Genomic DNA, 57671 nt, shown 5'->3' on the forward strand with positions numbered 1-57671 from the left:
GTCGGTCGTACAGCACGTCCTGGAGGAACTTGCCGGTGTGGCTGCCGGCCACCTCGGCGACCTCCTCGGGCGTGCCCTCGGCGACGATCAGGCCGCCGCCGCTGCCGCCCTCGGGTCCCAGGTCGACGACCCAGTCGGCGGTCTTGATCACGTCGAGGTTGTGCTCGATCACGATCACCGTGTTGCCCTTGTCGACCAGGCTGGTCAGCACGCCCAGCAGCCGGCGGATGTCCTCGAAGTGCAGACCCGTGGTCGGCTCGTCGAGCACGTACACCGTCTTGCCGGTGGAGCGGCGCTGCAGCTCGGAGGCGAGCTTGACCCGCTGTGCCTCGCCGCCGGAGAGCGTGGTCGCGGGCTGGCCGAGTCGCACGTAGCCCAGGCCGACGTCGTTGAGCGTGCGCAGGTGCCGGGCGATCGCGGGGACCGCCTCGAAGAAGGCCAGGCCCTCCTCGATCGGCATGTCGAGCACCTCGGAGATGTTCTTGCCCTTGAAGTGCACCTCGAGCGTCTCGCGGTTGTAGCGCGCGCCGTGGCAGACCTCGCACGGCACGTAGACGTCCGGCAGGAAGTTCATCTCGATCTTGATGGTGCCGTCGCCCGAGCAGTTCTCGCAGCGACCGCCCTTGACGTTGAACGAGAACCGGCCCGGCAGGTAGCCACGCACCTTGGCCTCGGTGGTCTCCGCGAACAGCTTGCGCACGTGGTCGAACACACCGGTATAGGTGGCCGGGTTCGAGCGCGGGGTGCGCCCGATCGGGCCCTGGTCCACGTGGACGACCTTGTCCACCAGGTCGGTCCCGGTGATCCGGGTGTGCCGGCCCGGCACCAGTCGCGCGCCGTTGAGCTCGCGGGCCAGGTGGGTGTACAGGATGTCGTTGACCAGGGTCGACTTGCCCGAGCCGGACACGCCGGTGATCGCGGTGAACACGCCCAGCGGGAACGCCACGCTGACGTCCTGGAGGTTGTTCTCCCGAGCGCCGTGCACCACCAGTCGGCGCTTGGTGTCGGGCACCCGGCGCTCGGTCGGGGTGGGGATGGACTTGCGCCCGGAGAGGTAGTCGCCGGTGGCCGAGCGCTTGTTCTTGAGCAGTTCCTTGTAGCTGCCCGAGTGCACCACCTCACCGCCGTGCTCGCCCGCGCCGGGACCGATGTCCACGACCCAGTCGGCGATCCGGATGGTGTCCTCGTCGTGCTCGACCACGATCAGCGTGTTGCCCATGTCGCGCAGCCGGACCAGGGTCTCGATCAACCGGTGGTTGTCCCGCTGGTGCAGGCCGATGGACGGCTCGTCGAGCACGTACAGCACGCCGACCAGACCGGAGCCGATCTGGGTGGCGAGCCGGATGCGCTGCGCCTCGCCGCCGGACAGGGTGCCCGCGGCCCGACTCAGCGAGAGGTAGTCCAGGCCGACGTCGACCAGGAACCTCAACCGCTCGTTGACCTCCTTGAGCACCCGCTCGGCGATCTTCTTCTCCCGCGCCACCAGCTTGATCCGGCCGAGGAACTCGGCGCAGTCGCTGATCGACATCGACGCGACGTCGGCGATCGACTTGTCCGCGATGGTCACCGCGAGCACGATCGGCTTGAGCCGGGCGCCGTGACACGTGGCACACGGCACCTCGCGCATGAAGCCCTCGAAGCGCTCGCGACTGGTGTCGGTCTCCGCCTCGGAGTGCCGGCGCACGATGTAGGGCAGCGCGCCCTCGAAGGACGTGTAGTACGAGCGCTCGCGGCCGTACCGGTTCTTGTACTTGACGTGGATCTGCGTCTTGTGGCCGTTGAGCAGCGCCTTCTTGGCCCGCTGCGGCAGGCCGTCCCAGGCGATGTCGGTCCGGAAGCCCATCTCGGCCGCGAGCGCGGAGACCAGCCGGCCGAAGTACTCCGACGCGTGTCCGCTCGACCACGGTGCGAGCGCGCCCTCGTCCAGCGACTTCTGCCCGTCGGGCACCACCAGTTCGGGGTCGACCTCCATCCGGGTGCCGATGCCGGTGCAGTCGGGGCACGCGCCGAACGGCGAGTTGAAGGAGAACGAGCGCGGCTCCAGCTCCTCGAACGAGAGGTCGTCGTACGGGCAGTACAGGTGCTCGGAGAACATCCGCTCGCGGTGCGCGTCGTCCTCGGGCAGGTCGACGAAGTCCAGGATGACCATGCCGGAGCCGAGCGAGAGCGCGGTCTCCACCGAGTCGGTCAGCCGGCGCTTGGCCGAGGACTTGACTGTCAGGCGGTCGATGACCACCTCGATGGTGTGCTTCTCCTGCTTCTTGAGCTTGGGCGGGTCGGTGAGCTGGATCACCGCGCCGTCCACCCTCGCCCGGCTGTAGCCCTTGGACTGGAGCTCGGCGAACAGGTCGACGAACTCGCCCTTGCGCTCGCGCACGATCGGCGAGAGCACCTGGAAGCGGGTGCCCTCCTCGAGTTCCAGCACGCGGTCGACCACCTGCTGCGGGCTCTGCCGGGCGATCGGGCGGGAGCACTGCGGACAGTGCGGGTGGCCGATCCGGGCGTAGAGCAGGCGCAGGTAGTCGTAGACCTCGGTGATCGTGCCGACCGTGGAGCGCGGGTTGCGGTTCGTCGACTTCTGGTCGATCGAGACCGCGGGCGACAGGCCCTCGATGAAGTCGACGTCGGGCTTGTCCATCTGCCCGAGGAACTGGCGCGCGTAGGACGACAGCGACTCGACGTAGCGGCGCTGTCCCTCCGCGAAGATCGTGTCGAACGCGAGCGAGGACTTGCCGGAGCCGGACAGCCCGGTGAAGACGATGAGCGCGTCGCGCGGAAGGTCGAGGGAGACGTCCTTGAGGTTGTGCTCGCGCGCGCCACGGACGATGAGACGGTCGGCCACTTGAGAATCGAAACCCTTCGACGACATGCCGCTGCGGCTGGATGGTGTCGGATCGGTACGCGTCGACGGCGCGGGACGAGGTCGACAGTGCGGATCGCGGCGGTGTTCGAGCAGTGTCGGACCAGTGCTCGATGATGTGCCTCGCGCCATCGTAAGCAGCCCGGGGCAGGTTTTTGTTCCCTTTGGGCCGCCAGGCTATCGCACATTCATTCGAACAAAACTTCCTGCGGCCACTCTTCACTCGATCGTGTGAAACACGGGCCCGGGGGTCCGCGCCACTAAGGTGAGACCCCAAGACCTCGTCGCTCCGGGACCCGTCTCGTCCCGCAGGTCGGCGGCGAGGCCGATCCGGGGGAGGTATGCGTGACCACGGACGGGTTCGACCCCGCCGCACTGCTCGCGGAGATCAACGACGCGACCGCGCAGGTATTGGCGACCGCGGAACGGCTGACGCCCGAGCACCTGGCCGGGCCGTCGTTGCTGCCCGGGTGGACCAGGGGCCACGTGCTGACCCACCTCGCGCGCAACGCGGACGCCCTGACCAACCTGCTGAACTGGGCCCGCACCGGGATCCCGACCCCGATGTACCCGCCCGGGGACGCCCGCGACCGGGCCATCGAGGAGGGCGCCGGGCGGCCCGCCCAGGAGCAGCTCACCGACCTGTACGACGCGTCCGGCCGGTTCGCCCAGGCGTTCACCGCGATGACGCCGACCGCGTGGGGCGCCAAGGTCACCGCGCGCAACGCGGGCGAGATCGCCGCCACGACGCTGCCCGCGAAGCGACTGCGCGAGCTGTACATCCACCATGTCGATCTGGACGCGGGCTGGACGCCGGCGCACTGGCCGACCGAGTACACCGAGCGCGAGCTGAACGAGGTCGCGGCCTCCTTCCGCGGCCGCCCGGACTGCCCGCCGCTGCTGCTGCGCGACGACATCACCCACCGCGAACTGCGCATCGGCCCGGAGGGCGTGGCTCCGGCCGCCGTGGTCTCCGGCCGCCGGCAGTCGCTGCTCGCGTGGCTGATCGGCCGCACCAACGGCGACGGGTTGATCGTCGAGCCGTTCGGCCGACTGCCACCGCTGCCCGCGTGGATGTAGCGGGTGGTTCCGGTCGGCGAGCGCGCCGGTCGGTAGCCGGGAGGGCGCGCGGACGGGGAGGATGGCCCACATGACGTATCACGGATCCGTGAAGGTCGGCGGCGCCCCGGCCGTGCGCGAGCTGGCCAATCTGATGATCACCAAGGTGGCCGTCGGGCCCTACGACAACGACGCCTACCTGCTCCGCTGTCGCGCCACCGATCGGCAGTTGCTGATCGACGCGGCCAACGACGCGAGCACGCTGATCACCCTGGTGGGCGACGGCGGCCTGGCGAAGGTGGTCACCACCCATCGGCACCAGGACCACTGGCAGGCACTCGCCGAGGTGGTCGCGCACACCGGCGCGACCACCGTGGCCGGGCGCGCCGACGCCGAGGCCATCCCGGTGCCCACCGACGTGCTCGTGGACGACGGCGACACGATCGCCTTCGGCGCGATCGAACTGCGGGCCATCCACCTGGTGGGCCACACCGAGGGCAGCGTGGCGCTGTTGTACGACGACCCCAAGGGCCACCCGCACCTGTTCACCGGCGACTGCCTGTTCCCGGGCGGGGTGGGCAACACCTTCGGCGACCCCGCCGCCTTCGACCGGCTGATCGACGACGTCGAGCACAAGCTCTTCGACCGGCTCCCGGACGAGACCTGGGTCTACCCGGGCCACGGCAACGACACTACGCTGGGCGCCGAGCGCCCGAGCCTGACCGAGTGGCGCGAGCGCCGCTGGTGATCCGCGCGCGCCGAGCGCCGGTCCGGCCGACTCAGGCCCGACCGGCACTCGGCGCGTTCGCCTTGCGCCGGGCCCGGTGCGCGGCCACGTTCGCGCGGTTGGCGCACGCGTCCGAGCAGTAGCGCTTGCGGCCGTTGCGGGAGGTGTCCGCGAACACCCGGTCACAGTCGGCCGCCGCGCACACGCCCGAGCGGCCCACACCGTAGTCGGCCACCAGGTTGGCCAGCCCCATCGCCGTGTTGATCCGCATGCGCTGCACGAACGGCACCCCCGAAGGCGCGTGGTGCAGGTGCAGCCCGTGGCCGTGATCCACCAGCCGCGGCCGCACCTCGACCCGTGCCAGCAGGCCGTTGACGTGTTCGACGGCCGCCTCCAGATCGGTGATCACGAAGAACGCGCGCAGCTCGCCGGCCCACTCCAGCAGGGGTTCGAGCGCGTCCCGGTCCAGGTCCTCGACCAGGAACGAGAACACCCGCAGCACCTCCCGCGCGGACCGCAGGTCCGGCGTCGAGCCGTGCGCGCCCGTCCACGCGTTGACCATCGCGACGGCAGCGCCGACGCCGTCACTACGGTAACCGTTGACTTCCATTGAACCCTTACCTAGGCTGCGAAGTATGTAAGGAGCTACACCAGAACACTCATTACCCTATGCGATATGGGGGCAAAACGATGTCTTCCCGGTGCGATGCCTGCGGGCGGATCGAGGATCCGCGCATGACCGTACTGTCCCGGCACTCCACATCCCAGGGCGAGATCGTCTACACCCGCTGCCTGTGCGGCAGCGTCGGCGTGCGACTGCGGCCGGGAACGACGCAACGGCCCCCGCACGAGGTGGTCCTCGCACAGGGGCCGTCGGCCGTACCGCTTCCGGGCTGACCGCTCCGGGGTCTAGACGCTCGCGTCCTTGTCGGCTCGCTCCGCCGCCTCGGCCGCCGCGCGCTCGTCCTTCTTGGTCTTGCGCAGGCTCAGCACCGTGGTCACCGTCAGGGTCGCCACGATCACGCCGAGCGAGAGCGGGATGCCGATCTCCGGCACGTGCACACCCTGACCGTGCAGCGCCTCGAAGATCAGCTTGACCCCGATGAAGCCCAGGATCACCGACAGGCCGTACGACAGGTAGACGAGCTTCTTGAGCAGCCCGCCGATCAGGAAGTAGAGCTGGCGCAGCCCCATCAGCGCGAACGCGTTCGCGGTGAAGACGATGTACGGCTCCTTGGTGAGGCCGAAGATCGCCGGGATCGAGTCCAGGGCGAACAGCACGTCGGTGGTGCCGACGGCGATCATCACGATCAGCATCGGGGTGACGAGGCGTTTGCCGTTCTCCTTCACCACGAGCTTCATGTCGCGGTAGCCGTCGGTGGTCGGCAGGACCTTCTCGACCTTGCGCAGGAGGGCGTTCTCCTCGAACTCCTCCTCCTCGTCCGACTTGGCCTCCTTGATCAGCTTCCACGCGGTCCAGATCAGGAACGCGCCGAAGATGAAGAAGACCCACGAGAACGCGGCGACGACCGCGGCGCCCGCGGCGATGAAGATGCCGCGCAACACCAGCGCGAGCAGTACGCCGACCAGCAGCACGCGCTGCTGGTACTGCGGCGGCACCGCGAACTTGCCCATGATCAGGACGAACACGAACAGGTTGTCGACGCTCAGCGACTTCTCGGTGATGAAGCCGGCGAAGAACTCGCCGGCGGGTGCCGATCCGGAGAAGACCCACAGGCCGATTCCGAATACGACGGCGAGGCCGACCCAGAAGATGCCCCACAGGGACGCTTCCTTGAGGGTGACCTCGTGTGGTTTGCGATTGAGGAACAGATCGACTGCCACCAGTGCCAACAGCACGACGATGGTCAGGATCCAGGCAACGGGTGAAACGTCCACTGCGCCTCCGGCAGACGTGGGGGGTCGCGTCATAGCCGGAGGGGGGATGTACCCCTCCGATTGCCTCCAGGATGCCAGAAGGTAAAGGAAACACCAAGCGATCCTTTGCCAAATCCTGGTGACAGGTCGTCAGGAGACCTCTTGCGTCGGCCCGCTCGGAGTGTCCGAATACCCGTCAGCCCACCGGCGCGAACCCCCGACGCGGCTTGAGCGCGGGCGCCGGCGATCCCTCCGGAGCCCGGGCGGGCGGGACCGGCAGGCCCAGCCGGCGGGCGCCGAGACCGGCCAGCAGCAGCGGCAGCAGGCGGGCGGTCACCCGGGCGTCGGCCAGCGCCGCGTGCGCGTCGGGAAAGGTCAGCCCGAAGTGCGCGCAACACGTCCCGAGCTTGTGGTCTGCCAGCGGCAACGCGGACGCCTTCGCGAGCTTCATCGTGCACAGCGCGGGCAGCGTCGGCGGGGTCATCCCGGTCGCGACGAACTCGGCCTCCAGGAACCGCTGCTCGAAGGACGCGTTGTGCGCGACCACCACGGCGCCCGCGAGCAGCCCGGCCAACTCGGTGGCGACCTGCGCGAACCGGGGCGCGCCCACCACGTCCGCGGCGGTGATGCGGTGTACATGGCTCGCGCCGACCGAGCGCCCGGGATCCAGCAGCGTGGTCCACTCGCGCAACACCTCGCCGGTGCCGCGCATCCGCACCACGCCGATCTCCACGATGCGATCGCCACGGGCGGGCGAGAACCCCGTGGTCTCCAGGTCGACGACCGCGAACTCGGTACGAGCGACCTCGGCGGGCACCCCGAGCACGCGCGCGGGATCGACATAGGCGAACAAGGCGACATCCCTCTCCCCCGGCCGCCTTGACACGACCGACGGGGCGAGAGTCTATGACCCCCGCCCCGCCACATTTACCGCATCACCACAATCCGCCCCATTCGAGCGACCCCACCATCCGCCCGGCCAAACCCGGCTCACCCGACCGACGTTCGAGGCCACCCCGGCCGAAGACCAAACCGCAACACCACACCCGGCACCCAGCCCGACCGGCGCTCGCGACCACCTCGAGCCAACCAATCCAGCCCGGCCGGCGCTCGAGGCCACCCGAAGCAACCGACACCGAACCCGAACCGGCGAACCACTCCAGCCCGGCCGGCGTTTGAGGCCACCCCGGCCGGAGGCCAAACCCCGCGCGCTCCGCGCTAACGCGTGCCGGCCACCCAAGACAACAACTGCCGCGTCGCATCCGCACCGCCGGAGGGCAAGTCCGCCGTGTACACCCAGGGCAGCCCGATCCACGGGTCCATGATGTGGTCCTCCGGAATCGCGGTGAGCCGCAACAACGACCGCCACAACGGATCGAGCAACGGCCCGAACGACTCGGCGTCACCGCGCGAACCCACCACGATCACATGCACCCCGACCCGGGGCCCCTCCTCGACGATGTGCCGCAGTTGCGCCGCGCTGCGATCGTCGAAGCCGAACGGGAAGTCGTGCACCAGCAACAACTGCCGGGCCAGGTCCAGCTCGCTCGGCAGCGAGTCCACCGCGTCGTTGGCCACCGCCATCCGGACCAGCTCGATCCGGTCCAGCAGCCGCCCGAGCAGCGCGGACACATCGGCGGCGTCGGTGGCCACCGGGCCCACCAGCAGCCCGGAGGCCGCGAGCGGCTGCAACGGCGCGGCCGCCGTACCCTTGCCCGCCGGGTCCACCACGTGCACCTTGAACTCGCCCACCGGGAACGCCGCGAACATCCGCGCGGTCAGCGACACCGCGAGCTCGTCGGCCCGCTCCGAGCCGTTGCCCCGCTCGCCCTCCAGACCCGACGCGGCGGTGTCGATCCACAACCCGCGATCCATCGGCAGCCGCAACACCATCGGCACCCGCAGCTCCGGCCGCTCCGGCAGATGCAGGTCGCCGAGCCGAATCGCCGGCGCCCCGTCCTCGGGAGCCTGCCACCCGGCCCACGACGTGCTGTCCCAACGCGCCATCACCGGCGGCAGGTTCGGCTCCAACTGCTCGATCTCGCCGACCAATTGCGCGGTGTCCCGGTCCAGCACGGCCTTGGCCTGCTCGGCCAGCGCCCGGTGCCGATCGCGCGCGGTGTCCTGCGCGGCGAGCCCCGCCGGCGAGAAGCGCGCGGCCGGATCGTTCAGGACGCCTTCCAGCTCCTTGTCCAGCCGACCGTCGGCGTACTCGATCGCCGACCGGTAGGCGGCGGCCGATCGGGCCGCGTCCTCGAACACGCCCCAGACCTGCTCGTACAGCTTCTCCACCTCGCGCCGCGCGGCCCGCTGCGCGGCCTCGCGCTCGACGTCCGGCGGAGCCGCGGCCCACGCCATGCCGCCGTTCGGGTCCACCCGGGGCACGGTGCCCGGCTCGCGCGGCTCGGTGGGCGCGTTCGCGGCGCTGAACGGCGCGGCCGCGGCACCGCCGAGCGCGGTGCGCGCCCGGTCCACCACGCGGGCCCGGTTCGCCACCCCGACGTCCTTGAGCAGCGCCTCCAGGCCGGCCTCGTAGCCCTGCCCGACGGCCCGCACCTTCCACGCGCCCTGACGGCGGTACAGCTCGACCGTGTGCAGCGCACGCTCGCTGCCCAGGTCGGTGATCCGGAAGGTGGCCAGGTCCTCGCCGGCCGCGCGCACGGTGACCACCGGCGCCGCGACCACACCGAACCGGTCCACGCCGCCGCCCTCGATCGTGACGCCGACCAGTGCCCGCTCGATCCCGGCGGGCAGCTTGTCCAGCTCGAAGGTCGCACCGGCCTGACGGATGGTCACCCCGGCGGCGTCGACGCCACCGCGCTGGAGCACATCGTCGTCGTCGCGGACCCGATCGTCGGCCCCTACCAGGGTCACCACCAGCTCGACCGGGCATTGCGCCGCGATCTCGACCTCCACCCGGGTGTCGGGCAGCGCCAGGTTCTGACCCCGTACCAGTTCGGTGCTCACGTGCGTTCGTCCCCTCCCCGCCCCGCCGGGACGGACCCCGCGCGAGCGGGCCGGGAGGCGTGTTCCGCCCGTCCCGGCCCGCTCACCATGTTTGGTTGTACGTCCTACAGGTGCGCCATCAGAGCCGGGAGCAGGTCGCGCAGGGTCTGCCCGTGCGCGGGCTCGCCGATCGCGGCCATCTTCCAGGCGGTGCCGTGCCGGTACAGCTTGGCCATGATCTGGCCGGTGTAGTTGCCACCGCCGGAGAGCGTGTAGCGCGCCAGCTCGGTGTTCGTGGTCTCGTCCACGATCCGGCAGAACGCGTTCTCGATCTCCTGGAAGGTCTGCCCCTGGAACGAGCTGACCGTGAAGATGATCTGGTCCACGTGCACCGGCACGCGGGACAGGTCCACGAGAATCGACTCGTCGTCGCCGTCACCGTGCCCGGTCAGGTTGTCGCCGGTGTGGCGAACGGACCCGTCCTTGCTGGTGAGCTGGCCGAAGTAGCAGACGTCGACCGGCTGGTTCTCGGCGAACAGGACGCACGACGCGTCCAGGTCGACCTCCTTCTCCCGGCTGCCGAACAGGCCGCGGCGCTTGATGGCGTCCCATCCCAGGCCCATCCGGACCATGGTCAGCTCGCCACCACCCGGCTTGTCGAGTGAAATCCTCTGGCCCTTGGACATGTTGACGGCCACTGGCGACGTCTCCCCTCACAGAATTTGGTCACGCGGCTCGCGGGCCCCGCCCCGACGGGGCGGGCCCACACTGGCCGCAGAGTAGTCCTCGGAGGTCGCCGGTGTCCCGGCGAGCCCCCTCGGTCGCGTTCCGGATCACGAACCTACCGGTCAAGACGTACAGGCTTCACAAGCCGTTCCCTCATATCCGGCGATCCGTCCCGGACATCCTGCTACGCGATGCCCGCCGCCTTCATCCCGCGCAGCTCCTTCTTCAGCTCCCCGACCTCGTCGCGCAACCGCGCGGCCAGTTCGAATTGCAGTTCCGAAGCGGCGGCGTGCATCTGCTCGGTCATCACCCGGATCATGTCCGTGAGATCGGCGGCGGGCATATTGTCCGAACCCGCCTTCCTGCCCAGCGACGGCACCGGCGCCTTGGTCCGGCCCTTGTTGCCGGCCAGCAGATCGGCGGTGTCCGCGTCCTCGCGCGAGATCGAGTCCAGGATGTCCACGATCTTCTTGCGCAGCGGCTGCGGATCGATGCCGCGCTCGGTGTTGTACGCGATCTGCTTCTCGCGCCGCCGGTTGGTCTCGTCGATCGCCTTGGCCATCGACGGCGTGATCTTGTCCGCGTACATGTGCACCTGGCCGGAGACGTTGCGCGCCGCGCGGCCGATGGTCTGGATCAGCGAGGTCCCCGAGCGCAGGAAGCCCTCCTTGTCCGCGTCCAGGATGGACACGAGCGAGACCTCGGGCAGGTCCAGGCCCTCGCGGAGCAGGTTGATGCCGACCAGCACGTCGTACTCGCCCAGCCGCAGCTCGCGCAGCAGCTCGACCCGGCGCAGCGTGTCGATGTCGCTGTGCAGGTAGCGCACCCGCACACCCTGCTCCAGGAAGTAGTCCGTGAGGTCCTCGGACATCTTCTTGGTGAGCGTGGTGACCAGCACCCGCTCGTCCTTCTCGGCCCGGGTGCGGATCTCGTGCAGCAGGTCGTCGATCTGCCCCTCGGTCGGCTTGACCACGACCTCGGGGTCGATCAGGCCGGTCGGGCGGATGATCTGCTCGACCACCGCGTCCGCCTTGGCCAGCTCGTACTTGCCGGGCGTCGCGGACAGGTACACCGTCTGGCCGACCCGCTCCAGGAACTCCTCCCACTTGAGCGGGCGGTTGTCCATCGCGGACGGCAGCCGGAAGCCGTGCTCGACCAGGGTGCGCTTGCGCGACGCGTCGCCCTCGTACATCGCGCCGATCTGCGGCACGGTCACGTGCGACTCGTCCAGCACCAGCAGGAAGTCCTCGGGGAAGTAGTCGAGCAGCGTGTTCGGCGCGGTGCCCGCCTCGCGGCCGTCCATGTGCCGCGAGTAGTTCTCGATGCCGGAGCAGGTGCCGATCTGGCGGAGCATCTCGATGTCGTACGTGGTGCGCATGCGCAGGCGCTGGGCCTCCAGCACCTTGCCCTGCTTGTCCATCCGGGCGAGCGTCTCCTCCAGCTCCCGCTCGATCCCGGCGACCGCGCGCTCCATCCGCTCCGGACCGGCCACGTAGTGCGTGGCGGGGAAGACGTAGAGCTCCTGATCCTCGCTGACCACCTCGCCGGTGAGCGGGTGCAGCGTCATCAGCGACTCGATCTCGTCACCGAACATCTCGATCCGCACGGCCAGCTCTTCGTAGACCGGGAAGATCTCGATCGTGTCGCCGCGCACCCGGAAGGTGCCGCGCGTGAACGCGACGTCGTTGCGGGTGTACTGGTTGCCGACGAAGCGGCGCAGCAGCGCGTCGCGCTCGATCTCCTCGCCGACGCGCAGGCGGACCATCCGGTCGACGTACTCCTGCGGGGTGCCCAGGCCGTAGATGCAGGACACGGAGGCGACCACGACCACGTCACGACGGGTCAGCAGCGAGTTGGTGGTCGAGTGCCGCAGCCGCTCGACCTCCTCGTTGATCGAGGAGTCCTTCTCGATGTAGGTGTCCGTGGTGGGGACGTACGCCTCGGGCTGGTAGTAGTCGTAGTACGAGACGAAGTACTCGACGGCGTTGTTCGGCAGCAGCTCACGGAATTCGTTGGCGAGCTGCGCCGCGAGGGTCTTGTTGGGCGCCATGACGAGCGTCGGCCGCTGGAGCCGCTCGATCATCCACGCGGTCGTCGCCGACTTGCCGGTGCCGGTCGCGCCGAGCAACACCACGTTCTTGTCGCTCGCGCCGATCCGCTGTTCGAGCAGATCGATCGCCTGCGGCTGATCGCCGGACGGCTGGTAGGGACTGACGACCTCGAAGGGCGCCACTTTGCGTTCGAGATCGGTGATGGGTCGCACTGAACATACGTTACGACCTTGGGCCGACAAACGGCGTGGACGCCGTTTGTCGGCCCAAGGTCGTAACGTGCCCGCGGCCTCCGGCCGCTCTCCTCGCAGGCTCGTCGATCACCGGTCGACGATCGGGTCGTGGGCGCCGACGCGCCGAGCCGCAGCCGAAGTCGCGGCGGCCCGATCGGGCGGCGGCGCCCGCGTCCGACCGGCGGCCCGTCGAGCGCCCCGACGCAAGGCCGCGAGGCCCGATCACGCCGCCGCGTCGCCTGAAACCCGCAGCATCCGCACCGAACACAACGCGTGGAGCGGGCGGGTGCACCGATCAAGCCGACCAGGGCGCGACCGCGGCCTCAGTCGCCCGTCAACCGCTCCCACAGGGCCAGGATCTGCGGCTCCAGCGCCGACAGCGGGCCGTCGTTGTCGATCACCACATCGGCCACGGCCAGCCGCTGTGCCCGAGACGCCTGCGCGGCCATCCGGGCCCGAGCGTCCGCCTCCGGCATGCCCCGCAGCCGGACCAGCCGGTCGAGCTGGGTCTCGGGCGCGGCGTCCACGACCACGACCAGGTCGTACAGCTTCGCCAGGTCGTTCTCCGCCAGCAGCGGCACATCGTTGACCAGCACCGCGTCCTCACCGGCCGCGGCCGTCAACTCCGCCGCCCGGGCGCCCACCAGCGGGTGCACGATCGCGTTCAGCGCGGCCAACCGCTCCGGCGATCCGAACACGACCCGGCCCAGGCCCGGTCGATCCAGCGAGCCGTCCGGCAACAGCACCCCCTCGCCGAACTCCGCCACCACCGCCGCCAGCCCCGGCGTCCCCGGCGCCACCACCTCACGCGCGATCCGGTCCGAGTCGATCACCACGGCACCCAACTCCGCCAGCCGCCGCGCCACCTCACTCTTCCCGGCCCCGATCCCCCCGGTAAGCCCGACATTGCCCCTGCTGCCCATGCCGCGCCCCTCGTACGTCTTCGGGTGGAACCGGAACCGGGCCACGGTAGGCCAGGCGGTCCCAGGGTAGAAGGGCCCCGCTCCCGAGCACACGGGAGCCCGCCCAGGACACACCGGGACGGGCTCGGCCGCGACGACGCGGGGCGGGTCAGATGTTGAGCTTGCGGAAGATCGGGCGGGGAACGTGCCGTAGGGCCGACATCACGAAGCGGAACTGGCCCGGGACCCAGACCACCGAGGACTTGCGGCGCAGGCCCTTGACGATGGCCTCGGCGACGACCTCCGGGGTGGTCGCCAGCGGCACCTCCGGCAGGCCCTCGGTCATCCTGGTCTTCACGAAGCCGGGCCGCACGACCATCACGTGCACGCCGGTGCCGTGCAGCTTGTCGCCCAGGCCCTGGGCGAACGCGTCCAGGCCGGCCTTGGTCGAGCCGTAGATGAAGTTGGACTTGCGGGCCCGCTCGCCGGCCACCGACGAGATCACCGCGAGCGCACCGTGGCCCTGCCGGGACAGCGCGTTCGCCGCCGCCAGCCCGGCCGAGACGCCGCCCACGTAGTTGACCTGCGCGACGCGCGCGGCGGCGGCCGGGGACTTCTCGTCCGCCTCCTGGTCGCCCAGCACCCCGAAGGCGAGCAGGACGACGTCGATGTCGCCCGCCGCGAACACCGCGTCGATGGTCTTCTCGTGGTCGTCGGTCTCGGCCGCGTCGAACCCGACCACCTCGACCGAGGCACCGAGGCCGCGCAGCTCCTCGGCGGCGGCGTCCAGCGCGGCGGAGGGGCGGCCGGCGAGCACGACCCGCCGAACCCGCTCGGCGACCATCGCGCGGGCCGTGGTCAGCGCGATCTCGGAGGTACCGCCGAGAACGAGCAGGGACTGCGGTGCGCCCAGGGCGTCTTTCACGGTGCGTCCTTCACAAGAGCGTGGTTCACAAGTTGACGGAAGAGGGGTGGATCAGAGCCCGAGCCGGCGGGCCTGGTCGGAGACGAAGATCCCGTCCGGGTCGACCTTGGCGCGCACCTCGCGGAACCGCTCCAGGCGCGGGTACATCCGGGCCAGGTCGGCCGGGTCCATCCGCGAGTCCTTGGCGAGGTAGAACCGGCCCTCGTTGCTCAGCACGATCTCGTCGAGCTGCTTGAGCAGCCGCGCCAGCCCCGGGGTGTTGGTCGGGAAGTCGAGCGTGAGCGTCCATCCCGGCTTGGGGAAGGACAGGAAGCCCTCGTTGCCGGGGCCGAAGCGCTTGAGCACGGTGAGCGAGGAGGGCGCGCCGTGCGCGCTGATCGTCTCGACCGCCTTGACCAGTGCGTCCTCGCGCCCGAACGGCACCACGAACTGGTACTGGAGGAAGCCGGTCCGCCCGTACACCCGGTTCCACTCCTGGACCAGGTCGAGCGGGTGGAAGAACGCGGTGATCGACTGGAGCTGGCCCACCTTGTGCCTGGGCGCCTTGCGGTACCACAGCTCGTTGAACAAACCCATGGTGAGCTTGTTCGGCAGCCGGCCCGGCACCACGTCCGGCACGGTCAGCAACGAGCCGGTCCTGAACCGCAGCGGGTCCCGGCGCTTCTTCGCGGGCAGGTCGTCGAGCGCGGCGAACTCGCCGCACGTGAGCACGCAGCGGCCGAGGTTGGGGCCCTTGGCCAGGCAGTCCAGCCACGCGACGGTGTACGTGTACTTCTCGTCCGTCTCGGCCATCAGCGCCATGGCCTCGTCGAGGTTCTTCGTCCGGTCGGTGTCCACCGACGCGAGCGAGGTCTCGATGGGCGTCATCCGGATGGTCGCGGACAGGATCAGGCCGGTCAGGCCCATCCCGCCGGCGGTGGCCCAGAACAGCTCCGGGTCGCCCTGCGGGGTGATGGTGCGCTCGGTGCCGTCGGCCATCAGCATGTCGATGGACAACACGTGGTTGCAGAAGCTGCCGTCCGCGTGGTGGTTCTTGCCGTGCACGTCGGCGCCGATCGCGCCGCCCACGGTGACCTGCCGGGTGCCCGGGGTCACGGGCACGAAGAACCCGAACGGCACGAACAGTTCGATCAGCCGATCCAGGCTCACCCCGGCCTCGCAGGTGACCAGACCGCGTTCGAGGTCCACCGCGAGGATCCGGTCCAGCCCGGTCATGTCCAGGACGGTGCCGCCACCGTTTTGCGCGGGGTCGCCGTACGAGCGGCCGAGGCCGCGGGCGATCACGCCGCGCGAGGTGCGCTGCCCCAACGCGGCCACCACCTGATCGCGGGTGGTGGGGCGCACGACGTCGGCGAAGGTGGGAGCGGTGCGCCCCCAACCGTGCAGGCCGACCCGCCGAGCGGTTGGTCGTACGTCGGCCGACGGGCCGTCAGACATGGAAAACTCCCAGAACAAAGGTGAGAAGCCAGGCGAAGCCAAGGCCGACGAGGACCTTGTCCTTGAGAAGAACGTCCTCGGGGGACCCGGCGGTTCCGGCGTCCACGTACACCGCGTAGCGCAGGAACGCGAAGCCGAACGGGATCAGCGACAACTGGTGCCAGGCGAGCGTGGAATCGCCCTCGGGGATCTGAAATGCCCACAGGGAGTACGTGAGCAGCGTCACCGACACCGCCATCTGCCACACGAAGCGCAGGTAGGTGATCGAGTAATTGGCCAGCGAGGCGCGCGTCTTGGCCGCCTCCTCGCCCATCAGGACCATCTCCGAGTAGCGCTTGCCGGCCACCATGAACAACGAGCCGAAGCCCGCGGTCAGCAGGAACCAGCGCGACAGCGGCAGTTCGGAGGCGGTACCGCCGGCCATCGCCCGGAACAGGAAGCCGGAGGCGACCATGGCCAGATCGAGCACCACGACGTGCTTGAAGGAGAAGCAGTACGCGACGTTGAGCACCACGTACAGGCCCAGCACCAACGCGGTCCCGGGGTTGCACAGCAGCACCCCGAGCAAGACCGCGGCGATGCCCAGGAGCGGTCCCAGCACCCACGCGAGCTTGACCGGCACCACGCCGGAGGCGATCGGGCGGTTGCGCTTGGTCGGGTGCTCGCGGTCGGCCTCGACGTCGAACGCGTCATTGATGTAGTAGATCGCCGAGGCGGCCAGGCAGAACAGCGCGAACATGATCGCGCTGTGCCCCAGGACGTAGCCCTCGTCCAGCCGCCCGGCCGCCAGTGGCGCGGCGAACACGAGCACGTTCTTGACCCACTGCTTGGGCCGGGCCAACTTCAGCAGGCCGCCCGCGAGTCCCCCGCGCGGTGGGCGCGCGGGCGCCTGCGCGGGGGCGGCGTCGACCGCGGCCGGAACCAGGGCCTCACTCGACTCGATCGGCGATTCGACTTCGGATGTACTCAAGACCTCAGAACCCCTTCGGACGCTCTGCGCGACGAGCCCAGGCGCGGCCCAAGCCGCCTGCCGCGAGCCCCATGGTCGCGCCCGCGGCCACGTCGGACGGATAGTGAACGCCCACGACGAGCCGCGAGAAACACGTCGCAGCGGCGGCCGTACCCGTGACGGCGGTGGGCAGCAGGCCGTGGAACGCCACGGCGGCGGCGGCGGAGGACACCGAGTGCGAGGACGGGAAGCTGTGCCGGCCCGCGGTGCGCACCGTCGGCTCCAGGCCCGGTATGGCCGGCCGGGGTCGGCGCACCACGCGCTTGACCACCATGCTGGCCACGTGCGCGCCGGCGACCGTGGCGGTGGCACGCAGCCACTCGGGCCGACGGCCCCGGTCCACGGCGGCGCCGACCAGACCGGCGGCGAGCCAGACACCGGCGTGCTCGCCGGCGAAGGACAGCGCCTTGCTCGTGCGCTGGACCACCGGGTGCCCGGTGCGCCCGCGCACGCCGCGGTACAGGGCGACGTCGGACGCGCCCACCGTCTTGACTACCTGCCCGGTGGCGAACGCTCCACCAAAGGCCATCGATACCCTCATTCCTACCGCAAGTCGAATGGGCGCCCTGCCCCGAGGTCCGGGGGCCTACGTGCTTCGGCGATCTTCCCGACCGCCCCACGGGCCACATCCGTACGAGCCCGGCGCATGGCACCAATGAGTCAGGGTACGCGAACCCGGCGCCGGCGCTTCGCCGACCCGTTGCGGCGCCCGTCGGCCGGGCCCACGCTTCCTCGCTCCCGCACCGACGCTGCCAAACATGCGGCGGCCGCACCACGAGGAGGGCCTTTCGTAACGGAACTGTGGCAGACCCGCAGCCTGCGCGACGCCGGAGCGATACGCGCAACGCGCCCCCGGAGAGGTCAACTCAGCGGTGCCGGCGAGAAGGCGCCCGCCACGATCCGCGCCGGTGCGCCGCTGCCGTCGGCGGGCACCGACCATACGTCGCCGGCCGCCGCCGACCCGGTCGGCAGTCCGTAGCCGATGGTGCGTTCGTCCAGCCACACGGCCTGGTCGTCCACGCTGCGGGTCTCCGCGAGCGGCGTCTCGCGCATCGTCGCCAGGTCGAGCACGTGCAGTCGCCACGGGTTGCGCGTGCTCTGCGAGACCTTCTTCTTGAACACCAGGCGGGTGCCGTCCGGCGACAACGACGGGCACTCGACGTTCTCCCGCAGCACCGTCATGGTGCGCGCCCGCAGGTCGCCGCGGACCAGGTAGGTGCGGCCGGAGGTGTTCGTGGACAGCGTGGCGTAGAACGTGTTGTCGTCGGCGGTGAAGGTGACGCCCCAGAAGTTGCGGTCCGGCGACGTGAGTTCCTTGCCGTCCCGGGTGGTGGTGAAGTCCTCCAGGTTGGCCGCGAGTTCACCCGTGTGAGTGTCCAGGATCGAGGTGCGGGTGGAGAAGGTCATCGACGCGTACGAGTCGCCGTAGACGAACACCGTCCACGAGGCCATCCGGCCCGACGCCGACACCCGCGCCCGGTTGGGCGTGCCCGCGAGCTCGACCCGGCGCACCTGGCGCAGGTTCGCGTCCAGCACCAGCGCCACGTTGGTCCTGGTGATCCCACCCTCGACGGCCAGGCACACCGCGGTACCACCGGCCGCGTAGACCCGGTCGCACGAGCGCTCGCCCACCGTGCGCGGCCCGCCCGGATCGGCCGCCGCGACGGTGGCCAGGTGCCCGTACCCCGGGCCCGACTCGGTGCTGCGGAACAGCAACCTCGGCGCGCCGGCCAGGGTCAACGGCGGCCCGCCCGGCGCGGTACCGGAGCCGCCGTGCAGCTTGTCGTCCTCGCGCCGGACCGCGTAGAGCGTGTAGACGATCGCGATTCCCGCGAGCAGGACCAGGATCAGCCCGAAGATCAACACGCGCGCCTTGGTGACGGCCGGTTTCACCGGTGCGTCAACGGACATCGGACACCTCCCGCGCCTGTCGCGCGCGCCCGGCCCGGCGCACCCGACCACCCGCGAGCGCCAGGGCCGAGCCGAACAGCGCCACCGCGAGCCCGAGCGCGAGGACGCGGATCGCGGCGGCCGGCCCGCACGCCGTCCACAGCGCGCCGAAGATCATCGACGAGGCGAAGCGGCCCATCGCCTGCCCGGTCTGCACCACGGCCAGCCCGCCCGCGCGACCCGCCGCGGGCAACCGCGCGCCCACCGCCGCCGAGAGCACGCCGTCGGTCGCCGCGTAGAACACCCCGTGCAGGGCGAGCACCGCGATCAGCAGCCCGACCCCGCCGAGCGGACCGCCGAGCAGCAGGTAGGCCGCCAACAGCACGCCGTGCCCGGCCAGGAACACCCGCCGCCGGCCCACCCGGTCGGCGAGCCGGCCCAGCGGCAGCGCGAGCACCAGATAGACCCCGGCGGTGCCCAGCGGGAGCAGCGGGAACCAGTGCGGCTCGATCTCCAGCCGGTGCTGGAGCAGCAGGTAGACGAACGCGTCGCTGACCGTGACCAGGCCCAGCACCGCCGCGACCACGCACAGCCGGCGATAGGGGCGATCCCGCAACAGCCGTATCCCGTCCCGCCAACCGGGCTTGTGCTCGATCGGATCGCGATGGTCGCGGACGAACAGCACCAGCATCGCGACGCCGACCAGGCCCACGCAGAAGCTCACCACGAACACCGCGTCGTAGGCCGTGCCCACCGCGGCCAGGATGGTGAACGCCACCAGCGGGCCGGTGAACGCCCCGGCGGTGTCCAGCGCGCGATGCACGCCGAACGCGCGGCCCTGCGCCTGCGGGCTGCTGGAGAGCGAGATGAGCGCGTCCCGGGGCGCGGTGCGCAGCCCCTTGCCCGCGCGATCGGCGGCCAGCACCGCGCCGATGCCCGGTACCGAGGCGCCGGCCAGCGGCAGGCCGAGCTTGGCCACCGCCGACATCCCGTAGCCGACCACGGCCACGTGCTTGCGTGCGGCGAAGCGGTCGGCGAGATGGCCGCCGACCAGCCGCAGGAAGACCGTGACGCCGGAGTACAGGCCGTCCAGGAAGCCGAACTGAAGCATCGTCAGACCCAGCCCGGTGACCAGGTAGACCGGCATCACCGCGGTGACCATCTCCGAGGAGACGTCGGTGACCAGGCTGACCATGCCGAGCGCGATCACATTGCCGGTGACCACCGCGCCGGCCGCGGACCCGGCCCGCCCGGTCCCCGCCTCGGTCGCCGCCTCGGTCGCCGCCTCGGTCGCCGCCTCCGGACGTCCGGACGAGACGTACACCCCCGCACCCTCCCCCGGCTGCCGTGTGACCGTCCCCGACCCTAGTCCCGTTCGCGCCCTCCCACCGGAAAAGCCGAAAGGCCCCACCTCCCCGAAGGGAGATGGGGCCTTCGCATCCGGCGGTATCGCTACCGGCGGATCAGTCGAACACTTCGGCTCGAACCCTTCGGTTCGAACACCGCGTCCGGCACGAGCGGACCGAGGTCAGCTCTGGCCGCCCGCCAGCTTCTCGCGAAGCGCGGCGAGGGCCTCGTCGGACGCCAGGGCGCCGCCGGTGGTGTCGGCCTCGACCTCGTCGTCACCGCCCGAGGAGTACGCGCCCGCGGCTTCGCCGGCCACGGCCTCGGCCTCGGCCTCGCGGGCCTTGACGACCTGCTGCTGGTGCGACTCGAAGCGCGCCTGGGCGTCGGCGTACTGCTTCTCCCACTCCTCGCGCTGCTTGTCGAAGCCCTCGAGCCAGTCGTTGGTCTCCGGGTCGAAGCCGTCCGGGTAGATGTAGTTGCCCGCGTCGTCGTAGGTCGCGGCCATGCCGTAGAGGGTCGGGTCGAACTCGGCCGTGGCCGGGTCCGCGCCGAACGCCTCGTTGGCCTGCTTCAGCGAGAGGCTGATGCGGCGACGCTCGAGGTCGATGTCGATGACCTTGACGAAGATCTCGTCGCCGACCTGGACGACCTGCTCCGGGATCTCCACGTGGCGCTCGGCCAGCTCGGAGATGTGGACCAGGCCCTCGATCCCCTCGTCCACGCGGACGAACGCACCGAACGGAACGAGCTTGGTGACCTTGCCGGGAACGACCTGGCCGATCTGGTGCGTCCGGGCGAACTGCTGCCACGGGTCTTCCTGGGTCGCCTTCAGCGACAGGGAGACGCGCTCGCGGTCCATGTCCACGTCGAGAACCTCGACGGTGACTTCCTGGCCGACCTCGACAACCTCGGACGGGTGGTCGATGTGCTTCCAGGACAGCTCGGAGACGTGCACGAGACCGTCGACGCCGCCGAGGTCCACGAACGCACCGAAGTTGACGATCGAGGACACGACGCCCGTGCGGACCTGACCCTTCTGCAGGGTCGTGAGGAAGGTCTGGCGCACCTCGGACTGGGTCTGCTCGAGCCAGGCACGGCGGGACAGGACCACGTTGTTGCGGTTCTTGTCCAGCTCGATGATCTTGGCTTCGAGCTCCTTGCCCACGTACGGCTGGAGGTCACGCACACGACGCATCTCGACCAGCGAGGCCGGGAGGAAGCCGCGGAGGCCGATGTCCAGGATGAGACCACCCTTGACGACCTCGATGACGGTACCGGTGACGATGCCGTCTTCTTCCTTGATCTTCTCGATGGTGCCCCAAGCGCGCTCGTACTGAGCCCGCTTCTTCGAGAGGATCAGGCGGCCTTCCTTGTCCTCCTTCTGGAGAACCAGGGCCTCGATGTGGTCACCGACAGTGACGACCTCGTGGGGGTCCACGTCGTGCTTGATGGAAAGCTCGCGGGACGGGATGACGCCTTCGGTCTTGTAACCGATGTCGAGCAGGACCTCGTCCCGGTCGACCTTGACGATCACGCCATCCACGATGTCGCCGTCGTTGAAGTACTTGATCGTCTCATCGATCGCTGCGAGGAAGTCTTCCTCGGAGCCGATGTCGTTGACCGCCACCTGCGGGGTGGTGCTGGGCGTGGCCTCGGTGCTGCTCGTCATGTGGGTAAGGGCTCCGGGTACGGACAGAAGTCGTTTTCAAACACGCTTGTGGACCCGGTTTCGCCCCCGACGCCCGCGACCATGCAAGAGGATGGCGTGGGATCGACAAAGGTGAGCGCGACCTGCTCCGTCTGAGTTCACGCAGGCCCGCGGCGCAACTTGCAGCATACGGGGCCGACCGGGTGCGGTCAACGCGCACGGGATGCATGGGGTCAACCGGGACGTCCCGGAGGGAGTACCCTACGCGCGTCCGTGCCCGCCCGCAGTCCCTGGAGCATCGTGAACCGCCCCCTCTCCCCCGACCCGCACGCGATCGCGGCCCGGTTCGTCGACCCCGACGAACTCGACGACGCCGACGACGACGCGGTGCGGCGCAAGGTCGGCCTGGTGGAGAGTGTGCGCGCGGGCCGGCAGTGGTGGGACGCCAACGCGGACGAGTACCAGGTCGAACACGGCGACTTCCTCGGCGACGCGCGCTTCACGTGGTGCCCGGAGGGGCTGGACGAGGACCGGGCCGGGCTGTTGGGGCCGGTCGAAGGACGCAGCGTGCTGGAGGTGGGCGCGGGCGCGGCGCAGTGTTCGCGCCGACTGCTCGCGCGCGGCGCCTTCCCGATCGCGCTGGACCTGTCGCTGCGCCAGCTCCAGCACTCGCGCCGGCTCGACGTCGAGCACGGCACCCGGGTGCCGGTGGTGCAGGCCGACGCGGCGCGCCTGCCGTTCGCGAACGAGAGCTTCGACCTGGCCTTCTCCGCGTACGGCGCGCTGCCGTTCAGCCCGGACGGCGCGGGGATCATGCGCGAGGTGTTCCGGGTGTTGCGGCCGGGCGGGCGCTGGGTCTTCTCGATCACCCACCCGGTGCGTTGGGCGTTCCCGGACGAGCCGGGGCCCGAGGGGCTGACGGCGGTGACGTCGTACTTCGACACGACGCCGTACGTCGAGCAGGACCACACCGGGCGGGCGACCTACGTCGAGCAACACCGCACGCTCGGTGACCGGGTGCGCGAGGTGGTCGGCGCGGGGTTCCGGCTCACGGACATCGTGGAGCCGGAGTGGCCGGAGGGGCTGGACTCGGTGTGGGGCGGGTGGAGCCCGCTGCGGGGGCGGTTGTTGCCGGGGACGGCGATCTTTGTGTGTGGGAAGGGGTGAGGGGGCGCGGGGCGCGGGGCGCGGGGCGCGGGGCGCGGGGCGCGGGGCGCGGGGCGCGGGGCGCGGGGCGCGGGGCGCGGGCGCGGGCGCGGGCGCGGGCGCGGGCGGGCCAGGGTGGGTCGTGAGTGGGGTGGGACGGGCCGAGGCGAGCCGCGAGCAGGGCCGGACGGGCCGAGGCGAGCCGCGAGCAGGGCCGGACGGGCGGGCGGAGTCGCGGCGGGGGCGCTGCTGCTTGTTGGGCGACTTCGTCGCCGGCTCGCGAGGCACCACCTTTTTTCTCTCCCCCGCAAGCTCCTCCGAGAAAAAAGGCGGCCCCTCGCTCGGGACGGCGTGTCCCTCCGCTTCGCTCCGGGCCACACCGTCCACACCTGCGGCTCCGCCGCTCTCCGCGCTTCGCGCGTCGATCACCGGGGGTGGGCTGGGTCGGGGGCGCTGACGCGCCGGGGGGTGTCCGGGGTGTCGACGGTTTCCGGGGTGGTGGCGGGCGGTGGGGTCGGGCGGGAATTGCGGTCGGCGATGAATTGCAGGGCGACCGCGATGAGGAAGAGGACTACGCCGGTCACCAGGAGGGCCAGGGGGATGGTGTCGTGGACGGCGCGGAGCTTTTTGCTCTCGTCCTTGGCGTCGGCGATCAGCTTTTGGGACCACGCGGGGCGGGGCTTGAAGGTGCCTTCGAAGACCTTGGTGACCACGGGTCGGGCGTTGGGGTCGTCGGCGGGCGGGGACGTGCGCAGTTCCTCGGTGCGGGTCTCCTCCAGGTAGACCGGGATGCCGGTGACCGGCTCGACCCACATCCGGCGGGTCGCGGTGTACCAGAGCTGCATGCCCTGCTTCTCGACCGCGATCGGGTCCAGGCCGCCGGGGAGTTGCTTGGGCATCGGGACCTTCATCCACGGCACCTCCTGCTCGAAGCGGTAGGTCTGAAGCCCGTCCCGCTTCGCGGTGCCCTTGTACGCGATCACATTCGCGCTGTGCGCCTGCGAGTCGTAGTAGTTGTAGTCGCGCTTGCCGGTGAAAAACGGCCACTTGTACGCGAGCCCGGTGTGCGCGGCGGGCGCGCCGTCGATCGACTCGCCGCAGCAGTTCCGGGGGATCTGGCCGGCCGCCTCGAACGCGTAGCGCTCGGGGAGTTGGGTGACGACCTTGCCGGTGCTGTCCAGGACCGCCAGGTTCAGGTCCCACACGACGGTGCCGTCCTTGGAAGCCTTCGCGTCCGGGCGGATCGTCTGGATCGCGGTGATCCTGGCCTTGCCCGGCCCCTCGGGGGCGCCCAGGAGCGTGGCGTCGGTCGCGTCCAGGACCACCACCCGGTAGGCGTCCTCGCCGGACAGCGCCCCGGCCACCATCCTCGGGAAGACGAACTCGCGCAGCAGCGGCGCCAGCGCCACGCAGAACACTGCCGCGACCAGCAGGATCAGACTGGACTTACGACGCATCGAGGTGGACCCCTTGCCGATGGAACCGGGTACGGATTCGGGCCGCCGCTCGCCCGGCCCTACGCCTCAGGGGCGTGCGGGCGGGCTGGTGACCTGGAGCGGCTTGTGTACCGGCGCGGGATCGGCGGCGACGCACGCGTTCAGCGCGAACGCGGCCCCCACGGCCAGGAGCGCCCCGACCACGATCGCTGCGAAGGAACGCATCCGGCGGTCCACCTTCCTGCTGCCTCGGCCGCCGTCCCGGCGGCCGACGATGGGGCACGGTAGCAAGAAACAAGAACAGGTTCCCGTTTTTTGCGGATCGGATTCCGGTCGACTACGGCGTGGCCGCGGCTCCCGAGACCGAAGCGCCCGCCGGGTCTTCGGTGCCGGCGGACGTGCTCGACGGCGAGCCCGAACGCGAACCCGAGGCCGTGGCCGGCTTGCTCGTGGCGGGCTTGCCCGTGGCCGGCTTGTCGGTGGACTGCCTCGGCGTCGGGGTCGACTTGGCGGAAGGCTGCCGGGCGTCCGGAACGGACCGGGCCCCGGTCGCGTAGTACGTCATCCACGACATCACGTTGCGGACGTACTCGTTCGAATGGTTGTAGGACAGAATCGCCGCGTTCAGCCCCGCCCCGGTGGACAGGTCCCGGTTGCCCGCGCACAGGTAGCGGCCCGCGGTCAGCGTCGCGTCGAAGATGTTCTGCGGGTTGATCTGGCCGTCCCGGTTGCCGTCCATGCCCCAGCCCTTCCAGGTGGAGGGGATGAACTGCATCGGGCCCACCGCGCGGTCGAACTCGGTGTCGAAGTCGTAGCGGCCGCCGTCGGTGTCGGTGATCCGCGCCCACGGGCCGCCGTCCAGGCGCGGGCCCAGGATCGGGGTGACCGCCGTGCCGTCCACGGTCACATTGCCGCCGTACGCGTGCTCCGACTCGACCCGGCCGATGCCCGCGAGCAGCGTCCACGGCAGCTTGCACCCCGGATCCATCCGGGCCAGGTTGGACGCGGCCTGCTGATAGGCCAGCAACACCGTCTGCGGAATGCCGCCGGTGCCGGTCGCGGTGGTACCGCGGGTGCCGGCCGCGGCGGTCGGCGTCCCCGGCGCGGCCGAGGTGGGCGGCGCGGAGGTGGTGGGCGCGCCCGGCAGCGCCGCCGGCAACACCGGCGGCGGCGCTTCGAAGTGGGTCGGGCCGCCGCCGTTGGCCGAAGTACCGTTCTCCGGCGCCGGATCGGACAACCTCGGCAGATCCGAGGTGGGCACCCGGTGCGCGGTGACCATGGTGAACGGGGACTGCACCGCCGCACCGCACGCCAGCACCACCAGGATCGCCGCCGCGCTGCCCACCCACGGATTCAGGATGCGTCTGCGCTTGGCGGGAGCGTCCGGCTCGCCCGATATCGGCGGCGCCACGGGACCCGGCTCCGACGCGGGAGCGGTGGCGGATATGCGCTCCGCCACCACCTCCACCGCGTCCACGTCCGGCGTGCCCGGCTTCTGCGGATCGGGCCCCGACTCGGCCTCTTCCACGAAGCTCCCCCCTCTGTGCGCAAGTTCGACTTCGCACCGGTCGTCCTCGACCACCGGTGACCCGTGCGAACCTATGCCGGCCACGGCCGGCTCTCCACCCCCACGGCGCACTCATTCACGATCAGTGACCCGCGTCCTCCCAGTTCGCCCCGAAACCGACCGACACGTCCAGCGGGGCGCGCAGCGGATACGCGCCGGCCATCTCCCGACGCACCAGCACCTCCAGCCGCTCCCGCTCGCCCGGCGCCACCTCCAGGACCAGTTCGTCGTGAACCTGGAGCAGTATCCGCGAGGCCAGCTTCTCCTCCCGCATCGCCCGATCCACCGCCAACATCGCGACCTTGACGATGTCCGCCGCCGAACCCTGGATCGGCGCGTTCAACGCCATCCGCTCGGCCATCTCCCGACGCTGCCGGTTGTCGCTGGTCAGATCCGGCAGATAGCGCCGCCGACCGAACACCGTCTCGGTGTACCCGGTCTGCCGGGCCTCCTCGACCACCTTGTGCAGATAGTCGCGCACCCCGCCGAACCGCTCGAAGTACGTCTCCATCAGCCCGCGCGCCTCACCCGGCTCGATGTCCAACTGCTGCGAGAGACCGAACGCGGAGAGCCCGTACGCCAATCCGTACGACATCGCCTTGATCTTGCTGCGCAGCGCGTGATCCACCGCCTCCGGAGCCACCGAGAAGACCTGCGCGGCCATCGTCGAATGCAGGTCCTCCCCCGTCGTGAACGCCTCGATCAACGCCGCGTCCTGGGACAGGTGGGCCATGATCCGCAGCTCGATCTGGCTGTAGTCCGCGGTCAACAAGCCCTCGAAACCCTCGCCGACCACGAACGAGCGCCGGATCAGCCGCCCCTCCTCGGTCCGGATCGGAATGTTCTGCAGGTTCGGGTCCTGCGAGGACAACCGGCCCGTGGCCGCCACCGTCTGATTGAACGTGGTGTGGATGCGCCCGTCGTCGGCGACCGTCTTGATCAGACCCTCGACCGTGGTGCGCAGCCGAGTCTGGTCGCGGTGGCGCAACAGGATCACCGGCAACTCGTTGTCGGTCTGCCCCGCCAGCCAGGTCAACGCGTCCGCGTCGGTGGTGAAACCGGTCTTGATCTTCTTGGTCTTCGGCAGGCCCAGCTCGTTGAACAGGATCTCCTGCAACTGCTTGGGCGAACCCAGGTTGAACTCGTGCCCCACCGCCGCGTGCGCCTCGTCCGTGGCCTGCTTCACCGCCGCCGCGAACTGCTCCTGGAGCGACTCCAGATACGGCAGGTCCGCCGCGATGCCCAACTGCTCCATCCGCGCCAACACCGGCAACAGCGGCAGCTCCATGTCCTGGAGCAGCTCCAGACCGCCCTTGGCGGCCAACTCCACGTCCAGCGCCGCCGCCAGGTCCACCACCGCGCGGGCGGCCAGCATCAGCGCCGCACCCGGCTCCGCCTCGTCCTGATCGGACATGTCCAACGCCAGCTGCCCATCGCCCGCGCCGCTCTGGTCCACCTTCAGCTCACGACCCAGGAAGCGCTCGACCAGCGTCTCCAACGCGAACGAGCGCTGCCCGGGCAACACCAGATACGCGCCCAGCGCGGTATCGCTGGTGACCCCCCACAACGCCCAGCCGCGCGCGGCCAACGCCAGGATCGGGCCCTTCGCGTCGTGCACCGCCTTGCTCCGCTGCGGATCCGCCAACCAGGCCGCCAGCGCCGCGTCGTCGTTCTCGTCCATGCCCAACGGGTCCACGAACGCCGCCGCGCCGTCCCCCGCCGCGAACGCCAGGCCCTTGACCTCGCCGGTCCCGCGCCCCCACGCGCCGTCCACCGCGAGCCCGGTGCGCTCGGTGCCCGCCGCGTGCTCCTCCAGCCACGCGGTCAACCCACCCGGCTCCACCACCGTGGTGTCCAGCTCGAAACCCGGCTCGGCCTCGATCACCTCCGGCACCAGCCCCGGATCCACCGCCCACAACCGGTCCCGGAAGTTGGTGTTGCGGAACTCCAGCGTGTCCAGCACCACCTCGATCGCCGCCCGGTCGAACGGCTTGCGCTCCAGATCGGCCGGCGACACCTCCAGCTCGACCTCGCGCACCAGCTCGGTCAACCGCCGGTTGAGCTTGACGTTGTCCAGGTGATCGCGCAGGTTCTGCCCCGCCTTGCCCTTGACCTCGTCCGCGCGCTCCATCAGCTCGGCGAACGAACCGAACTCGCGAATCCACTTCGCGGCCGTCTTCTCGCCCACCCCCGGAATGCCCGGCAGGTTGTCGCTCGGGTCGCCGCGCAGCGCCGCGAAGTCGGGATACTGCGCCGGCGTCAGCCCGTACTTCTCCTCGACCGCCTCCGGAGTGAACCGGTGCAGCTTGCTCACGCCCATCATCGGATACAGCACCGTGACGTCCGAGGTGACCAACTGCAACGCGTCCCGGTCGCCGGTGAGGATCAACACCTCGAAGCCCTCGGACGCGGCCCGGGTGGCCAGCGTGGCGATCACGTCGTCCGCCTCGTAGCCCGCCACCCGCATGGTCGGCACGCCCATCGCGGTCAGTTCCTCGACGATCAGCTCGACCTGGCCCTTGAACTCCTCCGGAGTCTCCGACCGGTTCGCCTTGTAATCCGGGAACTCCTCGGTGCGAAACGACTGCCGGGACACGTCGAACGCCACACCCAGATGGGTCGGCGCCTCGTCCCGCAACACGTTCACCAACATCGACGTGAACCCGTAGACCGCCTGGGTCGGTTGGCCCGTCGCGGTACTCATCGACGCTTCCTTGAGCGCATAGAACGCCCGATACGCCAACGAGTGCCCGTCGAGGAGCAGAAGTCGCGGCCGGGAACCGGCGGGAACGGAGGTCTGGGGGGTCTGAGTCGCTGCCACGACCGCGATCCTAGGCTGTCAGGCCGACACAACCACGTATCCGGAGGATCGGCCCATGCCCGACGAGACCACCGCGCCCAACCTCGACGAGGTCCTGGCGTTCATGAACATCGGCAACCAGGAGACCCTGTCCGACCGCATGGGGATCAGCTTCGTGGAGGCGACCGCCCAACGCGTCGTGGCCACCATGCCGGTCAAGGGCAACACCCAGCCGTACGGACTCCTGCACGGCGGCGCCTCCTGCGTCCTCGCCGAAACCCTCGGCTCCGTCGGCTCCGCGCTGCACGCCGGCCGCGACGCGATCACCCTGGGCATCGAGATCAACGCCACCCACCACCGCTCCGCCAAATCGGGCCTGGTCACCGGCGTGGCCACCCCGGTACACCTGGGCCGCACCCTGGCCACCTACGAGATCGTCATCACCGACGAGGACGACAAGCGGGTCTGCACCGCGCGCCTGAGCTGCCTGATCAAGCGCGGCTGAACGAGCCGCGCCGGCGAACGGCGCCGCGCGGTGAAGGGGCCGACCCCCTCCACCACGCGGCCGCCGCGGCGCTACGCGCCCTCGCCCAGATACGCCTCGCGTACCTTCGGGTCCGACAACAGCTGCTCGGCCGGACCGGACAACACCACCGAACCGGTCTCCAGGGCATAACCCCGGTGCGCCAGCCGCAACGCCTGCGCCGCGTTCTGCTCGACCAGCAACACCGTGGTGCCCTGCTCGTTGATCTCCCGGATGATCTCGAAGATCTGCGCCACGATCAGCGGCGCCAGACCCATCGACGGCTCGTCCAGGAGCAGCAGCTTCGGCTGCCCCATCAGCGCCCGCCCGATCGCCAGCATCTGCTGCTCGCCACCGGACAACGTGCCCGCCAGCTGCGACCGCCGCTCGGCCAGCCGCGGGAACAACTCGAACACCCTGTCCAACTCGGCCCTGGGCACCGACTTGAACCGGTACGCGCCCATGTTCAGGTTCTCCGTGACGGTCATCGCCGGGAACACCCGGCGACCCTCCGGAGAATGCCCGATCCCCAGCCCCACCACGTGATGCGCCGGCACCCCGTCGATCCGCTCGCCGCGCCAGCGCACCTCGCCCTCACGCGGCGTCAACAGACCCGAGATGGTGCGCAGCGTCGTGGTCTTGCCCGCGCCGTTGGCGCCGAGCAGCGCCACGATCTCGCCCTCGTTCACCTCGATGTGCACGCCCTTGAGCGCCTGGATGGCGCCGTAGAACACGTGCAGGTCATCAAGCTCCAGCATCTTCTTGCGGGGTGTCGTCGCGGTGCTCGCGGCCGGTTTGGCCAACCCGACCGCGTCCGTGCCCTTGGACTCGGCGGTGCTCATCGCTGCTCCTCCCCGTCCCGCTGCGCGGGGACCGTACCGTCCGACTCGCCCGCGGCCTCGGCGTCCGAGGCGGCGACCATCTCGGCGGCCATCTCCGACCCCAGATAGGCCGCGACGACCTCGGGATTGCGCTGCACCTCGGCAGGCGAGCCGGAGGCGATCACCTTGCCGAAGTTGAGCACCGTGACCCGGTCCGCCACCGACATCACCAGGCGCATGTCGTGCTCGATCAACAGCACGCTGATGCCCAGCTCGCGGTTGATCCGGCGGATCAACACCTCCAACTCGAGCTTCTCGGTCGGGTTCGTGCCCGCCGCCGGCTCGTCCAGGAGCAACACCTGCGGGTCGGTGGCCAACGCGCGGGCGATCTCCAGGCTGCGCTGCTGCCCGTAGGACAACGACGCGGCCAACTCGTTGAGCAGCCCGTCCAGACCCACGAAGTGCAACAGCTCCAGCGCCCGCTTGTCGCTCTCGCGATCCTCGCGCCGCGCGTTCGGCAACCCCAGCATGATCGACACCGGGCCGGCCTTCTGCCGGGTCTCCGCCGCGATCTTCACGTTCTCCAGCGCGGTCAACGCGCCGAACAGGCGAATGTTCTGGAACGTGCGGGCCACCCCGAGCCGGTTCACCAGATGCGGCTTGCGCCCCTTGAGCGAATGCTCGGCACCCGCCCGGTCGCGCAGCACGATGCTGCCTTCCTGCGGGACGTACATCCCGGTGAGCGAGTTGAACAACGACGTCTTGCCCGCGCCGTTGGGACCGATCACCGCGAGAATCTCGCCGCGGTGCAGGTCCAACGCCACATCGGACAGACCCACCAGGCCGCCGAAGCGCAGCGTCACACCGCGCACCCGCATGACCTGATCGGCGGGATCCACCCGCGGCCGGTCGTCCGCCTTCGTCGTGGTGATGCTCACGTCATCCTCCCGCCGGCCGGCTCCGACATCGCGTCCGCGTCGCCGAGACCCGCCTTGGCCATGCTCAACTCGCGCTTGCGCCGAACCGAGGGAATCAGGCCCTGCGGGCGATAGATCATCATGATGATCAACAGCGCGCCCAGGTACATGAATCGGTCGTTCGGGTTGACCCAGTCCTTCATGTACTGCGGCAACCAGGCCAGGAACGCCGTCCCGATGATCACGCCCCACAGCGAGCCCATGCCGCCGAAGATGACGTAGGCCACCACCAGCACCGAGAACAGCAGCAGGAAGCTCTCCGGGCTGATGAACCGGGCCTTGCTCGCGTACGCGACACCGGCGATGCCGGAGGTCGACGCACCGATCGCGAAAGCCATCAACTTGAACTTCACCGTCGGGACACCGGTCGCCGACGCCGCCACCTCGTCCTCGCGGATCGCGGTCCAGGCCCGACCGACCCGGGAGTGCTCCAACCGCAGGAACGCGATGATCAGGATCGTGGCGATGCCGATCAGCAGGTACCAGTAGGGCACCGGGTCCAGTTCCCAGTCGTAGTCGATCGGACCGACGTGCACCCCGAAGTTCGAGATGCCCTGGACCCCGCGCGGACCGTTGGTGAAGTCGTCCGCGTTCTTGGCGATCAGATAGATGATCTCGTGGAAACCCAGCGTCACGATCGCCAGATAGTCACCGCGCAGCCGCAGCGTCGGCGCGCCGAGCAGCAGCCCGGCCAACAAACACGTGGCCACCGCCACCGGGATCACCAGGAACGCGTTCAGCGTGAACGGCGGATCCACCGGCATCGCGCCGGTCCAGTACGCCGTGCTGTACGCCCCGATCGCGAAGAACGCGATGAAGCCCAGGTCGAGCAGACCCGCCCAGCCGATCACCACGTTCAGGCCGATCGCGAGCAGGACGTAGATCGCCACCTCGTTGACCAGAACCTGGTTCCAGAAGGTGGACAACAGGTTCGGCAGCAGGATCAGCAGGCCGATCACCACGGCCGAGAAGCCGATCCGGACCCAGACGATCCTGCGCAGGCTCGCCGACGTCGCCCGGGTCTGCGCGATCAAGCCCTTGACCGGGCCGGTCACCGGCGTGTGGAACCGGTCCAGCGGACCGACACTCGGGGCCAGATAGCGGTTGTACAGCGGCTTGGCGAACTCCAGGACCGCCCACAGCACCACCGCGCCCAGGATCCACCACACCAGGCGCATCGACCCGAGGGTCTTGTCCAGTGAGAAGAACACGTCCTCGCGGCTGCCCTGCGGACCGCTCATCACGTCCAGCAACACCGCCGCCGAGACGATGCCCACCAGGCGACCGACCATCGGCTGCTGATACCAGCGCTTGCGCCGCAACTTGGCCAGCGCCGACCCCGTCGGCGCGAGATCCCTGTCCTCGGTAGTCGTCGTGGTCACGCCGACCTCCCCAACCGCTCGCCCAGGATGCCGGTCGGCCGGAACATCAGCACCAGGACCAGCACCGCGAAGGCACTGACGTACCGCCACGACTCACCGAAGATCGGCGAGGAGAAGCTCTCCACGATGCCGAGCAGCATGCCGCCCATCATCGCGCCGCGAATGTTGCCGACCCCGCCCACGACCGCCGCGGCGAACGCGGTGATACCCGGCAGGAAGCCCATCGTGAACGACAACTGCAGATGCAGGCCGAACAGGAAGCCGGCGATACCGCCCATGAACCCGCCGATGATGAACGTCCGCGAGATCACCTTGTCGATGTCCACGCCCATCAGGCCCGCCGTCTCGGCGTCCTGCGCCACCGCCCGGATACCCGAGCCCAGCTTGGTGCGGTTCACCAGGTAGTCCAGACCGACCATCATCAGCACCGCCGCACAAACGATGAGCAGCTGCAGGATGGTGACCTGGGTGCCGAAGACCGAGAAGACCTTCTTGTTCTCGAACACCGTCGGCAGTGCGCGCGAGTCGCGACCGAACAACTTCCCGGCAAGGTTCTGCAGGAAGTAGGAGGCCCCGATCGCGCTGATCAGGAACGCCAACCGAGGCGCGTTCCTGCGTCTGAGTGGTCGATACGCGACTTTTTCCAACGTAAAGGCCGTGGCCGCGCCGGCGGTACCGGAAACAGCCAGACCGGCCGCGACCAACAACACCGACATGAACGTCGTCGGATTGCTGCTCGGGTCGATCCAGGTCAAGGCGAGAAGCGCCGAATAGGCGCCCACCATGAACACTTCACTGTGTGCGAAGTTGATGAGTTGCAGAACGCCATAGACCAGGGTATAGCCGATGGCGATCACCGCGTACAACGCACCGAGCATGATCCCTGGAATAAGGTAATCCAGGATTTCATCAGGTTGCATAAGGAAAGCTTCCTCAAGAAAACCGGACGGGCCCGGGTCTTCCCGAAAACTCCGGGAAGACCCGGGCCCGATCGTCAGGTAGCGCCGCCCGATCTATCGGGTCAGCCGCCCACGAGCTGGTCGATGTCGCCCATGTAGCCGATCTTGCCGCCCTTCACCTGGTAGATGAAGGTCGTCGCGCCGTCGAATTCACCGTTCGGCAGGAACTTGAAGGTCTTGGTCAGACCCTTGTACGAAGCACCCTTGAGCTTGGTCAGCATCGCCTCGCGGGTGATCTTCTCCGCGCCGAAGGACTTCATCTGGTCGATCACCAGGTTGGCGATGTCGAACGACTCCGCCGAGTAGGTGCTCGGGTTCGTGTTGAAGCGCTTCTTGTAGTCGTCCGTGAACTGCTTCGTGGCCGCCTCGACGTTCGCGTCGGCGCACGGGCAGGTCAGGAACCAGTCGTTCGCGGCGTCCCCGGCGAGCGAGACGAACTGCGAGTCGTTGGTGCCGTCACCGGAGAACTTGGGGCCGGTGAACCCGGCCTCCTTGAGCTTCTTGGCGAACGGCGCGCCGTCCTGGTAGTAGCCCGCGTAGATCATGGCGTCCGCGCCGGAGTTCTTGATCTTCGTGGAGATCGGACCGTAGTCCGGGGTCGCCTTCGGCACGCTGTCCGAGACGACCTGGACGCCGGCCTTGGTCAGCTCGTCCTTGGCGACCTTCGACAGACCCACGCCGTACTCGGTCTTGTCGTCGACGACGAAGACCTTTTTGACCTGAAGCTTCTTCGACAGGTACTTCGCCATCCCGCCGCCCTGGGCGTTGTCGTTCGGCGCCCCGCGCAGGAACGCGGTGAAATTGTTCTCCGCGTTCGTCAGGGACGGGTTGGTCGCCGACGGGGACACCGTGGCGAGCTTCGCCTTGGCGTAGTTCGGCGACGCGGCCTTGGTGGGACCGGAGAAGGCGGGGCCGACGACGGCAACAACGTTGTTGTCGTCGATCAGCTTTTGCGCCGCGGAGACCGACTTCGTCTCCGACGCCTCGTCGTCCGAGGTCTTGAACTTGAGCGTGAAGGGAAGATCGCCCTTCGCGTTGGCCTGCTCGACGGCGAGACGTGCGCCGTTCTCTTCGTTGATGCCAAGCTGGGCATTCTCCCCCGAGAGCCCCGCTTGGAAACCTATGGTCCAGGTCGGCTTGTTACCGCCACCGGGGGCGGTGCTGCCGCCTTCCTTCTTCTTGTCGCCGTCATCGTCACTGCCGCACGCGGAAAGCACGAGTGCCGCTGCCGCGATGGGCAGCGCGATTTTGATCACGCGTCGCTTGAGCACAGCAAACCCCAACCCCTTGTAGAAAAAGTTCGGAGCCCGCATCGGGGCGCCTTCACAAACCGCGATGAACATGCGGTGCCCGGAATGTAGTCCGGCGGGAAGGGCAGCGGCAGTCCGCCGACCGAGATGTGATGCGCCCGTAACCAGAAGTAATCCAAAAGAAACAGTGAATGAAACCTATCGATCCAAAGTGATCAAATATGATCATCGAGTGCCGGAAAAACACCGAACCCGCCCGGTTCGACCGCATCCGGGCGGGTTCATGGGAGATTGAGGGAGGCTGGGTCAGTCGGCGACGTCGCCTCCGGACACCACGACCTCGGCCACCGTGCGCATCGACATCCGACGGTCCATCGAGGCCTTCTGGATCCAGCGGAACGCCTCGGGCTCGGACATCCCGTACTTCTCCTGCAACACACTCTTGGCACGATCGACCAACTTGCGCGTCTCCAGCCGCTGGGTGAGGTCGCCGACCTCACGCTCCAGGGCGGCCAGTTCGGTATAGCGCGAGACGGCCATCTCGATCGCCGGGACGAGGTCGCCCTTGGTGAACGGCTTGACCAGATACGCCATCGCACCGGCGTCCCGGGCCCGCTCCACCAGCTCGCGCTGGGAGAAGGCGGTCAACATCAGCACGGGGGCGAGGCGGGCCTTCGCGATCTGCTCGGCAGCCGAGATGCCATCGAGTATCGGCATCTTCACGTCCAGGATGACCAGGTCGGGCCGACACTCGTGGACCAACTCCACGGCCCGCTGGCCGTCTCCGGCCTCGCCGACGACGTGGTACCCCTCTTCCTCCAACATCTCTTTCAGATCGAGCCGGATCAGCGCCTCGTCCTCGGCAATGACGACACGGGCGCGGTGGCTGTCCTGCGATGCGGCGGGCGGCTGCGTGGCGGCGGTCACGTCGCTCCTCGATCAGGGAAATGGTGCGGACACGAGGGTACCGAGAGGCGGTATGGTGTTCTCCTAGCAGGGGGTTTTGGCACGCCAAGACCATCCTGACTTGCCGGGTTGGCGGAATGGCATACGCGGATGGCTCAAACCCATCTGCCCGAGAGGGCTTGCGGGTTCGAATCCCGCACCCGGTACCAGTTCTCCTGCGGAGAACACTCGTTCGAGTGATGCCGACTCGAACATCTGCGTCAGCGGGCCCTGGCGGCAGATCGTGGATATATGAACGATCCGGATCTTCGCCGCCAGGCACTCGCCCTGCTGCAATCAGGTATCTCCAACCGCGAAGTGGCTCACAGACTGCACGTTCCCCGAGGGACCGTGGGCTACTGGCTGCACATGGAGCGCTTTCGCCACGGCGAACTCCCCGCACGACGCACTGCCCCCTGCTTCCGCTGCCACGACGTCTACGTCGACAGCCAGGCGTACGCCTACCTTCTCGGCCTCTACCTCGGCGACGGCCACATCGTGACGCACCCACGCTCGTACAGCATCGCCATCTCCTGTGCCGACGCCTGGCCGGGCCTGATGCAGGAATGCGCGGATGCCATGACCCGCCTCCTCCCCGGCTCCACACCGAATTTCGTACGGCGACAGGGGTGTACGGACGTCAAGCGGTACTCACAACACTGGCCATGCCTATTCCCCCAGCACGGCCCCGGCCGCAAGCACACGCGGCCGATCGTCCTGGAGTCCTGGCAACGTGACATCGTCCGGGCCGAGCCCTGGGCCCTCGTGCGCGGCCTCATTCACTCCGACGGCTGCCGGAACATGAACTGGACCACCCGCATGGTCGCCGGTGAGCGCAAACGCTACGAATACCCGCGCTACCTCTTCGCCAACGAGTCCACGGACATCATGCGCATCCTCACGACCACGCTCGACGAACTCGGTGTCGAGTGGAAGTTCGCCCGCCCAAACCTCCTGTCCGTCGCCCGCCGCGTGTCCGTCGCACTCATGGACGAACACGTCGGCCCCAAATACTGACGGTCCGTCACCCACCGGGGCGGGTGACGGACCGTCGTACTACAGCACTACGGCGAGGTGTTACTCGTTCGGCAGATCCCCTATGTGGTGCAGGCGGATCAGGTTGGTCGATCCCGGGACGCCGGGCGGGGAGCCGGCCGTGATCACGACCAGGTCGCCCTTCTTGCAGCGGCCGATCGCGAGCAGTGCCGCGTCCACCTGACGAACCATCTCGTCGGTGTGGCTGCACAGCGGCCCGAGGAAGGTCTCCAGGCCCCACGTGAGCGCCAGGCGGCTGCGCACCGCCGGCTCCGGGGTGAAGGCCAGCATCGGGATCATCGAGCGGTACCGGGACAACCGGCGGCCCGTGTCACCGCTCTGGGTGAACGCCACCAGGTACTTGGCGTCCAGTCGTTCGGCGATCTCGATCGCGGCCTTCGCGATCACGCCGCCCTGGGTGCGCGGACCGGCCAGGCCGCGGATCTCCTCCTGCATCGCGGAGGAGTCCTCGGCCGCGACCACGATCCGCGCCATGGTCTTGACGGTCTCGATCGGATACTTGCCGACCGAGGTCTCGCCCGACAGCATGACCGCGTCCGTGCCGTCCAGGACGGCGTTGGCGACGTCGGACGCCTCCGCCCGGGTGGGGCGCGAGGCGCTGATCATCGAGTCGAGCATCTGGGTGGCGACGATGACGGGCTTGGCGTTGGCCCGGGCCAGTGTGATCGCGCGCTTCTGCACGATCGGCACGGCCTCCAGCGGCATTTCGACGCCGAGGTCGCCGCGGGCGACCATGATGGCGTCGAAGGCGTGGACGATCTCCTCGAGGTTGTCCACCGCCTGCGGCTTCTCGATCTTCGCGATCACCGGGAGTCGGACGCCGACCTCGTCCATGATCTTGTGGACGTCCTCGATGTCCTTCGCGGCGCGCACGAAGGACAGCGCGATCATGTCCGCACCGAGGTTGAGGCCCCACTTGAGGTCCTCGATGTCCTTCTCGGACAGCGCGGGCACGCTCACGGCCACACCGGGGAGGTTGAGCCCCTTGTGGTCGGAGACCATGCCGCCCTCGATGACGATCGTGTGCACGCGCGGGCCCTCGACGTCGACGACCTCCAGGGTGACCCGGCCGTCGTCGATGAGGATCCGCTCGCCCTTGGTGACGTCGGCGGTCAGCCCCTTGTAGGTGGTACCGACCTCGTGCTTGTCGCCGGGGACGTCCTCGGTCGTGATCGTGAACTCGTCGCCGCGCTCCAGGAGCACGGGGCCTTCGGCGAAGGTCTCCAGGCGGATTTTGGGGCCTTGGAGGTCGACGAGGATGCCGACGCTGCGACCGGATTCGTCGGATGCCCGACGGACGCGGTGATAACGCTCCTCGTGCTCGGCGTACGCGCCGTGGCTGAGGTTGAAGCGGGCTACATCCATGCCTGCGTCGACCAGCGTGCGGATCTGTTCATACGAATTGGTGGCAGGGCCCAGGGTGCAGACAATTTTGGCTCGACGCATGGTCAGAGCCTAGTTCCTACCGCCCGGTAAGCCGTACCCGCGTCCGGTATATGGCGCTTTTCCAACATGCGGAAAGGGCGCCGCAACGGCGGCGCCCTTTCCCGTTCACGCGACTTTCGTCACATATTCAAACTCGTACCGCGCGATCACACCGAGTCACACCGGATCCGCACCCGGTCCGAGCCGCATCCGCACCGGATCACACCGTGAGCGGCCGATCGGTGGGTCGGATCGGCGTCGGCAGGTTGGTGCCGCCGGTCAGCCACGCGTCCACCGCGGCCGCGCACGAGCGACCCTCGGCGATCGCCCAGACGATCAGCGACTGTCCGCGCCCGGCGTCGCCGGCCACGAACACGCCGTCCACGTTGGTCGCGAAGCTCTCGTCGCGCGCGACGTTGCCGCGCTCGTCCAGGGCGAGTCCGAGCTGCTCGACCAGTCCGTTGGAGCGGTCGGTCCCGGTGAAACCCATCGCCAGGAACACGAAGTCCGCCGGGATCTCCCGCTCGCTGCCGGGCACCGGCACGAAGCGGCCGTCCTTGAACTCGACCTCGACCAGCTTGAGCGCCTTGACCCGGCCGTCCTCGCCGGCCACGAACTCCTGGGTGTTGACCGCGTACACACGCTCGCCACCCTCCTCGTGCGCGCTGGCCACCCGGTAGGTCATCGGGTACGTCGGCCACGGCTGCGCGGCGGGCCGCTCCTCCGAGGGCCGGGGCATGATCTCGAGCTGGGTGACCGAGGCCGCGCCCTGGCGGTGCGCGGTGCCCAGGCAGTCGGCGCCGGTGTCGCCGCCGCCGATGATCACCACGTGCTTGCCGGCCACGTCGATCGGCGAGGCGACCAGGTCGCCTTCCTGCACCTTGTTGGCGAACGGCAGGTACTCCATCGCCTGGTGCACGCCGCCGAGTTCGCGCCCGGGGACGGGCAGGTCACGCGCGGCGGTGGCGCCGGCGGCGATCACCACCGAGTCGTAGCGCCGGCGCAGCTTGGCCGCGTCCAGGTCGGTGCCGATCTGCATGCCGGTGTAGAACTTGGTGCCTTCCGCGCGCATCTGCTCGATGCGCCGGTTGATGTGCCGCTTCTCCATCTTGAACTCGGGGATGCCGTAGCGCAGCAGTCCGCCGATCCGGTCGGCCCGCTCGTACACGGCGACGGTGTGGCCGGCCCGGGTGAGTTGTTGGGCGACGGCGAGGCCGGCGGGGCCGGAGCCGATCACCGCGACGGTCTTGCCGGAGAGCCGGTCGGGCGGTTGCGGGGCGACGTTGTTGTCGTCCCAGGCCCGGTCGATGATCGAGACCTCGACGTTCTTGATGGTGACCGGGGCCTGGTTGATGCCGAGTACGCAGGCGGCCTCGCACGGGGCGGGGCACAGTCGGCCGGTGAACTCGGGGAAGTTGTTGGTCGCGTGCAGTCGTTCGCTCGCGGCCTCCCAGTCGTCGCGCCAGACCAGGTCGTTCCACTCGGGAATGATGTTCCCCAGCGGGCAGCCGTTGTGGCAGAACGGGATGCCGCAGTCCATGCAGCGGCCGGCCTGTTCGGTGATGATCGGGAGCAGTGTGCGCTCCTCGTACACCTCCTTCCAGTCCCGGATGCGCACGTCGACGGGGCGACGCTTGCCGAGCTCTTGGGGCGTGGTCAAAAAGCCCTTCGGGTCAGCCATGAACCGCCTCCATCATCTTCTGGACGATCTCGGTCTCGGTGAGACCGGCTCGCTCGGCGGCGTCCTTGGCGGCGAGCACTGCCTTGTAGTCCCTGGGCAGGATCTTGGTGAAGCGCCGGGAGGCGGCGTCCCAGTCGGAGAGCAGGGTCTCGGCGACGGCCGAGCCGGTCTCCTCGTGGTGCCGGCGCACAACGTCGTGCAGTTCGGCGCTGTCGAGGGCGTCGAGTTCCTCGACGCCGACGAGTTCGGTGTTGATGTTGTTCGGGTCGGCGTCGAGCAGGTAGGCGACGCCTCCGGACATGCCGGCGGCGAAGTTGCGGCCGGTGCGGCCGAGAACGACGGCGCGGCCTCCGGTCATGTATTCGCAGCCGTGGTCGCCGACGCCTTCGACGACGGCGGTGGCGCCGGAGTTGCGTACGCAGAAGCGTTCGCCGACGACGCCGCGCAGGTAGATCTCGCCGCCGGTGGCGCCGTAGCCGATGACGTTGCCGGCGATGATGTTGTCCTCGGCGGCGAAGCCGGCGGCGCGGTGCGGGCGGACGGTGATCCGGCCGCCGGACAGGCCCTTGCCGACGTAGTCGTTGCCGTCGCCTTCGAGACGCAGGGTGATGCCCTTGGGCACGAACGCGCCGAAGGATTGGCCTGCGGAGCCGGTGAGGGTGATGTCGATGGTGTCGTCGGGCAGGCCGGCGCCGCGGTAGCGCTTGGTGACCTCGTGGCCGAGCATCGTGCCGACGGTGCGGTTGGTGTTTTGCACCGGAAGGTTGATGACGACCCGCTCGCCGTTCTCCAGCGCGTCGGCGCTGAGTTGGATGAGCTGGTTGTCCAGGGCCTTGGCCAGTCCGTGGTCCTGCGGGCTGGTGTGGTGCAGGGCCGTGCCCTCGGCGAGCGCGGGCACGTGGAAGAGCGGCGCGAGGTCGAGGCCTTCGGTCTTCCAGTGCCGGATCGCCGCGCTGGTGTCGAGGAGTTCGGCGTGGCCGACGGCCTCTTCCAGGGTGCGGAAGCCGAGTTCGGCGAGCAGTTCGCGGACTTCTTCGGCGATGAACTCGAAGAAGTTGACGACGTGGTCGGCCTGGCCGTTGTACCGCTCGCGCAGCACGGGGTTTTGTGTGGCGACACCCACGGGGCAGGTGTCGAGGTGGCAGACGCGCATCATCACGCAGCCGGAGACGACGAGGGGTGCGGTGGCGAAGCCGTATTCCTCGGCGCCGAGCAGGGCGGCGACCAGCACGTCGCGGCCGGTCTTGAGTTGGCCGTCGGTCTGTACGACGATGCGGTCGCGCAGGCCGTTGAGCAGCAGTGTCTGCTGGGTTTCGGCGAGGCCGAGTTCCCAGGGGCCGCCGGCGTGCTTGAGCGAGGTGAGCGGGGAGGCGCCGGTGCCGCCGTCGTGGCCGGAGATGAGCACGACGTCGGCGTGTGCCTTGGACACGCCGGCCGCGACCGTGCCGACGCCGACCTCGGCGACCAGCTTCACGTGCACCCGAGCCGCCGGGTTGGCGTTCTTGAGGTCGTGGATGAGCTGGGCGAGGTCTTCGATCGAGTAGATGTCGTGGTGCGGCGGCGGCGAGATGAGGCCGACGCCGGGGGTGGAGTGTCGGGTGCGGGCGACCCACGGGTAGACCTTGTGGCCGGGCAGTTGGCCGCCTTCGCCGGGCTTGGCGCCCTGGGCCATCTTGATCTGGATGTCGTCGGCGTTGACCAGGTATTCGCTGGTGACGCCGAAGCGGCCGGAGGCGACCTGCTTGATCGCCGAGCGCCGCTGGGGGTCGTACAGCCGCTCGGGGTCCTCGCCGCCTTCACCGGTGTTGGACTTGCCGCCGAGGCGGTTCATCGCGATGGCCAGTGTCTGGTGCGCCTCCATCGAGATGGAGCCGTAGGACATGGCGCCGGTGGAGAAGCGCTTGACGATCTCGGAGATCGGCTCGACCTCGTCGATCGGGATCGATTCGCGGGCGCCGGTCTTGAACGCGAACAGGCCGCGCAGCGTCATCAGCCGCTTGGACTGCTCGTCCACGCGCTCGGTGTACTTCTTGAAGATGTCGTAGCGGCGGGTGCGGGTGGAGTGCTGGAGGCGGAAGACCGTCTCGGGGTCGAACAGGTGCGGTTCGCCTTCGCGGCGCCACTGGTACTCGCCCCCGATCTCCAGTCGGCGGTGCGAGGGGGCGATGCCGGTGGGCGGGTAGGCCTTGGCGTGCCGGCGGGCGACCTCCTCGGCGACGACGTCCAGGCCGATGCCGCCGAGCTTGCTGGTGGTGCCGGTGAAGTATTCGGCGACGAAGTCGGCGGCGAGGCCGACGGCTTCGAACACCTGGGCACCGCGGTAGGAGGCGACGGTGGAGATGCCCATCTTGGACATCACCTTCAGCACGCCCTTGCCGAGCGCCTTGATCAGGTTGCGGATCGCCTGTTCGGGCGCGATGTCGCCGAGGAAGACGCCGTCGCGGACCAGGTCCTCGACGGATTCCATCGCGAGGTAGGGGTTGACGGCGGCGGCGCCGTAGCCGATGAGCAGCGCGATGTGGTGCACCTCGCGCACGTCGCCGGCTTCGACGATCAGGCCGACCTGGGTGCGGGTCTTGGTGCGGATCAGGTGGTGGTGTACGGCGGAGGTGAGCAGCAGCGAGGGGATCGGCGCGTGCTCGGCGTCCGAATGGCGGTCGGAGAGGACCACGATGCGGGCACCGTCGGCGATCGCGCCGGTGGCCTCGGCGCGGATCTCCTCGAGTCGCTTGGCCAGTGCCGCGCCGCCGCCGTCGACGGGGTAGAGCCCGGAGATGGTGACGGCCTTCAGGCCGGGCTGGTCGCCGTCGAGGTTGATGTGGATCAGCTTGGCGAGTTCGTCGTTGTCCAGCACCGGGAAGGGCAGGACGACGTTGCGGCAGTCGGCGGGCTGGGCGTCGAGCAGGTTGCCCTCGGGGCCGACGAAGCTGCCCAGCGAGGTGACCAGCTCCTCGCGGATGGCGTCCAGCGGCGGGTTGGTGACCTGCGCGAAGAGCTGGACGAAGTAGTCGAAGAGCAGCCGGGGCTTGGCGGACAGCGCGGCGATCGGGCTGTCGGTGCCCATCGAGCCGAGCGGTTCGCCGCCGGCGCGGGCCATCGGCGCCAGAATGACGCGCAGTTCTTCCTCGGTGTAGCCGAAGGTCTGCTGGCGGCGCGAGACGGAGGCGTGCGTGTGCACGACGTGTTCGCGCTCGGGCAGGTCCTCGAGGTTGATCAGGCCCGCGTGCAGCCATTCCTGGTAGGGGTGTTCGGCGGCGAGCGCGGTCTTGATCTCGTCGTCCTCGACGATCCGCCGGGCCTGGGTGTCCACGAGGAACATCCGGCCGGGCTGGAGCCGGCCCTTGCGCACGATCCGGGCCGGGTCGATGTCCAGGACGCCGACCTCGGAGGAGAGCACGACCAGGCCGTCGTCGGTGACCCAGTAGCGCGAGGGCCGCAGGCCGTTGCGGTCCAGGACCGCGCCGATCAGGGTGCCGTCGGTGAAGGTGACACAGGCCGGGCCGTCCCACGGTTCCATCACGGTGGCGTGGAACTTGTAGAAGGCGCGCCGGGCGGCGTCCATCGTGGCGTGGTTCTCCCACGCCTCGGGGATCATCATCAGCACGGCGTGCGGGAGCGGCCGACCGCCCAGGTGGAGCAGTTCCAGCACCTCGTCGAAGGACGCGGAGTCGGACGCCTCGGGGGTGCAGATCGGGTACAGCCGGCTCAGGTCGCCGGGGATCAGGTCGGTGGCGAGCATCGACTCGCGCGCGGCCATCCAGTTGCGGTTGCCCTTGACGGTGTTGATCTCGCCGTTGTGCGCGATGAAGCGGTACGGGTGGGCGAGCGGCCAGGCCGGGAAGGTGTTGGTGGAGAACCGCGAGTGTACGAGGCCGATCGCGGACGCCAGGCGCCGGTCGGACAGGTCCGGGAAGAACGGCTCCAGTTGCCCGGTGGTGAGCATGCCCTTGTAGACGAGGGTGCGCGCGGAGAGCGAGGCGAAGTAGACGTCGACCTCGCGCTCGGCGCGCTTGCGCAGCGCGAACGCGAGCCGGTCCAGGGCGATCCCGGTGACGGTGTCGTCGACGCCGGCCACGAACAGTTGGGCGAAGCGCGGCATGGTCTCGGCGGCCATGGTGCCGACCAGGCCGGGCGTGGTGGGCACCTCGCGCCAGCCGAGCACGCGCAGGTTCTCCTCGGCGGCGATGCGCTCGATGGAGGACTTGGCGCGGCCGGCGTGCACGTCGTCGTCGGGCAGGAAGGCGATGCCGACCGCGTAGCCGCCGGCGGCGGGCAGGTCGAAGCCGGCGCTCTCGCGCAGGAAGGCGTCCGGGACCTGGATCAGGATGCCCGCGCCGTCGCCGGTGTCGGCCTCGGCGCCGGTGGCGCCCCGGTGCTCCATGTTCCGCAGGACGGTCAGGGCCTGGTCGACGATGTCGTGGCTGGGCTCGCCGGTGAGCGTGGCCACGAATCCGACACCACAGGCGTCGTGCTCGTTACGGGGGTCGTACAACCCCTGTGCCGCGGGAATCGCGGAGAAGAGGGGGCCCGGAGTTGCGGGCATGGCAGGAGGCATGGGCGCTCCCGTCGTCGTCGTGGCGTGTGGTGCGCAACAGGGACGACGTTGGCCCTCTGCGATTTCGTGCAGGTTACACGATCAGTACGTGTATCCGGAACCCGGGACAAACCCGTCTCACCATGCGGTCTCCAGGGTGATCCGGCCGGGCTGTCGAGCGCTGCGCCGCGCCGGTCGCCTTGGCATATCAGCTGGCTCATTCCCGACCATCCCGACACCGAAACGGGGTGTCCGACCCGTGGAATGGGTCGTTTCCGGGTGAGGTCGTCGGGCTACGGCCGTGTTACGTATGCCTCACCCGTCACACCTGTCGGCCGATCAGCAGGCCGAGCAGGTAGGTCAGTCCGCCCGCGGCGGCGCCCAGCAGCAACTGGCGGGTCCCGCCGAACCACCACGGCCGGGCGGTGACCCGGGAGACCGCGGCGCCCGCGCCGAACAGGCCGAGCGCGGTGAGCAGCAGGGCGGGGGCGAGCGTGGTCGCGCCGAGCAGGTACGGCAGCAGGGGCAGCAGAGCGCCGATCGCGAAGAAGGCGAACGAGGAGCCGGCCGCGAGCCACGGCGAGGGCAGGTCGTGCGGGTCCACGCCGAGTTCCTCGCGGGCGTGGATCTCCAGGGCCAGCTCGGGGTCGCGGGAGAGTTGGCGGGCGACCTCGAGGGCCAGGTCCTCGTCCAGGCCCCGGGCGATGTACAGCTCGGCGAGTTCGCGTTGTTCGGCCTCGGGGCTGCGGCACAGTTCGCGGCGTTCCACCTCGACCTCGGCGCGGGCCAGTTCACCCTGGGAGGCGACCGAGGTGTACTCCCCCGCCGCCATCGAGAAGGCGCCGCCGGCCAGGCCGGCCAGGCCGGTGATCACGACGGTCTTGGGCGTGGCGTCGCTGCCGACGACGCCGGCGATCAGCGCGAAGTTGGAGACCAGGCCGTCCATCGCGCCGAACACGGCCGGGCGCAGCCAGCCGCCGCCGACGTCGCGGTGGGTGTGGTCTATGCCGTCCTGGTGTCCGAGGGCCGGGGCGCCCGGGACGTCGGCGGCGGTGTCGGTGGTCTTCAAGGTCGTTCGGCCCTCTCGTCACGCTGGGGCGACGACGCTACCGTTTCGACCGGACCCGCCGCCGGCCAGGAAAGGCTGTCCGAACCCGAAGAGGCTGCCCGAACCCGCAGGTGGAAGCGGGTCGGGGCAGCCTCGGGTCGAGCGGGGTCAGCCCTTGTCGGCGGGCTTGCGCACGGCCGAGGCGGCGGGCTCGGCATCCGCGTCCGTGCCGGGGTCGGCGTCGGTCGCGGCCTCGTCCGGCCCACCGGGTTCGTCGCCGGCGCCCTCGGCGTCCTTCACGAGCTTCACGGCCTTCGTGGCTTTCGCGTCCGCCGCGTCCTCGGTGTCCGCCGCGTCCTCGGTCGCCTTCGCCTTGTCGGCCTTGTCGGCCTTCTCGGCGTCCTCGTCCTCCGCGTCCTCCGCGTCCTCGCCCATCCCGCGGTCGTGCCCGCGCAGCGTGGCCGGGTCCTCGCGGCCGGGGTGCTTGCGCGCCGAGATCCAGATGTAGGCGAGCGCGCCGGCGAACACGACGATCGAGGTCCAGTTGTTCAGGCGCATGCCCAGGACGTGCTCGGCGTCGTCCACGCGCATGTACTCGATCCAGAACCGGCCCACCGTGTAGCCCGCGACGTAGAGCGCGAAGGCGCGGCCGTGGCCCAGCTTGAACCGGCGGTCGGCCCAGATCACCAGCGCCGCGACGCCGACGCACCACAGCGACTCGTACAGGAACGTCGGGTGGAAGGTGCCGGCCTGGCCGGGGTCGATCACGTTGTGGTCGCCGTCGATCTTCACCGCCCACGGCGCGTCGGTCTCGCGGCCGTAGAGCTCCTGGTTGAACCAGTTGCCCCAGCGGCCCACGGCCTGGGCGAGGACGATGCCGGGGGCGAGCGCGTCGGCCAGCGCGGGCAGCGGGATGCCCCGGCGGCGGCAGCCGATCCAGGCACCCACCGCGCCGAGGGCGATCGCGCCCCAGATGCCGAGGCCGCCCTTCCACACGGCGAACGCCTGCATGGGGTCGCCGCCGTCGCCGAAGTACGGCCCGGGCGTGGTGATGACGTGGTAGATGCGGCCGCCGACGAGGCCGAAGGGCACCATCCACACGGCGATGTCGCCGACCGTGCCGGGGCGACCGCCGCGGGCGACCCAGCGTCGCTCGCCGAGCCAGATCGCGAGGACGACACCGAGGATGATGCACAGCGCGTAGCCGCGCAGCGGGATCGGACCGAGGTCGATCTGGCCGCGGGAGGGGCTGGGAATGAATGCGAGGTCCATGGCGGGTACGACGCTACCGGGTGTGGGGGCGAACGTGTGCGGGCGGGCACATGCGAACGGGCGCGACACCGGGGAATGTGGTGTCGCGCCCGTTCGATGTGCGACGGACGGTGACTACTTGATCGCTGCCAGGATCTGGGCGCGCACCTCGTCGGGGGTGGCCAGGCCGCGACCCTTGACGATCAGGTCGATGGTCTTGCCGTTGATGCCCGCGGTCGGGGTGCCGGTGACCGGGGTGTCGCCGATCTTGGCGTTCTGGAACGCGTCCTCGACCTTGTTGACCCAACCCGCGACGCTCAGGTCGTTGACGCAACTGTCGAAGGTCGGCGAGCGCAGGCCCTCGACCTTGCCCGCGAGGTCGAGCAGGTAGGCGCGGCTGCCGAACTTGTCGTCCAACTCGTCGGGCTGGTTCGCGAAGAGTGTGTCGTGGTACTGCGCGAACTTGCCCGCGGTCTGCGCGCAGCCCGCGGCGTTGGCCGCGTACTTGGAGCCGTTGCCGCCGAGTTTGCCGTCCAGGAAGGACGCGATGTGGTAGTCGATCTTGATGGTGCCGGCGTCGGCCATCTGTCGCAGGGTGGGGCCGAGTGCCTTCTCCACCTCGTGGCAGATCGGGCAGCGGAAGTCCTCGTACATGATCAACGAGGGGGCGTTGGGGTTGCTGCCCACCGAGATGCCCAGGCCGTCCGCGGACAGGTTGGCGGGGGCGCTGTACGGCTTGGCGAGCGCGTCCTTCCAGGGGCCCTTCTTCTTGTTGGTCTTGGACATGCCCACGACCACGCCGATGATGGCGACGACCGCGAGGACGGCCACCACGGCGCCGGCGATGACGATGACGCGCTTGCGCCTGTCGATCGCCTGTTGGCGCGCGCGCTCCTGGGCCATGCGCTCGCGCGCGGTGCGCTTGCCTTCGGAATTCTTCGAGCTCACGTGATCTCAGGGCCTTTCGGTTCCCGGGTTCCGGGGTTCGGGTTCGCGTCCCCGCGGTACTCGTCCGCGTCGGTGTTCCGCTCGTCCTCGTCCTGGTCCGGGTCCTCGTCGTCCGTGTGGTCGTCGGCGTAGGACTGCTCCTCGGGGAACAGCCAGGCGTCCGCGGACAGGCGGGTTCGGGGGAAGACGATCAGCCAGATCGCGAGCAGCATGAAGCCGCAGTCCCGCAGGATCTCCTCGAGGTACGCGGTCTTGTCCGGCTCGACCGGGCCGCCGCCGCCGAAGCAGCCGCAGTCGATCGCCAGGCCGCGGGCCCAGGCCTGGGCGATGCCCGCGATGAACACGAGCAGGAGCAGCGCGGACAAGGACGCGACCAGTCGGGTGCCGAGCCCGATCACCAGGAGCAGGGCCAGGCCCAGTTCCAGGTAGGGCAGGGCGTAGCCGACCGGCTCGACGAGGTCGTCGGGCAGTACGTCGTAGCCCCGGACCGCGTAGGCGGCCTGGTCGGGGTCGAGCGCCTTCTCCCAGCCGGCATAGGCCCAGACGAAGGCCAGGCCCAGTCTGGCGGCGAGGCCGATCCAGGGCGCGATCGCGCGCAGCTTCGTGAGCGGGCCGCCCGTGGCGGTGCCGTTCACGCCGGCCGTCGTGGTCGTCACAGGGCCACCGGCTCGATCGTCTTGCTTCCCAAGGTCTGACCTCCGTCACGACAGGTGAGGTGCGGGGACCCCGGTCCGGTTCTCCCCCGCACCCCGGACCGGCACATGTCCTGTCTAACCGGCGGAAGGTGCTTGAGGTTCCTCTCCGAGCGCCGCCTTACCACTACCGGGGTTCTCCAGGCGTTGGTCGAGCAGTTCACGAAGGTTGTCGGGCGAACGCATGGCCGAGTTCCCGCTGTCGAGAATTTTTCCGTCCACGGCGATGGCGGGCGTGGCGGAGACGCCGGAGCTTTCGAACGCGGTTTCGGCGGCGCGCACCCACGCGGCGTTGGCGTCGGTGTTCACGCACGCGTCGAACGCCTCGCCGCGCAGGCCCGGGACCTGGTCGGCGAGTTCGAGCAGTCGCGCGGCGGTGTAGCCGTCCTCGGATTCCTCGGGCTGGTTGGTGAACAGCACCGCGTGGTAGGCGGCGAACTTGCCCGCGTCCACCGAGCAGCGCGCGGCGTTTGCGGCCTTGACGGAGCCGGTGCCGCCGAGTTTGCCGTCCAGGAAGGAGGCGATGTGGTAGTCGACCTTGATCTTCCCGGCCTCGGCGTAGTCGGCGAGCAGTGGGCCGAAGCCGGTCTCGAAGCGCTTGCAGAACGGGCAGCGGAAGTCCTCGAACACGGTGACCGTCACCGGCGCGGAGGCACTGCCGACCCGGATGACGCCGTCAGGTTGCGCGGCGGCGGGCAGCGTGGCCGGGTCGACGGCGCGGATCGCCGACTTGGGGCCGGTCGCCGCCTTGTTCTCGCCGGCGTCGTCCTTGTCGTCGTCGCCGGTGGTGAGCACGACGCCCAGGACCGCGGCCAGGACGGCGGCCACGAGCACGCCGACGACGGCCAGGATGACGGGTGTTCGGTTGGTCCTGGGGTTGGCGCTCAACGCGGGTTCCTCCGATGCGGGTGGGGGCGGGGTGACGCCGGGCATGGCAACGGCCGCCGCGGGAGTGCTGCGGCGGCCGTCGTCCAGCCGGTTCACATTTTGGCGTGTTTTTACACGGGATGGATGATTTACGGGGGCGTCAGCGCTTGCGTACGCCCTCGGCGAGGTCGGCGGCGAGGGCGCGGACGGCGTCCAGGCCTGCCTGTTCGTCGGGCGCGTCCAGCAGGGCGCGCACGAACGCGGAGCCGACGATGACGCCGTCGGCGTAGGCGGCGACCTCGGCCGCCTGGGCGGCGGTGGAGACGCCCAGGCCGACACAGACCGGCAGGTCGGTGGTCTTGCGGGTGCGCGCGACCAGGTCGCCGGCCGCGGAACTCACCGAGGTCCGGGTGCCGGTGACGCCCATGACGGACGCGGCGTAGACGAAGCCGCCGCAGTGGCGGGTGGTGTAGGCGATGCGTTCGTCCGAGGAGGACAGCGCCACCAGGAAGATCCGGTCGAGGTGGTGCCGGTCGGTGGCGGCGATCCAGTCGTGCGCCTCGTCCGGGATCAGGTCGGGGGTGATCACCCCGCTGCCGCCGGCCGCGGCGAGTTCGCTCGCGAACCGCTCGACGCCGTAGCGTTCGATCGGGTTCCAGTACGACATCACCAGCGTCGCGGCGCCGGTCTCGGCGACGGCGCGCACGTTGTCGATCACGTGGTGGGTGTTGGTGCCGTGTGCGAGCGCGTGTTCGACGGCGCGCTGGATGACGGGGCCGTCCATCTGCGGATCGCTGTAGGGCAGGCCGACCTCGATGATGTCGCACCCGCCCTCGACCATCGCGCGCATCGCGGCGGCGGAGCCCTCGACGGAGGGGTAGCCCGCCGGGAGGTAGCCGACGAGTGCGGCGCGGTTCTCGGCGCGGGCGGCGGCCAGCACCTTCGTCAGCCTGGTGGTGGTGTCGGTGCCGGTCACGACTGCTCCGCTTCCGCGTCGAGGAGATCGAAGTACTTGGCGGCGGTGTGCATGTCCTTGTCGCCGCGCCCGGAGAGGTTGACCAGGATGGTGGCGTCCGGGCCGAGCTCGCGCCCGACCTCGATCGCGCCGGCCAGGGCGTGCGCCGACTCGATCGCCGGGATGATGCCCTCGGTGCGGCACAGCAGCCGAAACGCCTCCATCGCGGGGGCGTCGTCGATCGGCCGGTAGGTCGCCCGGCCGGTCTGGTGCAGCCACGCGTGCTCGGGCCCGACCGCCGGGTAGTCCAGGCCGGCCGAGATCGAGTGCGATTCCATGGTCTGCCCGTACTCGTCCTGGAGCAGGTAGGTGCGCGCGCCGTGCAGGACGCCGATCGAGCCGCCGGTGATCGAGGCGGCGTGCCGGCCGGTCTCCACGCCGTCGCCGCCCGCCTCGAAGCCGTACAGGCGCACGCCCTCGTCGGGGATGAACGCGTGGAAGGCGCCGATCGCGTTGGAGCCGCCGCCCACGCACGCGCAGACCGCGTCCGGGAGCTTGCCGGTCAGGTCGAGCACCTGCTGTCGGGCCTCCACCGAGATGACCTTGACGAAGTCGCGGACCATCGCCGGGAAGGGGTGTGCGCCGGCGGCGGTGCCGAGCAGGTAGTGGGTGTTGTCGACGTTGGCGACCCAGTCGCGCAGCGCCTCGTTGATCGCGTCCTTGAGGGTGCGCGAGCCGATCGACACCGGGATCACCTCGGCGCCGAGCACGCGCATCCGGGCCACGTTCAGCGCCTGGCGCTGGGTGTCGAGTTCGCCCATGTAGACGACGCAGTCGAGGCCGAGCAGCGCGCACGCGGTCGCGGTGGCCACGCCGTGCTGGCCGGCGCCGGTCTCGGCGATCACCCGGGTCTTGCCCATGCGCTTGGTCAGGATGGCCTGGCCGAGCACGTTGTTGATCTTGTGCGAGCCGGTGTGGTTGAGGTCTTCGCGCTTGAGGATGATCCGCGCGCCGCCGGCGTGTTCGGCGAAGCGGGGCGCCTCGGTGATGATGCTCGGGCGCCCGGCGTAGTCGCGCAGCAGGCCGGCGAACTCGGCCTGGAACTCCGGGTCGTCCTTGGCCTTCTCGTAGGCGGCGGTCAGTTCGTCGAGGGCGGCGATCAGCGCCTCGGGCAGGAAACGCCCGCCGAAGACGCCGAAGTGGCCGGAGGGGTCCGGCTGTTGGGCAGTGCTGGACATGCGAGGTCCTTGTCGGTGTGGCATGCCGTGCGGACGGCACGTTGCTGACGGTGGGTCAGGAAACGTGTCGGCGCCATCGGCTGCCCGGCACCTGGCCGGGCTCGCAACCGATCACATAGCGCACCCGGCGACCGCGGACCCGCCGCGCGGGCGCGCGGCAGCCACGGGGCTTGCAGCCCCTGGCCAGTCGCGGGTCCATGCTCATCGCCGCACGCGCTCTCAGCCGCGCCCGTGCCGGATCGCCGGGTGGGCGCCCGCGGCGACCAGGTCGGCGACCGAGCTGCGCGGGTCGCGACCGGTGACCAGGGACTCGCCCACCAGGACGGCGTCGGCGCCGTTGTTGGCGTACGCGATCAGGTCGTGCGGGCCGCGTACGCCGGACTCGGCGATGCGCACGCACGAGTCCGGGATCAGCGGGGCGATCCGGGCGAAGTTGTTGCGGTCCACCTCGAGGGTCTTGAGGTTGCGCGCGTTGACCCCGATCACGGTGGCGCCGGCGTCGAGCGCGCGGGCGGTCTCCTCCTCGTCGTGGACCTCCACGATCGTGGTGAGACCGATCGAGCGGGACCGCTCGATCAGCGAGATCAGCGCGTTCTGCTCCAGGGCCGCGACGATCAGCAGGGCGACGTCCGCACCGTGTGCGCGGGCCTCCCAGAGCTGATAGCTGGTGACCATGAAGTCCTTGCGCAGGACCGGGATGTCGACCGCGGCGCGGACCGCGTCGAGGTCCTCGAGCGAGCCGCCGAATCGGCGCTGCTCGGTGAGCACGCTGATCACCGAGGCGCCGCCGGACTCGTAGTCGGCGGCCAGGCCGGCCGGGTCGGCGATCGCGGCGAGCGCGCCCTTGGAGGGGCTGGAGCGCTTGACCTCGGCGATGACGGCGATGCCGTCGCCGCGCAGGATGCTCTCCGCGTCGCGGGGCGCCGGCGCCTGGGCCGCGAGTTCCTTGATCTCGTCAAGGGATACGCGGGCCTGTCGTTCGGCGAGGTCGGCGTTGACACCGTCGATGATCTCGTCGAGAACGCTCACGCCCTACATCCCCTCGTTTTGTCCGGAGAACCTGCTCCCCCGGCTCTTCGATGGTATAGGCCGATTCGAACAGACCCGTCCACGCCGCACCGCCGAAGAGGTGGGGGCAGCATACGGCGTCGCACGGTGGGTCCGTGCGCACGGTCCGGCCGGTGGAACCGCCGGCGATCACTGTGCGTCAGGGCGCGAGCGCCGTGCCGAAGGGCAGGTCCCGGACGATCCAGAAGAGCAGCACGACCACCAGCAGAGCCCACAGCGGACGGGGGTCGGCCAGCCCCCGACGCGGCCGCGCACGGGCGGTGCGCACCGCCCAGCGCAGCCACAACACGCCGATCAGCGGGAACAGCGCGACCGCGAGCGCGTTGTAGCCCAGCGCGGCGGGCAGGTCGAGGTGGGTCAGCGCGTGCACACAGCGCAGCCCACCGCAGCCGGGGCAGGGCAGGCCGGTGAGCAGCAGATAGGGGCACGGCGGATAGTGGCCGCTCTCGCGCGGATCGACCAGCCCCACATAGGCGGTCGCGGCGCCGAGCAGGGCCAGGCTCACGGCCGGCAGTCCGAGGTTGCGCAGCCGGAAGCCGGTGCTCGGCGCGGGCGGGGCGGGGGTGTTCACCGACCCATTGTGCGGTCCGGACGCGCCGTCAGAGGTCACCCAGCGTGTCTTTCCAGCCGAGCAGGAACACACCCACCATCCAGGTGGTCCAGAAGATCACACCGAGCAGCACCGTGCCGATGGTCCAGTTGCGGGCCCGCAACGAAGCGAGCCGGGCACCCGCGACGTCGCCGCGCTGCCAACGCTCGTTGACACTGGTGGCCGCGAGCAGCGCGGGCACGCCCGCGAGGAAGCAGCAGAAGATCGTGGCCACGACCGCCCACGCGAGGTAGTTCTCCGGCGGCCCGGGCGGCGGTCCGGCGGGCGGCGGCGTGGTCGGCGGTCCATAGGGCATGGCGTGCCCGAACGGTCGAGCCGGCGCGTTCCACTCCCGCGTCCGATCCGGCCGCTCCTCATCGCCTCCGGAAGCCCCCGGATAGCCGTAGGCCACATTCCCCCCTAGGCACAACGCCGCACCGGCGAGCCCACCCTAGAACAGCCCCGGGCCCAACCGCCGCCCGAGCCAACCCGACGCCCGAGACCGAACCGGCCGGGAACCCCAACCGGCCCGGCCGGCGCTTGAGGCCGACCCAAGCCAACCGAACGCCCGAGGTCGGCCGCAAATCAGCCCGGCCGGCGCTTGAGACCGACCGTCAGCGCCGCGCAGGAGCCGTGCCGAGACCACCCATCCGCATGCCCGCGCCGGCGACGCACCCCACCAAAACCACAACCGCGCCGACCCAGAACAACATCACGTTGGCCGCGATCATCGCGACGCCGGAGATCGTGCAGCCGATCAGCGCCAGTATGGTCACGGTCCAGGCGGCGGGGGTACTGCCGTGGTTTCCGGCTTGCGACGACATCGCTCAACTCCTTCGGCTTCACATTCACACGCTTGTGCGCGGCTGCCGCGACACCGTCCTGGGCGCCGCGATCACAACCGCGCGAGTCTTATTGTCACCCGTCCAGAGCAGTGCTCAGCGCGTGGGGTCCTCACCGCGGTCGAGCGCGTTCCACAGATCGGCGTTGCGGACCGGGCCGCGCTTGACGGCGGCCGCCTTGCCCGCGGGGGCCTCGTAGCGGTTGGACATCCCGGGCCAGCGCCGGCCCCGAAGCACCACGAACAGACCGGCCAGCAGGATCAGCGCACCGCCCACGGCCGCGAACCACGGCCAGATCGTGTGGCTGACGTCCACCGCGCGAACGCCCTCGACGGCCGCCTTGCCCGCCGCCTCGGAGTTCACCGCCGAGGTGTCGCCGGCACCTTGCACGGCCAGCACCGTGACCCCGAGCCCGGCCAGCGTCACCAGCACGCCGATGACGGTTCGCCCGATCGTGCGGGTGGCGAGCACCGCGAGGCCGCCGGCCAGGCCGAGCAGGGCGAGCGCGGAGCCGGCCTTGTTGATCGTGTTGCCGCTCGCGTGCACCGCGATCCGCGAGCCGTGCACCGGCGCGGTGCCCTCGGCCCACGTACGCCCCGCCACCGAGAGCACCACGGCCGCGCCGACCAGGGCCAGCAGCACCGCGACGGTCAACTCCCGGCGGGCCGCCCTGCGCGCACGCAACGCCGCCGCGTCCGCCGTATCGCCCGGGTCGGCCGCGGTCGCGGGCTCCGCGATCGCTCGGTCGTCCGTCTCGGTGCCACTGCGCGCTGCGCCGGCCTCGGTCCTCGCGTCGGTCATGTCACCAGCATGACCCACGCCGCCGAACGGCTTGACCCGGGGCGGGTCGACGCGGTCCCGCGACACGATCCCGGACGCGCCCCGAGCCGGGCCCGGGACGAGCCCGGCCGGTTCGGCGACAAACCCCGACCGGTTCGAGGACGAACCCCGACCGGGTCCCAAGACCCGCCCTACACCTCGTGCGCCGGCGCCAGCGTCCCCGCGATGGCGATCGCGCGCAGCACCGCCGCCGCCTTGTTGCGGCACTCGATGTCCTCGGCCTCGGGCGAGGAGTCGGCCACCACGCCCGCACCGGCCTGGACGTACGCCACGCCGTCGCGGATGAGCGCGGTGCGGATCGCGATCGCGGTGTCCAGGTCGCCGGCGAAGTCGACGTAGCCCACACAACCGCCGTACAGCCCGCGCCGGGTCGGCTCGAAGTTCTCGATGATCTCCATCGCGCGCGGCTTGGGCGCGCCGGAGAGGGTGCCCGCCGGGAAGCACGCGGCGAACACGTCCAACGCGGTGCGGTCCGGGGCCAACTCGCCCACCACGGTGGACACGATGTGCATCACGTGGCTGTACCGCTCGACCGACATGAAGTCGATCACCTCGACCGTGCCGGGCGCGCAGACCCGGCCCAGGTCGTTGCGGCCCAGGTCGACCAGCATCAGGTGCTCGGCGCGCTCCTTGGGGTCGGCGAGCAACTCCTCGGCCAGGTCGGCGTCCTGCTGGGGAGTGACGCCGCGCGGGCGGGTGCCCGCGATCGGGTGCAGCATCGCGCGCCCGTTCTCGACCTTGACCAGCGCCTCGGGGCTGGAGCCGACCACGTCGAAGCCGCCCTCGGCGCCGCCGTCCGGGCCCGGCAGCCGGAACAGGTACATGTACGGGCTGGGGTTGGTCGCGCGCAGGATCCGGTACACGTCCAGCGCGCCGGCCTCGGTGGGCATCTCGAAGCGCTGGGACAGCACGATCTGGAACGCCTCGCCGGCCCGGATCTCCTCCTTGGCCGCCTCCACCGCCTTGCGATAGGCGGGCGAGCCCCACGGGCCGACCGCCTCCGCCGGCGCGGCGCGCTCGAACGAGGCGGCGGCCAGTCCGGTCGGCCGGGCCAGATCGGCGGTCATCGCGTCGAGCCGGGTCACCGCCGCGTGGTAGGCCTCGTCGACGCCGGACTCGCGGTTGTCGTGGTTGATCGCGTTGGCGATCAGCAACACGCTGCCGTCCACGTGGTCGAGCACCGCGAGGTCGGTGGCCAGGAACATCATCAGTTCCGGCACCCGCAGGTCGTCCACGGTCGCGTCGGGCAGCCGCTCCAGCCGACGCACCACGTCGTAGCCGAGGTAGCCGACCATTCCGCCGGTCAGCGGCGGCAGTTCCAGGCCCGGGACGCCGTGCGGGGTGTGCAACGCGGCCACGGTGGCCCGCAGTACCTCCAGCGGATCGCCGTCCACCGGCACGCCCACCGGCGGGGTGCCCAGCCAGCGGGCCCGTCCGGCCGCCTCGGTGAGTACCGCCGCGCTGCGCACGCCCACGAACGAATAGCGGGACCACGAACGGCCGTTCTCGGCGGACTCCAGCAGGAAGGTGCCGGGCCGCTCGGCGGCGAGCTTGCGGTACAGCCCGACGGGGGTGTCGCCGTCGGCCAGGAAGCGCCGGGTGACGGGGATGACCCGCCGGTCGCGCGCGAGCGCTCGGAAGGTGTCGAGGTCGGGGGTGACGGTTCCGGTGGTCATGGCGTGCGCAATCTCCCGGGCAGCGAGGTCGGGCGGAGCCGGGGCCACGCGGGCCCGGGGTCGGCGGCGGTCAGTCGGAGACGGGCAGGACGTCCGCGTCGAAGCACGTGCGGTCGCCGGTGTGGCACGCGGCGCCGGTCTGCTCGACCCGCACCAGCACGGCGTCGCCGTCGCAGTCGAGCGCGACCGAGAGCACCTTCTGCACGTGGCCGGAGGTGTCGCCCTTGACCCAGTACTCCTGCCGGCTGCGGCTCCAGTAGGTGCATCGGCCGGTGGTCAGCGTGCGATGCAGGGCCTCGTCGTCCATCCAGCCGACCATCAGCACCTCGCCCGTGTCGCCGGCCTGCGCGACGGCGGCGATCAGGCCGTCGGGGTCGCGCTTGAGGCGGGCGGCGATGGTCGGGTCGAGGTCGGACGGCCGCGCGGGCGGGTGGGTGGCACCGGTCATGCGCGCATTGTCGCAGACCCGCGCGGGCCGACCGGTTCGGTGTTCACAGGCCGGTACGGGCCGTACGCAGGGTGTCGATCGCCGCCGGGTCGCCGTCCAGGTCGACCCGGGCCCGGTCCTTGCGGCCGAACAGGTACAGGAGCAGTTCGCCCGGGTGTCCGCTCAGGGTCACCACGGGCGTGCCCTTGTGGATGGTCCTGGGCCGTTCGTCGGGTCCGGTGTCGGTGCGGCGCAGCGCCACGCCGACCGGGACGCCGCGCAGCGCGATCCGCGAGGAGCCGACGGCCCGCTTCCACAGGATCTCGGTGAGCGCGGGGTCCAGTTCGCGCGGCTCGGCGCCGCCGGGCTGTGCGCGGCGCACGTCCTCCAGGTGGATGAAGTACTCCATCGTGTTGGCGGCGGCGTCCACGCCGGGGATGCCGAACACGGACAGTCGCGGCGGGCCGTCGGCGACCAGGCGCACGGTCTGTTCGTACGGCTTGGCCGCCTGCCGCAGCCGGACCTTCTCGGTGTGGCCGGCGAGCGCCTCGAACATGATGCCCGGCGCGGAGTCGGGGCGCCGCTCGCGGATCACCAGGTGCGCCGCGAGGTCGCGGGTGGTCCAGCCCTCGCACAGGGTGGGCGCGTCCGGGCCGAGCACGCGCAGGAGTTCGGCGAGCGCGGCACGTTCGGCGCGGGCGTGGGAAGTCGGCATGTGTCGATCCTTCGGCCCGCACCGGGCGCGGTCAAGAGGGCGCGGTCACGGGTGCGCGGTCACGCGTGTGCGGTCACGGCGACGCGGCGATCGGCGCGGAGTCCTTGGGTTGGTCGGTGTTCTGCTGCTTGCTCATCCAGCGCAGCGCGTCCGGCAGGACCGCCTGCCAGGTCTTGAAGTTGTGCCCGCCGGTGGGCAGGAGCAGCGTGTCCACCTTCAGCGGCGGTTTGGCCAGCCGCTGGAACTCCTTGGTGTCGGCCAGGTTCGGCTCACCGCTCTCGCTGCTGGTGAGCAGCAGGCTGACGGGCGGCATCGGCATGTTCTTCAGCCGCCACATCAGGTCGTGCTGGTTGCGGTACGCCTTGCTCCCGCCGT

At 70.1% G+C, this 57671-nt stretch carries 51 protein-coding genes and 1 tRNA gene (2 of these 52 cut by a window edge); 7 read left to right on the forward strand and 45 right to left on the reverse strand.

Going from position 1 to position 57671, the window contains the following annotated elements; translation table 11 throughout:
• Nucleotides 1-2842 carry the 5' portion of an excinuclease ABC subunit UvrA gene (gene uvrA / locus OG948_RS10295; protein ID WP_395862570.1) on the reverse strand. The gene continues 5 nt to the left of window position 1, outside the view, so the window shows 2842 of its 2847 coding nt (coding positions 1-2842); the start codon lies at nucleotides 2840-2842; its stop codon lies off the left edge, out of view.
• 363 nt (nucleotides 2843-3205) lie between these two features.
• Here uvrA and OG948_RS10300 point away from each other — a divergent pair, with 363 nt between their 5' ends.
• Together OG948_RS10300 and OG948_RS10305 are read left to right on the forward strand one after the other, a co-directional pair.
• On the forward strand, nucleotides 3206-3940 hold the full coding sequence (locus OG948_RS10300; RefSeq protein ID WP_406295640.1) for a maleylpyruvate isomerase family mycothiol-dependent enzyme: 735 nt from the start codon (nucleotides 3206-3208) through the stop codon (nucleotides 3938-3940).
• A gap of 70 nt (nucleotides 3941-4010) precedes the next feature.
• Nucleotides 4011-4667 (forward strand): MBL fold metallo-hydrolase, encoded by a 657-nt coding sequence (locus OG948_RS10305; RefSeq protein ID WP_395862568.1) that lies wholly within the window; start codon nucleotides 4011-4013, stop codon nucleotides 4665-4667.
• Nucleotides 4668-4698: 31 nt separating this feature from the next.
• On the opposite strand, the gene OG948_RS10310 is transcribed toward OG948_RS10305, so the two are convergent.
• The gene (locus OG948_RS10310; protein WP_406295642.1) at nucleotides 4699-5256 is read right to left on the reverse strand and encodes a CGNR zinc finger domain-containing protein; all 558 of its coding nucleotides are present in this window, start codon (nucleotides 5254-5256) and stop codon (nucleotides 4699-4701) included.
• Nucleotides 5257-5381: 125 nt separating this feature from the next.
• On the opposite strand from OG948_RS10310, the gene OG948_RS10315 reads away from it, so the two are divergent.
• The gene (locus OG948_RS10315; protein ID WP_402231685.1) at nucleotides 5382-5543 is read left to right on the forward strand and encodes a hypothetical protein; all 162 of its coding nucleotides are present in this window, start codon (nucleotides 5382-5384) and stop codon (nucleotides 5541-5543) included.
• Between the two features lie 12 nt (nucleotides 5544-5555).
• Here the strand turns inward: OG948_RS10315 and OG948_RS10320 are convergent, their stop codons facing one another.
• The 13 genes from OG948_RS10320 to rpsA form a co-directional block, all read right to left on the reverse strand.
• Nucleotides 5556-6545, reverse strand: a complete 990-nt coding sequence (locus tag OG948_RS10320; protein WP_406295644.1) for a TerC family protein — start codon at nucleotides 6543-6545, stop codon at nucleotides 5556-5558.
• A gap of 175 nt (nucleotides 6546-6720) precedes the next feature.
• Entirely contained in the window at nucleotides 6721-7377 is a 657-nt protein-coding gene (locus OG948_RS10325) for an exonuclease domain-containing protein (protein WP_406295646.1), read from the reverse strand.
• A gap of 365 nt (nucleotides 7378-7742) precedes the next feature.
• A complete protein-coding gene (locus OG948_RS10330) occupies nucleotides 7743-9491 on the reverse strand; it encodes a TerD family protein (protein WP_406295648.1) in 1749 nt (582 codons plus the stop codon).
• A gap of 104 nt (nucleotides 9492-9595) precedes the next feature.
• Nucleotides 9596-10168, reverse strand: coding sequence for a TerD family protein (locus OG948_RS10335; protein WP_391582564.1), 573 nt, complete (start codon nucleotides 10166-10168; stop codon nucleotides 9596-9598).
• A 212-nt stretch (nucleotides 10169-10380) separates the two neighbouring features.
• Nucleotides 10381-12459: an excinuclease ABC subunit UvrB gene (gene uvrB / locus OG948_RS10340; RefSeq protein ID WP_406295650.1), complete on the reverse strand. Its 2079-nt coding sequence runs from the start codon at nucleotides 12457-12459 to the stop codon at nucleotides 10381-10383.
• Nucleotides 12460-12803: 344 nt separating this feature from the next.
• On the reverse strand, nucleotides 12804-13403 hold the full coding sequence (gene coaE / locus OG948_RS10345) for a dephospho-CoA kinase (protein WP_395862554.1): 600 nt from the start codon (nucleotides 13401-13403) through the stop codon (nucleotides 12804-12806).
• 148 nt (nucleotides 13404-13551) lie between these two features.
• Nucleotides 13552-14307: a decaprenylphospho-beta-D-erythro-pentofuranosid-2-ulose 2-reductase gene (locus OG948_RS10350; protein ID WP_406295652.1), complete on the reverse strand. Its 756-nt coding sequence runs from the start codon at nucleotides 14305-14307 to the stop codon at nucleotides 13552-13554.
• A gap of 51 nt (nucleotides 14308-14358) precedes the next feature.
• Nucleotides 14359-15744: an FAD-binding protein gene (locus OG948_RS10355; protein WP_406295654.1), complete on the reverse strand. Its 1386-nt coding sequence runs from the start codon at nucleotides 15742-15744 to the stop codon at nucleotides 14359-14361.
• Nucleotides 15737-16714 carry a decaprenyl-phosphate phosphoribosyltransferase gene (locus OG948_RS10360; protein ID WP_406295656.1) on the reverse strand — a complete coding sequence of 326 codons (978 nt, stop codon included), beginning with the start codon at nucleotides 16712-16714 and terminating at the stop codon, nucleotides 15737-15739. Before OG948_RS10360 ends, OG948_RS10355 begins: the two co-directional genes overlap by 8 nt.
• 4 nt (nucleotides 16715-16718) lie before the next feature.
• Nucleotides 16719-17282, reverse strand: coding sequence for a phosphatase PAP2 family protein (locus OG948_RS10365; protein WP_395862547.1), 564 nt, complete (start codon nucleotides 17280-17282; stop codon nucleotides 16719-16721).
• Between the two features lie 332 nt (nucleotides 17283-17614).
• The gene (locus OG948_RS10370; protein WP_406295658.1) at nucleotides 17615-18664 is read right to left on the reverse strand and encodes a hypothetical protein; all 1050 of its coding nucleotides are present in this window, start codon (nucleotides 18662-18664) and stop codon (nucleotides 17615-17617) included.
• Entirely contained in the window at nucleotides 18654-19967 is a 1314-nt protein-coding gene (locus OG948_RS10375; RefSeq protein WP_406295660.1) for an MFS transporter, read from the reverse strand. Before OG948_RS10375 ends, OG948_RS10370 begins: the two co-directional genes overlap by 11 nt.
• Nucleotides 19968-20171: 204 nt before the next feature.
• Nucleotides 20172-21659, reverse strand: coding sequence for a 30S ribosomal protein S1 (gene rpsA, locus OG948_RS10380; RefSeq protein ID WP_078977653.1), 1488 nt, complete (start codon nucleotides 21657-21659; stop codon nucleotides 20172-20174).
• Between the two features lie 312 nt (nucleotides 21660-21971).
• Here rpsA and OG948_RS10385 point away from each other — a divergent pair, with 312 nt between their 5' ends.
• On the forward strand, nucleotides 21972-22805 hold the full coding sequence (locus tag OG948_RS10385) for a class I SAM-dependent methyltransferase (protein WP_406300223.1): 834 nt from the start codon (nucleotides 21972-21974) through the stop codon (nucleotides 22803-22805).
• Between the two features lie 404 nt (nucleotides 22806-23209).
• On the opposite strand, the gene OG948_RS10390 is transcribed toward OG948_RS10385, so the two are convergent.
• From OG948_RS10390 to polA, 4 genes are all read right to left on the reverse strand, one after another.
• Nucleotides 23210-24241: a DUF3068 domain-containing protein gene (locus OG948_RS10390; protein ID WP_406295662.1), complete on the reverse strand. Its 1032-nt coding sequence runs from the start codon at nucleotides 24239-24241 to the stop codon at nucleotides 23210-23212.
• A gap of 66 nt (nucleotides 24242-24307) precedes the next feature.
• On the reverse strand, nucleotides 24308-24445 hold the full coding sequence (locus OG948_RS10395) for a hypothetical protein (protein ID WP_406295664.1): 138 nt from the start codon (nucleotides 24443-24445) through the stop codon (nucleotides 24308-24310).
• A 112-nt stretch (nucleotides 24446-24557) separates the two neighbouring features.
• Nucleotides 24558-25748, reverse strand: a complete 1191-nt coding sequence (locus OG948_RS10400; protein ID WP_406295666.1) for a lytic transglycosylase domain-containing protein — start codon at nucleotides 25746-25748, stop codon at nucleotides 24558-24560.
• Nucleotides 25749-25869: 121 nt separating this feature from the next.
• A complete protein-coding gene (polA, locus tag OG948_RS10405) occupies nucleotides 25870-28608 on the reverse strand; it encodes a DNA polymerase I (RefSeq protein WP_406295668.1) in 2739 nt (912 codons plus the stop codon).
• Between the two features lie 55 nt (nucleotides 28609-28663).
• Between polA and OG948_RS10410 the strand changes: the two genes are divergently transcribed.
• A complete protein-coding gene (locus tag OG948_RS10410) occupies nucleotides 28664-29092 on the forward strand; it encodes a hotdog fold thioesterase (RefSeq protein ID WP_406295670.1) in 429 nt (142 codons plus the stop codon).
• A 71-nt stretch (nucleotides 29093-29163) separates the two neighbouring features.
• On the opposite strand, the gene OG948_RS10415 is transcribed toward OG948_RS10410, so the two are convergent.
• The 6 genes from OG948_RS10415 to OG948_RS10440 form a co-directional block, all read right to left on the reverse strand.
• The gene (locus OG948_RS10415; protein WP_395862796.1) at nucleotides 29164-29868 is read right to left on the reverse strand and encodes an ABC transporter ATP-binding protein; all 705 of its coding nucleotides are present in this window, start codon (nucleotides 29866-29868) and stop codon (nucleotides 29164-29166) included.
• Nucleotides 29869-29948: 80 nt separating this feature from the next.
• The gene (locus OG948_RS10420) at nucleotides 29949-30869 is read right to left on the reverse strand and encodes an ABC transporter ATP-binding protein (RefSeq protein ID WP_406295672.1); all 921 of its coding nucleotides are present in this window, start codon (nucleotides 30867-30869) and stop codon (nucleotides 29949-29951) included.
• Complete coding sequence (locus OG948_RS10425) at nucleotides 30866-32290, reverse strand: branched-chain amino acid ABC transporter permease (RefSeq protein WP_406295673.1); 1425 nt, start codon at nucleotides 32288-32290, stop codon at nucleotides 30866-30868. The genes OG948_RS10420 and OG948_RS10425 overlap by 4 nt, the downstream gene beginning before the upstream one ends.
• Nucleotides 32287-33210 (reverse strand): branched-chain amino acid ABC transporter permease, encoded by a 924-nt coding sequence (locus tag OG948_RS10430; RefSeq protein ID WP_391582582.1) that lies wholly within the window; start codon nucleotides 33208-33210, stop codon nucleotides 32287-32289. The genes OG948_RS10425 and OG948_RS10430 overlap by 4 nt, the downstream gene beginning before the upstream one ends.
• 101 nt (nucleotides 33211-33311) lie before the next feature.
• Nucleotides 33312-34562, reverse strand: coding sequence for a branched-chain amino acid ABC transporter substrate-binding protein (locus OG948_RS10435; RefSeq protein WP_406295674.1), 1251 nt, complete (start codon nucleotides 34560-34562; stop codon nucleotides 33312-33314).
• 243 nt (nucleotides 34563-34805) lie between these two features.
• A complete protein-coding gene (locus tag OG948_RS10440; protein ID WP_395862527.1) occupies nucleotides 34806-35426 on the reverse strand; it encodes an ANTAR domain-containing response regulator in 621 nt (206 codons plus the stop codon).
• A gap of 102 nt (nucleotides 35427-35528) precedes the next feature.
• On the opposite strand from OG948_RS10440, the gene OG948_RS10445 reads away from it, so the two are divergent.
• Together OG948_RS10445 and OG948_RS10450 are read left to right on the forward strand one after the other, a co-directional pair.
• Nucleotides 35529-35614, forward strand: a tRNA-Leu gene (locus tag OG948_RS10445).
• Nucleotides 35615-35696: 82 nt separating this feature from the next.
• Entirely contained in the window at nucleotides 35697-36461 is a 765-nt protein-coding gene (locus OG948_RS10450) for a helix-turn-helix domain-containing protein (RefSeq protein ID WP_406295676.1), read from the forward strand.
• Nucleotides 36462-36521: 60 nt separating this feature from the next.
• Here the strand turns inward: OG948_RS10450 and pyk are convergent, their stop codons facing one another.
• From pyk to OG948_RS10550, 20 genes are all read right to left on the reverse strand, one after another.
• Nucleotides 36522-37946, reverse strand: a complete 1425-nt coding sequence (gene pyk / locus OG948_RS10455; RefSeq protein WP_395862523.1) for a pyruvate kinase — start codon at nucleotides 37944-37946, stop codon at nucleotides 36522-36524.
• Nucleotides 37947-38145: 199 nt separating this feature from the next.
• Nucleotides 38146-39606: a glutamate synthase subunit beta gene (locus tag OG948_RS10460; RefSeq protein WP_406295678.1), complete on the reverse strand. Its 1461-nt coding sequence runs from the start codon at nucleotides 39604-39606 to the stop codon at nucleotides 38146-38148.
• Nucleotides 39599-44149: a glutamate synthase large subunit gene (gene gltB / locus OG948_RS10465; protein WP_406295679.1), complete on the reverse strand. Its 4551-nt coding sequence runs from the start codon at nucleotides 44147-44149 to the stop codon at nucleotides 39599-39601. Before gltB ends, OG948_RS10460 begins: the two co-directional genes overlap by 8 nt.
• Nucleotides 44150-44462: 313 nt before the next feature.
• Nucleotides 44463-45209, reverse strand: coding sequence for a VIT1/CCC1 transporter family protein (locus tag OG948_RS10470; protein WP_406295681.1), 747 nt, complete (start codon nucleotides 45207-45209; stop codon nucleotides 44463-44465).
• 147 nt (nucleotides 45210-45356) lie between these two features.
• Nucleotides 45357-46460 carry a prolipoprotein diacylglyceryl transferase gene (gene lgt / locus OG948_RS10475; RefSeq protein ID WP_406295683.1) on the reverse strand — a complete coding sequence of 368 codons (1104 nt, stop codon included), beginning with the start codon at nucleotides 46458-46460 and terminating at the stop codon, nucleotides 45357-45359.
• Between the two features lie 114 nt (nucleotides 46461-46574).
• Nucleotides 46575-47387, reverse strand: a complete 813-nt coding sequence (locus OG948_RS10480; protein WP_406295685.1) for a DsbA family protein — start codon at nucleotides 47385-47387, stop codon at nucleotides 46575-46577.
• The gene (locus OG948_RS10485) at nucleotides 47384-48043 is read right to left on the reverse strand and encodes a MauE/DoxX family redox-associated membrane protein (RefSeq protein ID WP_406295687.1); all 660 of its coding nucleotides are present in this window, start codon (nucleotides 48041-48043) and stop codon (nucleotides 47384-47386) included. The genes OG948_RS10480 and OG948_RS10485 overlap by 4 nt, the downstream gene beginning before the upstream one ends.
• 114 nt (nucleotides 48044-48157) lie before the next feature.
• On the reverse strand, nucleotides 48158-48967 hold the full coding sequence (locus OG948_RS10490; protein WP_406295689.1) for a DsbA family protein: 810 nt from the start codon (nucleotides 48965-48967) through the stop codon (nucleotides 48158-48160).
• A 139-nt stretch (nucleotides 48968-49106) separates the two neighbouring features.
• Nucleotides 49107-49922 (reverse strand): tryptophan synthase subunit alpha, encoded by an 816-nt coding sequence (trpA, locus tag OG948_RS10495; RefSeq protein ID WP_406295691.1) that lies wholly within the window; start codon nucleotides 49920-49922, stop codon nucleotides 49107-49109.
• Nucleotides 49919-51139, reverse strand: coding sequence for a tryptophan synthase subunit beta (trpB, locus tag OG948_RS10500; protein WP_395862509.1), 1221 nt, complete (start codon nucleotides 51137-51139; stop codon nucleotides 49919-49921). Before trpB ends, trpA begins: the two co-directional genes overlap by 4 nt.
• A 55-nt stretch (nucleotides 51140-51194) precedes the next feature.
• Nucleotides 51195-51362, reverse strand: a complete 168-nt coding sequence (gene trpM, locus OG948_RS10505; protein ID WP_402231989.1) for a tryptophan biosynthesis modulator TrpM — start codon at nucleotides 51360-51362, stop codon at nucleotides 51195-51197.
• A complete protein-coding gene (trpC, locus tag OG948_RS10510; RefSeq protein ID WP_395862507.1) occupies nucleotides 51359-52168 on the reverse strand; it encodes an indole-3-glycerol phosphate synthase TrpC in 810 nt (269 codons plus the stop codon). The genes trpM and trpC overlap by 4 nt, the downstream gene beginning before the upstream one ends.
• A gap of 178 nt (nucleotides 52169-52346) precedes the next feature.
• Nucleotides 52347-52778, reverse strand: a complete 432-nt coding sequence (locus OG948_RS10515) for a DUF2752 domain-containing protein (protein ID WP_406295693.1) — start codon at nucleotides 52776-52778, stop codon at nucleotides 52347-52349.
• 28 nt (nucleotides 52779-52806) lie between these two features.
• Nucleotides 52807-53112 carry a CD225/dispanin family protein gene (locus tag OG948_RS10520; RefSeq protein ID WP_406295695.1) on the reverse strand — a complete coding sequence of 102 codons (306 nt, stop codon included), beginning with the start codon at nucleotides 53110-53112 and terminating at the stop codon, nucleotides 52807-52809.
• 298 nt (nucleotides 53113-53410) lie between these two features.
• Complete coding sequence (locus tag OG948_RS10525) at nucleotides 53411-53620, reverse strand: HGxxPAAW family protein (RefSeq protein WP_395862501.1); 210 nt, start codon at nucleotides 53618-53620, stop codon at nucleotides 53411-53413.
• A 114-nt stretch (nucleotides 53621-53734) separates the two neighbouring features.
• Nucleotides 53735-54439, reverse strand: a complete 705-nt coding sequence (locus OG948_RS10530) for a TIGR02234 family membrane protein (RefSeq protein WP_406295697.1) — start codon at nucleotides 54437-54439, stop codon at nucleotides 53735-53737.
• Nucleotides 54440-54609: 170 nt separating this feature from the next.
• Nucleotides 54610-56154 (reverse strand): anthranilate synthase component I, encoded by a 1545-nt coding sequence (locus OG948_RS10535; RefSeq protein ID WP_406295698.1) that lies wholly within the window; start codon nucleotides 56152-56154, stop codon nucleotides 54610-54612.
• 70 nt (nucleotides 56155-56224) lie between these two features.
• Complete coding sequence (hisI, locus tag OG948_RS10540) at nucleotides 56225-56602, reverse strand: phosphoribosyl-AMP cyclohydrolase (protein ID WP_355537328.1); 378 nt, start codon at nucleotides 56600-56602, stop codon at nucleotides 56225-56227.
• A 43-nt stretch (nucleotides 56603-56645) separates the two neighbouring features.
• Nucleotides 56646-57296: a TIGR03085 family metal-binding protein gene (locus tag OG948_RS10545; RefSeq protein WP_406295700.1), complete on the reverse strand. Its 651-nt coding sequence runs from the start codon at nucleotides 57294-57296 to the stop codon at nucleotides 56646-56648.
• A 73-nt stretch (nucleotides 57297-57369) separates the two neighbouring features.
• Nucleotides 57370-57671, reverse strand: the 3' end of a protein-coding gene (locus OG948_RS10550) for an alpha/beta hydrolase (RefSeq protein ID WP_406295702.1). 883 nt of this gene lie beyond the right edge of the window; 302 of the gene's 1185 nt are visible here — the last part of the coding sequence; its start codon lies off the right edge, out of view — the gene reads right to left on this strand; it ends in the stop codon at nucleotides 57370-57372.

The organism is Embleya sp. NBC_00888 (genome assembly GCF_045207655.1).
In the GTDB taxonomy this organism is placed as follows: domain Bacteria; phylum Actinomycetota; class Actinomycetes; order Streptomycetales; family Streptomycetaceae; genus Embleya.

What these genes read in the sequence shown, in the direction of transcription:
- OG948_RS10525 (WP_395862501.1), bottom strand. Translation starts at nt 53,620, where the DNA reads ATGTCGTCGCAAGCCGGAAACCACGGCAGTACCCCCGCCGCCTGGACC.
- OG948_RS10545 (WP_406295700.1), bottom strand. Translation starts at nt 57,296, where the DNA reads ATGCCGACTTCCCACGCCCGCGCCGAACGTGCCGCGCTCGCCGAACTC.
- OG948_RS10315 (WP_402231685.1), top strand. Translation starts at nt 5,382, where the DNA reads ATGACCGTACTGTCCCGGCACTCCACATCCCAGGGCGAGATCGTCTAC.
- hisI (WP_355537328.1), bottom strand. Translation starts at nt 56,602, where the DNA reads ATGACCGGTGCCACCCACCCGCCCGCGCGGCCGTCCGACCTCGACCCG.
- OG948_RS10415 (WP_395862796.1), bottom strand. Translation starts at nt 29,868, where the DNA reads ATGCTGGAGCTTGATGACCTGCACGTGTTCTACGGCGCCATCCAGGCG.
- OG948_RS10435 (WP_406295674.1), bottom strand. Translation starts at nt 34,562, where the DNA reads ATGCGGGCTCCGAACTTTTTCTACAAGGGGTTGGGGTTTGCTGTGCTC.
- lgt (WP_406295683.1), bottom strand. Translation starts at nt 46,460, where the DNA reads ATGGACCTCGCATTCATTCCCAGCCCCTCCCGCGGCCAGATCGACCTC.
- rpsA (WP_078977653.1), bottom strand. Translation starts at nt 21,659, where the DNA reads ATGACGAGCAGCACCGAGGCCACGCCCAGCACCACCCCGCAGGTGGCG.
- coaE (WP_395862554.1), bottom strand. Translation starts at nt 13,403, where the DNA reads ATGGGCAGCAGGGGCAATGTCGGGCTTACCGGGGGGATCGGGGCCGGG.
- OG948_RS10460 (WP_406295678.1), bottom strand. Translation starts at nt 39,606, where the DNA reads ATGGCTGACCCGAAGGGCTTTTTGACCACGCCCCAAGAGCTCGGCAAG.
- pyk (WP_395862523.1), bottom strand. Translation starts at nt 37,946, where the DNA reads ATGCGTCGAGCCAAAATTGTCTGCACCCTGGGCCCTGCCACCAATTCG.
- OG948_RS10355 (WP_406295654.1), bottom strand. Translation starts at nt 15,744, where the DNA reads ATGTCTGACGGCCCGTCGGCCGACGTACGACCAACCGCTCGGCGGGTC.
- OG948_RS10370 (WP_406295658.1), bottom strand. Translation starts at nt 18,664, where the DNA reads ATGTCCGTTGACGCACCGGTGAAACCGGCCGTCACCAAGGCGCGCGTG.
- OG948_RS10395 (WP_406295664.1), bottom strand. Translation starts at nt 24,445, where the DNA reads ATGCGTTCCTTCGCAGCGATCGTGGTCGGGGCGCTCCTGGCCGTGGGG.
- OG948_RS10390 (WP_406295662.1), bottom strand. Translation starts at nt 24,241, where the DNA reads ATGCGTCGTAAGTCCAGTCTGATCCTGCTGGTCGCGGCAGTGTTCTGC.
- OG948_RS10365 (WP_395862547.1), bottom strand. Translation starts at nt 17,282, where the DNA reads ATGGCCTTTGGTGGAGCGTTCGCCACCGGGCAGGTAGTCAAGACGGTG.
- OG948_RS10450 (WP_406295676.1), top strand. Translation starts at nt 35,697, where the DNA reads ATGAACGATCCGGATCTTCGCCGCCAGGCACTCGCCCTGCTGCAATCA.
- OG948_RS10410 (WP_406295670.1), top strand. Translation starts at nt 28,664, where the DNA reads ATGCCCGACGAGACCACCGCGCCCAACCTCGACGAGGTCCTGGCGTTC.
- OG948_RS10535 (WP_406295698.1), bottom strand. Translation starts at nt 56,154, where the DNA reads ATGACCACCGGAACCGTCACCCCCGACCTCGACACCTTCCGAGCGCTC.
- OG948_RS10520 (WP_406295695.1), bottom strand. Translation starts at nt 53,112, where the DNA reads ATGCCCTATGGACCGCCGACCACGCCGCCGCCCGCCGGACCGCCGCCC.
- OG948_RS10310 (WP_406295642.1), bottom strand. Translation starts at nt 5,256, where the DNA reads ATGGAAGTCAACGGTTACCGTAGTGACGGCGTCGGCGCTGCCGTCGCG.
- OG948_RS10305 (WP_395862568.1), top strand. Translation starts at nt 4,011, where the DNA reads ATGACGTATCACGGATCCGTGAAGGTCGGCGGCGCCCCGGCCGTGCGC.
- OG948_RS10430 (WP_391582582.1), bottom strand. Translation starts at nt 33,210, where the DNA reads ATGCAACCTGATGAAATCCTGGATTACCTTATTCCAGGGATCATGCTC.
- OG948_RS10530 (WP_406295697.1), bottom strand. Translation starts at nt 54,439, where the DNA reads ATGACCGACGCGAGGACCGAGGCCGGCGCAGCGCGCAGTGGCACCGAG.
- trpB (WP_395862509.1), bottom strand. Translation starts at nt 51,139, where the DNA reads ATGTCCAGCACTGCCCAACAGCCGGACCCCTCCGGCCACTTCGGCGTC.
- gltB (WP_406295679.1), bottom strand. Translation starts at nt 44,149, where the DNA reads ATGCCCGCAACTCCGGGCCCCCTCTTCTCCGCGATTCCCGCGGCACAG.